The sequence below is a fragment of the Streptomyces sp. NPDC099050 genome (assembly GCF_044759865.1).
Lineage (GTDB): Bacteria > Actinomycetota > Actinomycetes > Streptomycetales > Streptomycetaceae > Streptomyces.
In genome coordinates this window covers 1-55,590 of sequence record NZ_JBIWAE010000007.1, presented here as the reverse complement: position 1 = coordinate 55,590, position 55,590 = coordinate 1, and the positions used below count along the sequence as shown (strand labels likewise).

Annotated in this window: 55 protein-coding genes, 1 pseudogene and 1 riboswitch (1 of these 57 only partly in view); of the genes and pseudogenes, 41 read left to right on the top strand and 15 right to left on the bottom strand. The window is 71.0% G+C overall.

The genetic code is table 11. The features are described from left to right. On the top strand, positions 1–1,797 hold the 3' portion of the coding sequence (gene ftsH / locus ACIQV3_RS14090) for an ATP-dependent zinc metalloprotease FtsH (protein WP_403712876.1). Its footprint begins 51 nt before the window's first position; only the last 1,797 of its 1,848 coding nucleotides appear in the window; the start codon falls outside the window, past its left edge; its stop codon occupies positions 1,795–1,797. A gap of 57 nt (positions 1,798–1,854) precedes the next feature. Here the strand turns inward: ftsH and ACIQV3_RS14085 are convergent, their stop codons facing one another. Further along, positions 1,855–2,532, bottom strand: a complete 678-nt coding sequence (locus tag ACIQV3_RS14085; protein ID WP_403712661.1) for a class I SAM-dependent methyltransferase — start codon at positions 2,530–2,532, stop codon at positions 1,855–1,857. Positions 2,533–2,663: 131 nt separating this feature from the next. On the opposite strand from ACIQV3_RS14085, the gene proS reads away from it, so the two are divergent. The 18 genes from proS (at position 2,664) to ACIQV3_RS13995 (ending at position 17,376) form a co-directional block, all read left to right on the top strand. Continuing rightward, positions 2,664–4,076, top strand: a complete 1,413-nt coding sequence (gene proS / locus ACIQV3_RS14080; protein WP_385433993.1) for a proline--tRNA ligase — start codon at positions 2,664–2,666, stop codon at positions 4,074–4,076. A 214-nt stretch (positions 4,077–4,290) separates the two neighbouring features. Further along, entirely contained in the window at positions 4,291–4,887 is a 597-nt protein-coding gene (locus ACIQV3_RS14075; protein ID WP_403712660.1) for a hypothetical protein, read from the top strand. A 203-nt stretch (positions 4,888–5,090) separates the two neighbouring features. After that, positions 5,091–5,534, top strand: a complete 444-nt coding sequence (rpsP, locus tag ACIQV3_RS14070) for a 30S ribosomal protein S16 (protein WP_403712659.1) — start codon at positions 5,091–5,093, stop codon at positions 5,532–5,534. Positions 5,535–5,536: 2 nt separating this feature from the next. Then, a complete protein-coding gene (locus tag ACIQV3_RS14065; protein WP_030011889.1) occupies positions 5,537–5,776 on the top strand; it encodes an RNA-binding protein in 240 nt (79 codons plus the stop codon). 80 nt (positions 5,777–5,856) lie between these two features. Further along, positions 5,857–6,441 (top strand): ribosome maturation factor RimM, encoded by a 585-nt coding sequence (rimM, locus tag ACIQV3_RS14060; protein ID WP_403712658.1) that lies wholly within the window; start codon positions 5,857–5,859, stop codon positions 6,439–6,441. After that, on the top strand, positions 6,441–7,262 hold the full coding sequence (trmD, locus tag ACIQV3_RS14055) for a tRNA (guanosine(37)-N1)-methyltransferase TrmD (RefSeq protein WP_403712657.1): 822 nt from the start codon (positions 6,441–6,443) through the stop codon (positions 7,260–7,262). The genes rimM and trmD overlap by 1 nt, the downstream gene beginning before the upstream one ends. 134 nt (positions 7,263–7,396) lie before the next feature. After that, on the top strand, positions 7,397–7,747 hold the full coding sequence (rplS, locus tag ACIQV3_RS14050) for a 50S ribosomal protein L19 (protein ID WP_112450506.1): 351 nt from the start codon (positions 7,397–7,399) through the stop codon (positions 7,745–7,747). A 218-nt stretch (positions 7,748–7,965) separates the two neighbouring features. Next, complete coding sequence (gene lepB, locus ACIQV3_RS14045; protein ID WP_403712874.1) at positions 7,966–8,658, top strand: signal peptidase I; 693 nt, start codon at positions 7,966–7,968, stop codon at positions 8,656–8,658. A 166-nt stretch (positions 8,659–8,824) separates the two neighbouring features. Continuing rightward, positions 8,825–9,535 (top strand): signal peptidase I, encoded by a 711-nt coding sequence (gene lepB, locus ACIQV3_RS14040; protein ID WP_403712656.1) that lies wholly within the window; start codon positions 8,825–8,827, stop codon positions 9,533–9,535. Between the two features lie 113 nt (positions 9,536–9,648). After that, the gene (lepB, locus tag ACIQV3_RS14035) at positions 9,649–10,563 is read left to right on the top strand and encodes a signal peptidase I (RefSeq protein ID WP_403712655.1); all 915 of its coding nucleotides are present in this window, start codon (positions 9,649–9,651) and stop codon (positions 10,561–10,563) included. A gap of 44 nt (positions 10,564–10,607) precedes the next feature. Continuing rightward, positions 10,608–11,384, top strand: coding sequence for a signal peptidase I (lepB, locus tag ACIQV3_RS14030; protein WP_403712654.1), 777 nt, complete (start codon positions 10,608–10,610; stop codon positions 11,382–11,384). After that, positions 11,374–11,907 (top strand): NUDIX hydrolase, encoded by a 534-nt coding sequence (locus ACIQV3_RS14025; protein WP_403712653.1) that lies wholly within the window; start codon positions 11,374–11,376, stop codon positions 11,905–11,907. Before lepB (ACIQV3_RS14030) ends, ACIQV3_RS14025 begins: the two co-directional genes overlap by 11 nt. 55 nt (positions 11,908–11,962) lie before the next feature. Then, positions 11,963–12,271 (top strand): DUF2469 domain-containing protein, encoded by a 309-nt coding sequence (locus ACIQV3_RS14020; RefSeq protein WP_005311352.1) that lies wholly within the window; start codon positions 11,963–11,965, stop codon positions 12,269–12,271. A 164-nt stretch (positions 12,272–12,435) separates the two neighbouring features. After that, positions 12,436–12,807, top strand: coding sequence for a YraN family protein (locus ACIQV3_RS14015; RefSeq protein WP_403712652.1), 372 nt, complete (start codon positions 12,436–12,438; stop codon positions 12,805–12,807). Next, on the top strand, positions 12,807–14,429 hold the full coding sequence (locus tag ACIQV3_RS14010) for a YifB family Mg chelatase-like AAA ATPase (protein WP_403712651.1): 1,623 nt from the start codon (positions 12,807–12,809) through the stop codon (positions 14,427–14,429). Before ACIQV3_RS14015 ends, ACIQV3_RS14010 begins: the two co-directional genes overlap by 1 nt. Continuing rightward, positions 14,426–15,670: a DNA-processing protein DprA gene (gene dprA, locus ACIQV3_RS14005; protein WP_403712650.1), complete on the top strand. Its 1,245-nt coding sequence runs from the start codon at positions 14,426–14,428 to the stop codon at positions 15,668–15,670. The genes ACIQV3_RS14010 and dprA overlap by 4 nt, the downstream gene beginning before the upstream one ends. A 209-nt stretch (positions 15,671–15,879) precedes the next feature. After that, positions 15,880–16,713 (top strand): RNA polymerase sigma factor WhiG, encoded by an 834-nt coding sequence (whiG, locus tag ACIQV3_RS14000; RefSeq protein WP_403712649.1) that lies wholly within the window; start codon positions 15,880–15,882, stop codon positions 16,711–16,713. Between the two features lie 105 nt (positions 16,714–16,818). After that, positions 16,819–17,376: a TetR/AcrR family transcriptional regulator gene (locus tag ACIQV3_RS13995; RefSeq protein ID WP_403712873.1), complete on the top strand. Its 558-nt coding sequence runs from the start codon at positions 16,819–16,821 to the stop codon at positions 17,374–17,376. A gap of 132 nt (positions 17,377–17,508) precedes the next feature. Here ACIQV3_RS13995 and ACIQV3_RS13990 read toward each other — a convergent pair. Further along, positions 17,509–17,940, bottom strand: a pseudogene (locus ACIQV3_RS13990) (peptidoglycan DD-metalloendopeptidase family protein); the annotation flags it as partial. Between the two features lie 252 nt (positions 17,941–18,192). Between ACIQV3_RS13990 and rpsB the strand changes: the two are divergent. From rpsB to ACIQV3_RS13945, 9 genes are all read left to right on the top strand, one after another. Further along, on the top strand, positions 18,193–19,137 hold the full coding sequence (gene rpsB, locus ACIQV3_RS13985) for a 30S ribosomal protein S2 (protein ID WP_403712648.1): 945 nt from the start codon (positions 18,193–18,195) through the stop codon (positions 19,135–19,137). A gap of 135 nt (positions 19,138–19,272) precedes the next feature. Further along, the gene (tsf, locus tag ACIQV3_RS13980) at positions 19,273–20,109 is read left to right on the top strand and encodes a translation elongation factor Ts (RefSeq protein WP_403712647.1); all 837 of its coding nucleotides are present in this window, start codon (positions 19,273–19,275) and stop codon (positions 20,107–20,109) included. Between the two features lie 162 nt (positions 20,110–20,271). Then, a complete protein-coding gene (gene pyrH, locus ACIQV3_RS13975; RefSeq protein ID WP_243337648.1) occupies positions 20,272–21,051 on the top strand; it encodes a UMP kinase in 780 nt (259 codons plus the stop codon). A 50-nt stretch (positions 21,052–21,101) separates the two neighbouring features. Next, positions 21,102–21,659 carry a ribosome recycling factor gene (gene frr / locus ACIQV3_RS13970; protein ID WP_112453867.1) on the top strand — a complete coding sequence of 186 codons (558 nt, stop codon included), beginning with the start codon at positions 21,102–21,104 and terminating at the stop codon, positions 21,657–21,659. Beyond that, positions 21,659–22,738 carry a phosphatidate cytidylyltransferase gene (locus tag ACIQV3_RS13965; RefSeq protein ID WP_403712646.1) on the top strand — a complete coding sequence of 360 codons (1,080 nt, stop codon included), beginning with the start codon at positions 21,659–21,661 and terminating at the stop codon, positions 22,736–22,738. Before frr ends, ACIQV3_RS13965 begins: the two co-directional genes overlap by 1 nt. A gap of 93 nt (positions 22,739–22,831) precedes the next feature. Then, on the top strand, positions 22,832–23,944 hold the full coding sequence (rlmN, locus tag ACIQV3_RS13960) for a 23S rRNA (adenine(2503)-C(2))-methyltransferase RlmN (protein WP_327304311.1): 1,113 nt from the start codon (positions 22,832–22,834) through the stop codon (positions 23,942–23,944). A gap of 61 nt (positions 23,945–24,005) precedes the next feature. Continuing rightward, a riboswitch (TPP riboswitch) is annotated at positions 24,006–24,114 on the top strand. Between the two features lie 84 nt (positions 24,115–24,198). Next, entirely contained in the window at positions 24,199–25,311 is a 1,113-nt protein-coding gene (locus tag ACIQV3_RS13955; protein ID WP_403712645.1) for a thiamine ABC transporter substrate binding subunit, read from the top strand. 59 nt (positions 25,312–25,370) lie between these two features. After that, the gene (locus tag ACIQV3_RS13950; RefSeq protein ID WP_403712644.1) at positions 25,371–26,987 is read left to right on the top strand and encodes an ABC transporter permease; all 1,617 of its coding nucleotides are present in this window, start codon (positions 25,371–25,373) and stop codon (positions 26,985–26,987) included. Continuing rightward, complete coding sequence (locus ACIQV3_RS13945; RefSeq protein ID WP_403712643.1) at positions 26,987–28,012, top strand: ABC transporter ATP-binding protein; 1,026 nt, start codon at positions 26,987–26,989, stop codon at positions 28,010–28,012. The genes ACIQV3_RS13950 and ACIQV3_RS13945 overlap by 1 nt, the downstream gene beginning before the upstream one ends. A gap of 247 nt (positions 28,013–28,259) precedes the next feature. On the opposite strand, the gene ACIQV3_RS13940 is transcribed toward ACIQV3_RS13945, so the two are convergent. The 6 genes from ACIQV3_RS13940 to ACIQV3_RS13915 all read right to left on the bottom strand — a co-directional run bounded on the left by ACIQV3_RS13940 (position 28,260) and on the right by ACIQV3_RS13915 (position 34,372). Next, positions 28,260–29,171 (bottom strand): hypothetical protein, encoded by a 912-nt coding sequence (locus ACIQV3_RS13940; RefSeq protein WP_403712642.1) that lies wholly within the window; start codon positions 29,169–29,171, stop codon positions 28,260–28,262. 101 nt (positions 29,172–29,272) lie between these two features. Continuing rightward, positions 29,273–30,382 carry an LOG family protein gene (locus tag ACIQV3_RS13935; RefSeq protein ID WP_403712641.1) on the bottom strand — a complete coding sequence of 370 codons (1,110 nt, stop codon included), beginning with the start codon at positions 30,380–30,382 and terminating at the stop codon, positions 29,273–29,275. A 26-nt stretch (positions 30,383–30,408) separates the two neighbouring features. After that, the gene (locus ACIQV3_RS13930; RefSeq protein ID WP_403712640.1) at positions 30,409–31,482 is read right to left on the bottom strand and encodes a hypothetical protein; all 1,074 of its coding nucleotides are present in this window, start codon (positions 31,480–31,482) and stop codon (positions 30,409–30,411) included. Continuing rightward, positions 31,464–32,309: an ABC transporter ATP-binding protein gene (locus ACIQV3_RS13925; RefSeq protein ID WP_403712639.1), complete on the bottom strand. Its 846-nt coding sequence runs from the start codon at positions 32,307–32,309 to the stop codon at positions 31,464–31,466. The genes ACIQV3_RS13930 and ACIQV3_RS13925 overlap by 19 nt, the downstream gene beginning before the upstream one ends. Positions 32,310–32,503: 194 nt before the next feature. Further along, positions 32,504–33,865: an aspartate aminotransferase family protein gene (locus ACIQV3_RS13920; protein WP_327304303.1), complete on the bottom strand. Its 1,362-nt coding sequence runs from the start codon at positions 33,863–33,865 to the stop codon at positions 32,504–32,506. Positions 33,866–33,868: 3 nt separating this feature from the next. Continuing rightward, on the bottom strand, positions 33,869–34,372 hold the full coding sequence (locus ACIQV3_RS13915) for an Lrp/AsnC family transcriptional regulator (protein WP_073910973.1): 504 nt from the start codon (positions 34,370–34,372) through the stop codon (positions 33,869–33,871). A gap of 171 nt (positions 34,373–34,543) precedes the next feature. On the opposite strand from ACIQV3_RS13915, the gene ACIQV3_RS13910 reads away from it, so the two are divergent. From ACIQV3_RS13910 to ACIQV3_RS13900, 3 genes are all read left to right on the top strand, one after another. After that, positions 34,544–35,983 carry a gamma-aminobutyraldehyde dehydrogenase gene (locus tag ACIQV3_RS13910; RefSeq protein ID WP_403712638.1) on the top strand — a complete coding sequence of 480 codons (1,440 nt, stop codon included), beginning with the start codon at positions 34,544–34,546 and terminating at the stop codon, positions 35,981–35,983. A gap of 126 nt (positions 35,984–36,109) precedes the next feature. Beyond that, positions 36,110–37,288 (top strand): spermidine/putrescine ABC transporter substrate-binding protein, encoded by a 1,179-nt coding sequence (locus ACIQV3_RS13905; protein WP_403712637.1) that lies wholly within the window; start codon positions 36,110–36,112, stop codon positions 37,286–37,288. A 110-nt stretch (positions 37,289–37,398) separates the two neighbouring features. Next, complete coding sequence (locus tag ACIQV3_RS13900; RefSeq protein WP_403712636.1) at positions 37,399–37,920, top strand: hypothetical protein; 522 nt, start codon at positions 37,399–37,401, stop codon at positions 37,918–37,920. Positions 37,921–38,292: 372 nt separating this feature from the next. Here ACIQV3_RS13900 and ACIQV3_RS13895 read toward each other — a convergent pair whose 3' ends face one another. Continuing rightward, positions 38,293–38,982, bottom strand: coding sequence for a glycerophosphodiester phosphodiesterase (locus tag ACIQV3_RS13895; protein WP_403712635.1), 690 nt, complete (start codon positions 38,980–38,982; stop codon positions 38,293–38,295). 20 nt (positions 38,983–39,002) lie between these two features. Next, the gene (locus ACIQV3_RS13890) at positions 39,003–40,028 is read right to left on the bottom strand and encodes an adenosine deaminase (RefSeq protein WP_403712634.1); all 1,026 of its coding nucleotides are present in this window, start codon (positions 40,026–40,028) and stop codon (positions 39,003–39,005) included. Positions 40,029–40,149: 121 nt separating this feature from the next. On the opposite strand from ACIQV3_RS13890, the gene ACIQV3_RS13885 reads away from it, so the two are divergent. Then, a complete protein-coding gene (locus ACIQV3_RS13885) occupies positions 40,150–40,839 on the top strand; it encodes a DUF4190 domain-containing protein (protein WP_403712633.1) in 690 nt (229 codons plus the stop codon). A 73-nt stretch (positions 40,840–40,912) separates the two neighbouring features. On the opposite strand, the gene ACIQV3_RS13880 is transcribed toward ACIQV3_RS13885, so the two are convergent. Next, a complete protein-coding gene (locus ACIQV3_RS13880; protein ID WP_403712632.1) occupies positions 40,913–41,224 on the bottom strand; it encodes a hypothetical protein in 312 nt (103 codons plus the stop codon). A 21-nt stretch (positions 41,225–41,245) separates the two neighbouring features. After that, entirely contained in the window at positions 41,246–41,821 is a 576-nt protein-coding gene (locus ACIQV3_RS13875; RefSeq protein WP_403712631.1) for an NADAR family protein, read from the bottom strand. A gap of 194 nt (positions 41,822–42,015) precedes the next feature. On the opposite strand from ACIQV3_RS13875, the gene ACIQV3_RS13870 reads away from it, so the two are divergent. From ACIQV3_RS13870 to ACIQV3_RS13835, 8 genes are all read left to right on the top strand, one after another. Further along, a complete protein-coding gene (locus tag ACIQV3_RS13870; protein WP_403712871.1) occupies positions 42,016–43,542 on the top strand; it encodes a gamma-aminobutyraldehyde dehydrogenase in 1,527 nt (508 codons plus the stop codon). A 54-nt stretch (positions 43,543–43,596) separates the two neighbouring features. Further along, positions 43,597–44,847 carry a spermidine/putrescine ABC transporter substrate-binding protein gene (locus ACIQV3_RS13865; RefSeq protein ID WP_403712630.1) on the top strand — a complete coding sequence of 417 codons (1,251 nt, stop codon included), beginning with the start codon at positions 43,597–43,599 and terminating at the stop codon, positions 44,845–44,847. Between the two features lie 92 nt (positions 44,848–44,939). Next, on the top strand, positions 44,940–46,109 hold the full coding sequence (locus tag ACIQV3_RS13860) for an ABC transporter ATP-binding protein (protein WP_403712629.1): 1,170 nt from the start codon (positions 44,940–44,942) through the stop codon (positions 46,107–46,109). Continuing rightward, complete coding sequence (locus tag ACIQV3_RS13855) at positions 46,106–47,035, top strand: ABC transporter permease (RefSeq protein WP_403712628.1); 930 nt, start codon at positions 46,106–46,108, stop codon at positions 47,033–47,035. The genes ACIQV3_RS13860 and ACIQV3_RS13855 overlap by 4 nt, the downstream gene beginning before the upstream one ends. Next, positions 47,035–47,841, top strand: a complete 807-nt coding sequence (locus ACIQV3_RS13850) for an ABC transporter permease (RefSeq protein ID WP_403712627.1) — start codon at positions 47,035–47,037, stop codon at positions 47,839–47,841. The genes ACIQV3_RS13855 and ACIQV3_RS13850 overlap by 1 nt, the downstream gene beginning before the upstream one ends. A 22-nt stretch (positions 47,842–47,863) precedes the next feature. After that, positions 47,864–49,282, top strand: a complete 1,419-nt coding sequence (locus ACIQV3_RS13845; protein WP_403712626.1) for an NAD(P)/FAD-dependent oxidoreductase — start codon at positions 47,864–47,866, stop codon at positions 49,280–49,282. A gap of 217 nt (positions 49,283–49,499) precedes the next feature. After that, on the top strand, positions 49,500–49,964 hold the full coding sequence (locus tag ACIQV3_RS13840; protein ID WP_403712625.1) for a hypothetical protein: 465 nt from the start codon (positions 49,500–49,502) through the stop codon (positions 49,962–49,964). 151 nt (positions 49,965–50,115) lie between these two features. After that, a complete protein-coding gene (locus ACIQV3_RS13835) occupies positions 50,116–51,927 on the top strand; it encodes a chitinase (protein ID WP_403712624.1) in 1,812 nt (603 codons plus the stop codon). Positions 51,928–52,015: 88 nt separating this feature from the next. On the opposite strand, the gene ACIQV3_RS13830 is transcribed toward ACIQV3_RS13835, so the two are convergent. Continuing rightward, positions 52,016–52,729: an SUKH-4 family immunity protein gene (locus ACIQV3_RS13830; protein ID WP_403712623.1), complete on the bottom strand. Its 714-nt coding sequence runs from the start codon at positions 52,727–52,729 to the stop codon at positions 52,016–52,018. A 113-nt stretch (positions 52,730–52,842) separates the two neighbouring features. Between ACIQV3_RS13830 and ACIQV3_RS13825 the strand changes: the two genes are divergently transcribed. Then, positions 52,843–53,016, top strand: coding sequence for a hypothetical protein (locus ACIQV3_RS13825; RefSeq protein WP_403712622.1), 174 nt, complete (start codon positions 52,843–52,845; stop codon positions 53,014–53,016). On the opposite strand, the gene ACIQV3_RS13820 is transcribed toward ACIQV3_RS13825, so the two are convergent. Next, on the bottom strand, positions 52,976–53,773 hold the full coding sequence (locus ACIQV3_RS13820) for a phosphatase PAP2 family protein (RefSeq protein ID WP_403712621.1): 798 nt from the start codon (positions 53,771–53,773) through the stop codon (positions 52,976–52,978). The genes ACIQV3_RS13825 and ACIQV3_RS13820 overlap by 41 nt on opposite strands. 200 nt (positions 53,774–53,973) lie before the next feature. After that, positions 53,974–55,308 carry a 4-aminobutyrate--2-oxoglutarate transaminase gene (gene gabT, locus ACIQV3_RS13815; RefSeq protein ID WP_385370475.1) on the bottom strand — a complete coding sequence of 445 codons (1,335 nt, stop codon included), beginning with the start codon at positions 55,306–55,308 and terminating at the stop codon, positions 53,974–53,976. Positions 55,309–55,590: the final 282 nt, after the last annotated feature.

The window sequence follows — 55,590 nt, the reverse complement described above, 5'->3', positions numbered from 1 at the left end:
ATCACCAACCTGGTGCTGTCCTTCTTCAACGAGGGCGACGAGCCGACCATCTCGTACACCGAATTCAGCAAACAGGTGGCGAACGGCAACGTCTCGAAGATCTACGCCAAGGGCGACGCCATCCAGGGCGAGCTGAAGGCCGAGCAGCCCAAGCCGGACGGGGACAAGGGCGAATACAAGAAGTTCGTCTCCCAGCGGCCCGCCTTCGCCGACGACGACCTGTGGGCCAACCTCACCAAGCAGAACGTCGTCGTCACCGCCTCCCCGGTCGTCGAACAGCGCAGCTTCCTGGCCAATCTGCTGATCTCCCTGGCCCCGATGCTCCTGCTGGTCCTCCTGTGGGTGGTCATCGCCCGCCGGATGGGATCGGCGATGGGCGGCGGCGGCATGGGCGGACTCGGCCGCAAGACGCCGCCCAAGCCCGTCGAGCTGGAGGGCGCCAAGCGCACGACCTTCGAGGATGTGGCCGGCATCGACGAGGTCGAGGGCGAGCTCAACGACGTCGTGGACTTCCTGAAGAACCCGGACGAGTACCGCAAGATGGGCGCCCGGATGCCCGGCGGCGTCCTGCTCGCGGGCCCGCCCGGCACCGGCAAGACCCTGCTCGCCCGCGCGGTGGCCGGTGAGGCCGGGGTGCCGTTCTTCTCCGCCTCCGCCTCCGAGTTCATCGAGATGATCGTCGGCGTCGGCGCCTCCCGGGTGCGCGAACTCTTCTCCGAGGCCCGCAAGGTGGCCCCCGCGATCATCTTCATCGACGAGATCGACACCATCGGGCGGGTCCGCGGCGGCGGCGCGGCCATGGGCGGCCACGACGAGCGCGAGCAGACCCTGAACCAGATCCTCACCGAGATGGACGGCTTCTCCGGCTCCGAGGGCGTGGTCGTCCTCGCCGCGACCAACCGGGCCGACGTGCTGGACCCGGCGCTGACCCGGCCTGGCCGCTTCGACCGCACCGTCATGGTCTCCCCGCCCGACAAGGCCGGCCGCGAAGCCATCCTGCGCATCCACACCAGGGACATCCCGCTGGCCGCCGGAGTCGACCTCGCGCAGATGGCCCGTACGACCCCGGGCATGACCGGAGCCGAACTGGCCAACCTCGCCAACGAGGCCGCCCTGCTCGCGGTGAAGCGCCAGCAGAAGGAGGTCACCCAATCGGACCTCTCGGACGCGCTGGAGAAGGTCCAGCTCGGCGCGGAACGGCCGCTGGTCATGCCGGACGAGGAGCGCCGGCGTACCGCGTACCACGAGAGCGGACACGCCCTGCTGGGCATGCTCCAGCCCGGCGCCGACCCCGTCCGCAAGATCACCATCGTCCCGCGCGGGCGGGCGCTCGGCGTCACCCTCTCCACCCCGGAGTCGGACCGGTACGCCTACACGGAGGAGTACCTGCGCGGCCGCATCATCGGGGCGCTCGGCGGCATGGCCGCCGAGCAGGTGGTCTACGAGGTCATCACCACCGGCGCGGAGAACGACCTCGAACAGGTCACCAACATCGTCCGGGGCATGGTCGGCCGCTGGGGCATGAGCGAGCGCGTCGGGCGCCTCACCGCCATCCCCTCGGACGGACAGAGCCCCTACGGCCTCTCCGCGGCGCCCGCCACCCTCGACGCGGTGGACCACGAGATGCGCCGGATCGTCGACGAGTGCTACGAGAAGGCCTGCCGCCTGCTGCGCGAGAACCGCGGCAAGCTGGACGCCCTCGCGGAGGCCCTGATGGCCAACGAAACCCTCGACGAAGCGGCCGCCTACGCCGCCGCGGGCATCCCCCGCCTCCACAAGCGAGCGCCGCACGAGTGAGCGCCGTGCGGGGCCGGTCCGGGCCCCGCACGGCGGCGGTCGCGCGAATGAGGGCGGTTAGGCCGTCCGGGCGATGACGTACCGGAAGATGTTCGGCAGCCAGACGGCCCCGTCACCCCGTTCGTACGGGTGAAGCGCCTCCGCCAGTTCCTTCTCCACCTGCACCGGGTCGGAGCACTCGTAAAGCCCGGTCGACAGCAGCCCGCGCACCGCGCTGTCCACGTCGGCGTACCCGAAGGGGCAGAACACCCGCCCCGACCCGTCCGGCACCAGGCCGGCCGCCGCCGCCATCGCGTCCAGGTCCCGCGCCGCCGGCCCGCCGCCCGGGACCGAGGGCACCGTGCACCGCTCCGCCGGACCCCAGTCCGCCAGCACCACGGCGCCGCCGGGCCGGCGCAGCGCCGGCAGGGCCGCGGCCAGGGCGCCCGGGGTGGGCGAGAAGGCCAGCAGTACGTCGTAGGGCACCGCGGGCGCCGGCGGGGCCGGGAGCACCTCCAGGAGGCGCTCCCGGGCCAGCGTCCGGCGTGCCGGATCCGGCTCCACACCCGTGGCCAGGGCTCCCCGGCCCGAGGCCAGCAGCAGGGCCAGTCCGGCCCCGCAGTCGAGGCCGAGCAGCCGGTCTCCCGGCCCGACCTCCAGCCGGTCGTAGACCGCCTCGTACAGCGGTACCAGCATCCGTTCCTGGATCTCCGCCCAGTCCCGCGCGACAAGCGTCGCCGTCGGCGTCGGTGTCATCGAAAGAGCGCTCCTGATTCCGTTTCGCCCCCATGCCCCCGTTGCCAGAGAACTCCCGTTTCGCCCCCGCGTCCAGAGGAGCGCGCCACCCGATTCACGTTCGCCGCCCCGGGCGCCGTACCATTCGCGCCATGGCAAAGGCACCCGTTCTCACCCCTCAGGCGGAGGATTTCCCCCGCTGGTACCAGGATCTGATCAACAAGGCCGAGCTGGCCGACAACGGTCCGGTACGCGGCACCATGGTCATCCGACCGTACGGCTACGGGCTGTGGGAGCGGATGCAGCAGGAGATGGACGCGCGCATCAAGGACGCGGGCGCCCAGAACGCGTACTTCCCGCTGTTCATCCCGCAGTCCTACCTGACGCGGGAAGCGGAGCACGTCGAGGGCTTCGCCCCCGAGCTCGCGGTCGTCACGCACGGCGGCGGCAAGGAGCTGGACGAGCCGGTCGTCGTCCGCCCCACCTCCGAGACGATCGTCAACGAGTACTTCTCCAAGTGGGTCCAGAGCTACCGCGACCTGCCCCTGCTGATCAACCAGTGGGCGAACGTGGTCCGCTGGGAGATGCGCCCGCGCGTGTTCCTCCGTACGAGCGAGTTCCTCTGGCAGGAGGGCCACACGGCCCACCTCTCCTACGAGGACGCCCGCGACTACGCCGCCCGCATCCACACGGACGTCTACGGCGACTTCATGACCAACGTGCTCGGCATCGACGTCGTGCTCGGCCGCAAGACCGCCAAGGAGCGCTTCGCCGGCGCCATCAACACCCTCACCCTCGAGGGCATGATGGGCGACGGCAAGGCCCTGCAGCTCGGCACCAGCCACGAGCTCGGCACCAACTTCGCCAAGGCCTTCAACACGCAGTACCTGTCGAAGGAGGGCAAGCAGGAGCTCGTCTGGCAGACCTCGTGGGGCGTCTCGACCCGCATGGTCGGCGGCCTGATCATGTCGCACGGCGACGACAACGGCCTGCGGGTCCCGCCGCGCCTCGCGCACGTCCAGGTCGTCGTCATGGCGATCAAGGGCGACGAGGCCGTGGCGAAGGTCCGCGAGCTGGGCGCCCAGCTCAAGGCCGCGGGCCTGCGGGTGTTCGTCGACGACCGCGTCGACACCCCCTTCGGCCGCCGCGCCGTGGACTGGGAGCTCAAGGGCGTACCGGTCCGCGTCGAGATCGGCCCCCGCGACCTGGAGGCCGGCACCGCGATGCTGGCCCGCCGGATCCCGGGCGGCAAGGAGGCCGTGCAGATCTCCGACCTCGCCGCCCTGCTGCCCAAGGTGCTGGAGGAGGACCAGGAGCAGCTGCTGCGCGAGTCCCGCGAGCGCCGCATCTCCCGTACCTCCGACGTCTCGACCATCGAGGAGGCCGCCGAGGCCGCCATCGCCGGTGGCTGGGCGCGGATCCCGTGGGCCGACCTCGGCCCCGAGGGCGAGGCGAAGCTCGCCGAGCAGGCCGTCTCCGTACGCTGCCTGATCGCCGAGGACGGGTCGGTCCCGCAGGCGGACGACGCCCCCGGCAACCTCGCGATCGTCGCGCGCTCGTACTAGCCGGTCCGGCTGAGGGCTCTCACGCCCCGGCGTGCGGCATCCGCCGCGCGCCGGGGGCTGTGTGGGGCGGTAGCCCTCACTACGTACCGACTCATCCTGAGATATGCGCACCCGTCCTCGTCGGGACGCATGAGACTGAACTGACTGGTACGTGCAAAAAATTTGGAATGGCCCGGAATCGGAACACCGGGGCACCCCGGCTCGTTGTCACGACGTGAGCACGACACCACCTGTTCTCGCCGCAGAGCTGGCGCAGGCGTGGGCCGATATTCAGCGGTACCACCCCGAGCTGCCTGACCTTGCCGCGCCCGAGTCCCTGATCGGAGAGTCCTCGTCCGCCTGCGGCGCCGAACTCTCCTTCGAGCGACTGCTGCACGAGGCAGTCCACGGAATCGCCGCAGCCCGCGGAGTGCGTGACACTTCGCGGGCCGGCCGCTACCACAACCGCAGGTTCCTCGCGATCGCCGAGGAGATGGGGCTGGACCACTCCGACGAGCCGCACGCGAGCAGCGGCTTCTCCCTCGTCTCGCTCAATCCCGAGGCGAAGAAGCGCTACCGCCCCACCATGGAGCGCCTCCAGCGCGCACTGAAGGCCCACACGGTCGCCACGGCCGCCGACACCAAGCGCAGCTTCCGCGGACCGGCCGCCCGGCACGGGTCATCCGGCGGCGGCGTCCGCGTCAAGGCGGTCTGCGACTGCGGGCGCAACGTGCGCGTGGTCCCGTCCGTGCTGGCTCAGGCCCCGATCGTGTGCGGAGGCTGCATGAAGCCCTTCCGCATCCCGGACGTGGCCATCGCGGTGGCCTCCTGACCCGGCGGGTGGCCCCGGTCCATGCGGGCGCGGCCTTCCGGCCGAGCGCGCCGCGGGCGTGTGGCACAATGGACAGCTGTACTCGACAGTCGCATAGGACCCCTCTCTCCTCCGGCTGACGCGTCCATCGGGCACCCGAGTACCGCAACCCCACGTGGCATCTCATGTGCCCAACCACGTCAAGTTCAGGAGACACCACTCCAGTGGCAGTCAAGATCAAGCTCAAGCGCCTCGGCAAGATTCGCCAGCCGCACTACCGCATCGTCGTCGCCGACGCCCGTACCCGTCGGGACGGTCGCGCGATCGAAGAGATCGGTATCTACCACCCGACGTACAACCCGTCGCGCATCGAGGTCAACGCCGAGCGTGCGCAGTACTGGCTGTCGGTCGGCGCCCAGCCCACCGAGGCTGTGCTCGCCATCCTGAAGCTCACCGGTGACTGGCAGGCGCACAAGGGCCTCCCGGCCCCCGCGCCGCTGCTGCAGCCGGCGACGAAGGAGAACAAGCGTCGCACCTTCGACGAGTTCGCCAAGGCCCTCGAGGGCATCGGCGAGGGCAAGGGCGAAGCCATCACCCAGAAGGCGAAGAAGGCCGACAAGAAGGCGGACGAGGCTGAGGCCGAGACCGCCGAGTCGACCGAGGCCTGAGCATGCTCGAGGAGGCTCTTGAGCACCTCGTGAAGGGCATCGTGGACAACCCCGACGAAGTGCAGGTCGCCTCGCGCAACCTGCGACGCGGGCAGGTGCTGGAGGTTCGGGTCCACCCCGACGACCTCGGCAAGGTGATCGGCCGCAACGGCCGCACCGCACGTGCTCTGCGTACCGTCGTGGGCGCCATCGGCGGCCGGGGGATCCGCGTCGACCTCGTCGACGTGGACCAGGTCCGCTGAGCAGTTGAATCACCGGCACGGGCCGGGGAGGGCATACGTGCCCGCCCCGGCCCGTCGTCGTCTGAACAGGAGAAAATGCAGTGGAGCTGGTAGTCGCGCGGATCGGCCGCGCCCACGGGATCAAGGGTGAGGTCACCGTCGAGGTGCGGACCGACGAGCCCGAGCTGCGGCTCGGGCCGGGTGCCGTGCTCCGGACCGACCCGGCGTCGGCGGGACCGCTGACGGTCGAGACGGGCCGGGTGCACAGCGGCAGGCTGATGCTGCGCTTCGCCGGGGTCAAGGACCGCACCGGCGCCGAGGCACTGCGCAACATCCTGCTCATCGCCGACGTGGACCCGGCGGAGCTGCCGGCCGAGGACGACGAGTACTACGACCACCAGCTGATGGACCTCGATGTCGTCCTGGAGGACGGCACCGTGATCGGCCGGATCACCGAGATCTCCCACCTGCCCTCGCAGGACCTCTTCATCGTCGAGCGGCCGGACGGCACCGAGGTGATGATCCCCTTCGTCGAGGAGATCGTCGCCGAGATCGACCTCGAAGAGCAGCGCTGCGTCATCACCCCGCCGCCCGGTCTCATCGACGAGCGCGAGGCGATCGTCGTCTCCACCCGGGACGAGGAAGCCGCGGAGTCGGAGTCGGAGTCGGACGGGGAAGGCGCCTGATGCGTCTCGACGTCGTCACGATCTTCCCGGAGTACCTCGAACCGCTCAACGTCTCCCTCGTCGGCAAGGCGCGGGCGCGCGGCCAGCTCGACGTGCACGTCCACGACCTGCGGGACTGGACGTACGACCGGCACAACACGGTGGACGACACCCCGTACGGCGGCGGTCCCGGCATGGTCATGAAGACCGAGCCGTGGGGCGAGGCCCTGGACGCGGCCCTGGCCGACGGCTACGAGTCAGGCGCGCACGGGCCCGTCATCGTCGTCCCCACCCCCAGCGGCCGGCCGTTCACCCAGGAACTGGCCGTCGAGCTCTCCGAACGCCCCTGGCTGATCTTCACCCCGGCCCGCTACGAGGGCATCGACCGCCGGGTCATGGACGAGTACGCCACGCGCCTCCCGGTCTACGAGGTGTCCATCGGCGACTACGTCCTGGCCGGTGGCGAGGCGGCCGTCCTGGTCGTCACCGAGGCCGTGGCCCGGCTGCTGCCCGGGGTGCTCGGCAACGCCGAATCGCACCGCGACGACTCCTTCGCGCCCGGGGACATGGCCAACCTGCTGGAGGGGCCCGTCTACACCAAGCCCCCCCAGTGGCGCGGCCACGGGATCCCGGACGTGCTGGTCAGCGGCCATCACGGCAAGATCGCCCGATGGCGCCGCGACGAGGCCTTCCGCCGTACGGCGGCCAACCGCCCGGATCTGATCGAGCGCTGCGAGGCCTCCGCCTTCGACAAGAAGGACCGCGAGCTGCTGAGCATCCTCGGCTGGAAGCCGTCCCCCGACGGCCGATTTTGGCGCAGGCCGCAGACCGTGGAAGAATAGGCGGCTGCTGTGTGCTCGCGTACGCCCCTGCCACAGGGGGACCGTCGTCCGCCGAGTCCCGCAGCTCCCGAATTCTCTCCGGAAACCCCGCATCGGCGACCTGTGGCGTCATGCGAAGAAAGCAGACGAATCACATGTCTCACCTGCTCGATGGCGTCAACGCCGCCACCCTGCGTTCGGACCTCCCGGCCTTCCGCCCGGGTGACACCGTCAACGTTCACGTCCGCGTGATCGAGGGCAACCGCTCGCGTATCCAGCAGTTCAAGGGTGTCGTCATCCGCCGCCAGGGCGCGGGCGTCTCCGAGACCTTCACGGTCCGCAAGGTCTCCTTCAGCGTCGGCGTGGAGCGTACCTTCCCGGTCCACTCCCCGATCTTCGAGAAGATCGAGCTCGTCACCCGCGGTGACGTGCGTCGCGCCAAGCTGTACTTCCTCCGTGAGCTCCGCGGCAAGGCCGCGAAGATCAAGGAGAAGCGCGACCGCTGATCTGCTCCCGGGGTTCAGGGGAAGGCCGGATAGGCTCGCCCCCGATGGACACCGAAGCACCTCACACGCAGCGCGGCCACTCTTCCCCCGACGAGGGGGAGGGGAGGTCGCGTTTCGTGTTTTCCGGAGCGGGTCCGGCCCCTGACGCGCAGCCGGCGGCGGACGCGGACGCGGCGGCGGCCACGGCCACGGCCCCGGACGCGGCGGCGGACCCGGATATGGCGGCGGACGCGGATACGGCGGCGGACGTGGACCCGGGCGCCGGCAAGGACGACCGGCTGAGCTGGCGGCGCGCCGGGCTGCTCGGCCTCGCCTGCACCGTCTTCCTGCTGCTGTTCAGCAATTTCGTGCTCCAGCCCTTCCTGATCCCGAGCCACTCGATGGAGCCGACGCTCGCCGTCGGGGACCGGGTCCTGGTCAACAAGCTGGCGTACCGTTTCGGCGACCGGCCGGAGCGCGGGGACGTCGTGGTCTTCGACGGCACGGGCTCCTTCGTGCAGGAGCACTCGGACGGGAGTCCGATCGGCGACGCCCTGCACGGGGCGGCCTCGGCGCTCGGGCTGGCCGAGCCCTCGGACACCGACTTCGTGAAGCGGGTCGTGGGCGTCGGCGGCGACGACGTGGTGTGCGACGAGCACGGCCGGATCAAGGTCAACGGGGTCCTGCTGGACGAGCCGTACCTCTTTCCCGGCGACTCCGGATCGAAAGTGCCGTTCCGTATCGTCGTGCCCCTTGGGAGCCTGTGGGTCATGGGTGATCATCGTTCCCAGTCCCGGGACTCCCGGGACCACCTCGGGGAGCCGGGCGGGGGGATGGTGCCGGTGGAGAAGGTGATCGGGCGGGCCGACTGGATCGGCTGGCCGGTGTCGCGCTGGGGTGCCGCGGGGTCCGCGGGAGGCGGCCGTGGGTAGCCGCGGACGCCCGCGGGGAGACCGGTACGAAGACCGCGAAGGCGCAGACGCGGAGCCGGAACCGGAGCCCGAGCCAAGGGCCGGGGCCGGGTCCGCGGAGCCCGGCAGCCGGGCCGAACGGCGTCGCCTCGCCCGCCGGGTGCGGCGCAGGCGGCGTACCCGCCGGGTGGGGGAGCTGCCCCTGCTCGTGGTGGTCGCGCTGTGCATCGCCCTGATCCTCAAGACCTTCCTCGTCCAGGCCTTCTTCATCCCGTCGGGCTCCATGGAACAGACGATCCGCATCGGCGACCGGGTCCTGGTGGACAAGCTCACCCCGTGGTTCGGCTCCGAGGTCGAGCGCGGCGACGTGGTCGTGTTCAAGGACCCGGGAGGCTGGCTGGGCGCCGACAGCGTCCAGCCGGCCGAGGACCCGGTGGGCATCAAGCAGATCAAGCAGACGCTCACCTTCATCGGCCTGCTGCCCTCGGCGAACGAACAGGACCTGATCAAGCGCGTCATCGGCGTCGGCGGGGACAGCGTGAAGTGCTGCGACGCCCGGGGACGGGTCAGCGTCAACGGCTCGCCGCTCGACGAGCCCTACGTCAACCCGGGCAACGCGCCCTCGGAGATCCGCTTCGAGGTGCGGGTGCCCGCCGGACGGATCTTCGTCATGGGCGACCACCGGGCGAATTCCGCCGACTCCCGCTACCACCTCGACGAGGCCTTCCACGGCACGATCGACATGAAGGACGTGGTCGGCCAGGCCGTGGTGATCGCCTGGCCCGTCGGGCACTGGCACCGGCTGGAACAGCCCGCCACCTTCCGGATGGTGCCCGACCAGGCGCGCGGCGGTCGCCGCGCGCCCCGTGGGCGCCGGGGCGGCTCCTCGTTCGCATAGTGTGTCCTTGGTCTCCCGCGCCCTAGGGAACTCCCGCTCGTTAGGGGAGGGGAGGGCCCGTACCTCATCAGGTCCGGGCGTCGATTTCCGAACGAGGAGTGGATGTGGGGGACGTGGCGGTTGGTGCACGGTCCGGACGCGACGAGGGCGGCGAGGAGCCGAACGACTCCTCAGGGCCCGATGCCGTCGAAAACGACGGCGACGCGCAGGACGGCGCCGCGGCACGCCCGCACCGGTCCTTCTGGAAGGAGCTTCCGCTCCTGGTCGGAATCGCCCTGCTGCTCGCTCTGCTGATCAAGACCTTCCTGGTGCAGGCGTTCTCGATCCCCTCCGACTCGATGCAGAACACCCTGCAGCGCGGCGACCGGGTGCTCGTGGACAAGCTGACGCCGTGGTTCGGATCGGAGCCCGAGCGCGGTGAGGTCGTGGTCTTCCACGACCCGTCGAGCTGGCTGAGCAACGAGTTCACCCCGGAACCCAACATCGCTCAGAAGGCCCTCAGCTGGATCGGCCTCATGCCGTCCGCCGAGGAGAAGGACCTGATCAAGCGCACGATCGCCATCGGCGGTGACACGGTCGAGTGCAAGAAGGGGGGACCGGTCATCGTCAACGGCAAGGAGCTCGACGAGCCGTACATCTACCCGGGCAACACCCCGTGCGACGACCTGCCCTTCGGTCCGCTCACCGTGCCCAAGGACAAGATCTGGGTGATGGGCGACCACCGTCAGAACTCGCAGGACTCCCGCTACCACCAGCAGGACTCCACCCAGGGCTTCGTGCCCGTCAGCGATGTCGTCGGACGCGCCGTGGTGGTCGCCTGGCCGATCACCCGCTGGTCGACCCTGCCGGTTCCCGACACCTACGACCAGCCGGGCATCGGCACGCAGACCAAGGCCACCGCGCTCGGTCTGGACGCCGCGGGGCTGGCGCCGGTCGGGCTCGGCCCCGCCGCGCTCGGGTTCGCCGGCGCGGTGCCGGTCGTGCTGTGGCGCAGGCGGAGGCTGACCGCGGGGCGTACCGACAGGTAGGGTGCCGCCCAGGTCGACGATCTCCGAGTGTGGGGGCGCTTGCAATGGGCGGAACACGAGCAATACGAGCAGGTGACGGCGATGGCCGCGGTGCTCTCGGCAGCGTGCTGTCGGGAATCGCCGTGGCCATCGGCTTTGTGCTCTTCCTCGGCGGGTTCGTGTGGGGAGCCGTCGTGTACCAGCCGTACACGGTGCCGACCGACTCGATGGTGCCGACGGTGAAGCCCGGAGACCGGATGCTGGCCCAGCGCATCGGCGGTGGCGAGGTGCGCCGCGGGGACGTGGTGGTCTTCAAGGACCGGCAGTGGAGCGATTCGCCGATGGTCAAGCGGGTCGTCGGGATCGGCGGGGACACGGTCAAGTGCTGTGGTGACGGCGGCCGGCTCACCGTGAACGGCAAGGAGCTGGACGAGCCGTACATCGAGACGGAGAAGCTCGACCTGGAGGGCGCTTCGGGCGGGGCCGCCTCCCGAACGCCGTTCGAGGTGACGGTGCCGGAGGGCAACCTCTTCCTGCTCGGCGACCGGCGCGGAGCCTCGCTGGACTCGCGCGCACACCTGGAGGAGGCCGGCCAGGGGACGGTGCCCCGCTCGGCGGTGATGGCCCGCGTCGACGCCGTCGCGTGGCCCGCCATGTCGATGGTGGAGCGGCCCAAGGCTTACGCCGCCCTGCCCGGCGGGACCTCGACGGCGGGGCCCCTGCTGCTCCAGGTGGCCGCGGTGGTGGTCGGCGCCGCCCTGGTCGTGCTCGGAGCCGCGTACGGGCCGGTCGTACGGGTCTTCGGGCGCGGGCGGAGGCGGGAGCCGGCCGATGCCCGCTGACGCGACGGCGGGGCCGGAGCCGGGGGCGGGTTCCGGGTCGGGCGGGCCGCGGAAGGTGGCGCGGGTGATCCTGCTGGACCCCGAGGACCGGATCCTGCTGCTGCGCGGCTTCGAGCCGGGAGACCCCGCGGACGACTGGTGGTTCACCCCGGGCGGCGGCCTGGAAGGGGCCGAGACCCGGGAACAGGCCGCGCTGCGCGAGCTCGCGGAGGAGACCGGGATCACCGACGTGGAACTGGGCCCGGTGCTGTGGCACCGGTACTGCTCGTTCCCCTTCGACGGGCGCCGCTGGGAGCAGGACGAGTGGTACTTCCTGGCCCGCACCAGCCAGACCGCGACGGTGCTGGGCGGCCTCACCGAGCTGGAGCGCCGCAGCGTCTCGGGCACCAGGTGGTGGACCTCCGAGGAACTTCTTGCGGCCCATGAGACGGTGTACCCGACCAGACTCGCAGAGCTGCTCCGCACGCTGCTCGACGACGGTCCCCCGGGTGCGCCCGTGAACCTGGCCCCGGAAATCGTTTAGGGGCGCACGGGCCTGGCGCACAATAGGGGGACGCACGGCTGAAGGGGAACATGCCATGAGTGCCGAGGACCTCGAGAAGTACGAGACCGAGATGGAGCTGAAGCTCTATCGCGAGTACCGCGACGTCGTCGGGCTGTTCAAGTATGTGATCGAGACCGAACGCCGTTTCTACCTCACCAACGACTACGAGATGCAGGTGCACTCGGTGCAGGGGGAGGTCTTTTTCGAGGTCTCGATGGCCGACGCGTGGGTCTGGGACATGTACAGGCCGGCTCGCTTCGTCAAGCAGGTGCGGGTGCTGACCTTCAAGGACGTGAACATCGAGGAGCTCAACAAGAGCGATCTCGAACTTCCGGGCAGCTGATCCCCTCCCTTCCTACGACCACTCCTTCGGCCGCTCCTCCGCCCCCTCCTCCGACCCTTTGTCCCTCGCCGGGGTGATGCGGTTGTCCACATCGCCCCGGCTGTCCACCAAGATCCACTGGGTGGGCGGGGGTGCGGGACCGTCGGTGTCGGAGGTGGTGCCGGATGAACGCGAAGGGCGTGGCACAGCAGGCATTGGGACGGTACGGCGAGGACCTCGCGACGCGGCGGCTCACCGAGGCCGGGATGACCGTGATCGCGCGGAACTGGCGGTGTCGCGGCGGGGAGATCGACATCGTCGCCCGGGACGGGGACGCCCTCGTCGTGTGCGAGGTCAAGACCCGGCGGGCGGGGGCGTTCGAACATCCCATGGCGGCGCTGCGGCCCGCCAAGGCCGAGCGCTTGCGCAGGCTCGCCGGGCGCTGGCTGGCCGACCACGGGGGACCACCCCCGGGCGGGGTGCGCATCGACCTCGTCGGGGTCCTCCTGCCGCGGCGCGGCGGGCCCGTGGTGGAGCACGTCAGGGGGGCGGCCTGATGGGGTTCGCGCGGGCCTGCTCGGTCGCCCTCGTGGGCGTCGACGGCGTGGTGGTGGAGGTGCAGGCGGACCTGGAGCCCGGGGTCGCCACCTTCGCCCTGGTGGGGCTGCCCGACAAGACCCTGATCGAGAGCCGGGACCGGGTCCGGGCGGCCGTCGTGAACTCGGGAGCCGCCTGGCCGCAGAAGAAGCTCACCGTCGGCCTCAGCCCGGCGTCGGTACCCAAGGGTGGCGCCGGCTTCGACCTCGCTGTCGCGGCCGCCGTCCTGGGCGCCGCCGAAGTGGTCGACCCCAAGGTGATCTCCGACCTCGTCCTCATCGGGGAACTGGGGCTCGACGGCCGGGTGCGTCCCGTCCGCGGGATCCTGCCGGCCGTGCTCGCCGCCGCCGAGGCCGGATACCGCCAGGTCGTGGTTCCCCAGCAGTGCGCCGCCGAGGCCATGCTCGTCCCGGACGTCTCGGTGCTCGGGGTCCGCAGCCTGCGGCAGCTGATCGCGGTGCTCACCGACGGGGAGGTCCCCGAGGAGGATCCGCCGGATCCGCCCGGGCGGCCGGACCCGATGCTCGCCGGGCTGGTGGTCCCCGGCGCCGGACTCGGCACGGGGGTGGCCCGCGACGGCGACGGGCGGGACTTCCCCGATCTCGCCGACGTCGCCGGACAGCACGCGGCACGCCGGGCCCTGGAGGTGGCGGCCGCCGGGGGTCACCACCTCTTCTTGAGCGGACCGCCGGGCGCGGGCAAGACGATGCTGGCCGAGCGGATCCCCTGGATCCTGCCCCCGCTCACCCGACAGGACTCACTGGAGGTCACGGCCGTCCACTCGGTCGCGGGAATCCTGCCCCCGGGCGAACCGCTCGTCGCCCGGCCCCCGTACTGCGCCCCGCACCACTCGGCGACCATGCAGTCCCTCGTCGGGGGAGGGGCCGGGGTGGCCAGGCCCGGAGCGGTGTCCCTGGCCCACAGGGGGGTGCTGTTCCTCGACGAAGCCGCGGAGTTCAGCACCAAGGCCCTGGACGCCCTGAGGCAGCCCCTCGAAGCGGGGCACGTGGTCATCGCCCGCGCCGCCGGGGTGGTACGGCTACCGGCCCGGTTCCTGATGGTGCTGGCCGCCAACCCCTGTCCCTGCGGGCGGCACACCCTGCACGGGACCGGATGCGACTGCCCGGCCTCGGTGGTCCGGCGCTACCAGGCCCGGCTGTCGGGGCCGTTGCTGGACCGGGTGGACCTGCGGGTGGAGGTCGAGCCGGTCACCCGCTCCGATCTGCTGGGGCGCGGCGGCCGAGGCGAAGCCACGGCAGAGGTCGCTTCCCGGGTGCGGGAGGCCCGTGACCGGGCGGCCGCGCGGCTCGACGGCACGCCCTGGCGGCTCAACGCGGAGGTGCCGGGCCATGAGCTGCGGACCCGCTGGCCGGCCGCGCCGGGAGCACTGGCCCAGGCCGAACGGGACCTCGAGCGGGGCCTGCTGACCGCGCGGGGGCTCGACCGGGTGCTCCGGGTCGCCTGGACGGTGGCCGACCTCAGGAGCCGGGACCGCCCCGACGCCCTGGACGTGGCGGTCGCCCTCGAACTGCGCACCGGGATCGCGCGCGGAGCCTCGGCGAGGCTGGGGGCCGCCTCATGACCGCCGCGGAGCCGCAGGAGGAGGCCGGGGCGGCGGCAGAGGAGGAGGCCGAGCCGGTGGCCGAGGCGGAGGCCGGGTGTGCGGGCGAGGTGCTCGCGCGGGCCGCGCTCACCCGGGTCCTGGAGCCCGGGGAGGAGCACGGCGGGCGCTGGCTGCGGACGTACGGGGCCGTCGGGCTGATACGGCTGCTGACCGGGCCCGAACCGGAGTCCGGGGCGCTGACCGGAGTCGGCGGCGAGCGGCTCGCCGGATACCGCCGCCGGGCCGCGGCGGCCGATCCCCGGCGGGACCTGGCCGCCGCCGCCGAGTGCGGGGGACGGTTCGTCTGCCCGGGGTCGGCGGAGTGGCCGAGTCAGCTGGACGACCTCGGCGACGCCCGGCCCGTCGGGCTGTGGGTGCGCGGCGGGCCGAGCCTGCGGGCCTGGGCGCTGCGCTCCGTGGCGGTGGTCGGGGCCCGCGCGTGTACCCCGTACGGGGCGCACATGGCCCAGGGTCTGGCCGGTGAACTCGCCGAGCACGGCTGGGTGGTCGTCTCGGGCGCCGCCTACGGGATCGACGGCGCCGCCCACCGCGGCGCCCTCGCCGCCGGCGGAGCCACGGTCGCCGTGCTGGCCTGCGGGGTGGACGTGCCCTACCCGCGCGGACACGCCGGACTGCTCGGCCGGATCGCCGCCCAGGGCCTGCTCCTCGGTGAGTTGCCCCCCGGCAGCCATCCCACGCCGAGCCGCTTCGTCCTGCGCAACCGCGTCATCGCCGCCCTGACCCGGGGCACCGTGGTCGTGGAGGCGGCCCACCGCAGCGGGTCCCTGGTCACCGCCCGGCGGGCCCAGGCGCTGGGGAGGATCACCATGGGCATCCCGGGCCCGGCCACCAGCGGACTCTCGGCCGGTGTGCACGAACTGCTGCGCGGCGAGGCCTCACTGGTTACCGACGCGGCGGAGGTGATCGAGCTGGTCGGCGCGATGGGGGAGCTGGCCCCCGAGCGGCGGGGCCCCGTGATCGCCCGGGACCTGTTGGGCCCCGGCGCGGTCCGGGTCCTCGAAGCCCTTCCGGCGGGTCGCCCCGCCGGCCTGGAGGAACTGGCCCTGGCGGCGGGCACCGGCACCGATGAAGTCATCGGCAGACTGTACGAACTTCACTCTCTGGGGTTCGTCGAACGGCAGGGCGACGGCTGGCAGTTGCTCTCGAGGCGGCCGAGAGGAGGAGCGGAAAGCGGAGCCACCCGGCGAGGCGGTCGTTGACCTGGGGCGTTCCGGTGAAAGAGTGAAGCCGATGAGAGACGCGGTCCTCCCGGTGGCACCCGCCGGGACCGTGCGCCAGGCGCCGGTCCCGGGTCGCCCGCGCGAGTCGGGGCGCCCTTGCGGGCCTGCGCGATCCCGTACTCTTCGCGCACCGCGACACTCCCGTCACGCTACGCTCCCAAGGAATCCGGCTCCGGCAAAGGCGAAGCATGCCCCAGCACACCTCAGGGTCCGACCGCGCTGCGGTGCCCCCCGCTGCGCGCGGCAGCGAGCGGTCCACCGCGCCCTCGTCGCTGGAGGTGCTGTGGCGCTCGTACAAGGACTCGGGTGACGAGCGGCTGCGGGAGCAGCTGATCCTGCATTACTCGCCCCTCGTGAAGTACGTGGCGGGCCGGGTCAGCGTCGGCCTGCCGCCCAATGTGGAGCAGGCCGATTTCGTCTCCTCCGGAGTCTTCGGACTGATCGACGCCATCGAGAAGTTCGACATCGAACGGTCCATCAAGTTCGAGACGTACGCGATCACCCGCATCCGCGGCGCGATGATCGACGAGCTGCGGGCCCTGGACTGGATCCCCCGCTCGGTGCGGCAGAAGGCGCGCGCCGTGGAACGCGCCTACGCCACGCTGGAGGCCCAGCTGCGGCGCACCCCGACCGAGCACGAGGTCGCCGGTGAGATGGGCATCGGAGTGGAGGATCTCCACGCCGTTTTCAGCCAGTTGTCGCTGGCGAACGTGGTCGCCCTGGAAGAGCTGCTGCACGTGGGCGGTGAGGGGGATCGGCTCTCCCTGATGGACACCCTGGAGGACACCGCCGCGGACGACCCGGTGGAGGTCGCGGAGGACCGGGAGTTGCGCCGGCTGCTGGCGCGGGCCATCAACACGCTGCCCGAGCGGGAGAAGACGGTGGTGACCCTCTACTACTACGAGGGGCTCACGCTCGCCGAGATCGGCAACGTCCTCGGGGTCACCGAGAGTCGCGTCAGCCAGATCCACACCAAGTCGGTCCTGCAGCTCAGGGCGAAGCTGGCGGACGTCGGGCGCTGACCCGCTGGTATCGGGCCGCGGGAGCGGAGGCGGGGGCCGGGACCGTGCGACGGCCTTGCGGTACATCCGTAGAGTGGACGCGTGCCCAGGATTCGAGCGGCCTCCGTGGCCGAGCACCGGTCGATGCAGCGCGGCGCCCTGTTGGACGCTGCCCGTTCCCTGCTGTCCGAAGGGGGGACGGAAGCGCTGACCTTCCCCGCCCTCGCCGAGAGGACCGGCCTCGCCCGGTCCTCCGTGTACGAGTACTTCCGGTCCCGCGCGGCCGTCGTCGAAGAGCTCTGCGCGGTGGACTTCCCCGTGTGGGCGGCCGAAATCGAGGCGGCGATGTCCGAGGCGCGGGAGCCGGAAGCGAAGATCGAGGCGTACGTGCGCAGCCAGCTCGGGCTGGTGGGGGACAAGCGGCACCGGGCGGTGGTGGCGATCTCGGCGAGCGAGCTGGACGCCGGGGCGCGGGAGAAGATCCGCGCGGCGCACGGGAGCCTCATCGCGATGATCGTGGAGGCGCTGGGCGCGCTGGGACAGGCGGAGCCGAGGCTGGCCGCGATGCTGCTCCAGGGCGTCGTGGACGCCGCCGTCCGGCGGATCGAGGCGGGCACGGGGGAAGACCCCGTCGTCGTCACGGACGCGGCGGTGGCCATGGCCCTGCGGGGCGTCGGGGGCTGACCCGCTCCGCGGCCGGCTCCGGGTCCCGGCGAGGGGCAGCAGGCGGGGTGTCGGGCGGGGGAGCAGCGCCAGCGGATTGAGGTAGGCCTCCGCGCGGAGGAGGCCCCAGTGGAGGCAGGGGCGGGGGCAGTGGGCGCCGTCCGTGAGGACGGCCACCACCTGGCCCGCCGTGACCTCGGCGCCCTGCGCCACCAGGGGGCGGACCGGCTCGTACGTGGTGCGCAGGCCGTTCGGGAGGGTCAGCGAGAGCACGCCGCGGCCCGCGACCGGGCCGGCGAAGTGGACCCGGCCCGGACCGACCGCGCGGAGCTCCGCGCCCACCGGCGCCGCCAGGTCCACCCCGCGGTGGCCCGCCGCGTACGGGGTCGGCGGCGGGTCCCACCAGCGCACCACCGTGAGGGGCGCGGGGAGCGGGCGTCCGCCGAAGACCCCCGTGGCCCCCGAGCCCCCCGTGGCCCCCAACTCCCCCGCGGCGCCCGGAGCGGGTGGCGGCCCCGGCGCGGGTGCGGGCGGGCTCAGGGAGAGGCCGAGCGTCAGGACCAGGGTGAGCAGCAGCTTCGTCATGGGGGTCAGGGTCCCGCCCCGGAGCCGGCCGCGCCGGGGCCTGTGGACGGGCCGGGCGTTGTGGACAACCGCGTCATCCGGCATGCCACCGGGTCCCGTACACTTCTTGTGGCGATCCGGGTCACCGGGTCGACTTCGCACGCCCCAGCACCGGCCCCTCAGGGCCAGGTGACAGCGTCTCTCGGTCCCCTCTGCGGGGGCAGGGCGCGACAGGGGCGTCAGGAACCAAACCGAGAAAACAAGGAGATGGCCATGGCCGTCGTAACGATGCGGGAGCTGCTGGAAAGCGGCGTCCACTTCGGTCACCAGACCCGCCGCTGGAACCCGAAGATGAAGCGCTTCATCTTCACGGAGCGCAACGGCATCTACATCATCGACCTGCTGCAGTCGCTGTCGTACATCGACCGCGCCTACGAGTTCGTGAAGGAGACCGTCGCCCACGGCGGTTCCATCATGTTCGTCGGTACCAAGAAGCAGGCCCAGGAGGCCATCGCCGAGCAGGCGACGCGCGTTGGTATGCCCTACGTCAACCAGCGGTGGCTGGGTGGCATGCTCACCAACTTCTCCACCGTCTACAAGCGCCTTCAGCGTCTGAAGGAGCTTGAGGCGATCGACTTCGAGGACGTCGCCGCCTCGGGTCTCACCAAGAAGGAGCTCCTGGTCCTCTCTCGCGAGAAGATCAAGCTGGAGAAGACCCTCGGTGGTATCCGCGAGATGTCGAAGGTCCCCAGCGCCGTCTGGATCGTCGACACCAAGAAGGAGCACATCGCCGTCGGTGAGGCGCGCAAGCTCCACATCCCGGTCGTCGCGATCCTCGACACCAACTGCGACCCCGACGAGGTCGACTACAAGATCCCGGGCAACGACGACGCGATCCGCTCCGTCACCCTGCTCACCCGCGTGATCGCCGACGCCGTCGCCGAGGGCCTCATCGCCCGTTCCGGTGCCGCCACTGGCGACTCGAAGCCGGGCGAGAAGGCCGCTGCCGAGCCGCTCGCCGAGTGGGAGCGCGACCTGCTCGAGGGCGACAAGAAGGCTGACTCCGACGAGTCGGTCGAGGCCGCGGCCGCTCCGGCCGAGGCCGCTGTCGAGACCCCCGCCGTCGAGGCCGAGGCTGAGGCCGCTCCGGCCGCCGAGGCCGAGGTCGTCGCCGAGGCCGACGTCGAGGCTCCGGCCGCCGACGCCGAGCAGGCCTGACCCACTGAGAGCGCCCGGCGTTCATGCGCCGGGCACTCACAGCACGGACGATGACGGCGGGGGAGCCGCGCCACAAGCGCGCCTCCTCCGCCGTTCACCCGTAGATCTACGACTTCGAGAGAGAATCACAGACTCATGGCGAACTACACCGCCGCTGACGTCAAGAAGCTCCGCGAGCTCACCGGCGTCGGCATGCTGGACTGCAAGAACGCGCTGGTCGAGGCCGACGGTGACGTCGACAAGGCCGTCGAGGCGCTCCGTATCAAGGGTCAGAAGGGCGTCGCCAAGCGCGAAGGCCGTTCTGCCGAGAACGGTGCCGTCGTCTCCGTCATCTCCGACGACAGCACCTCTGGTGTCCTCGTCGAGCTGAAGTGCGAGACGGACTTCGTCGCCAAGGGCGACAAGTTCCAGGCGGTCACCGAGCAGCTGGCCAAGCACATCGCCGCCACTTCCCCGGCCGACGTCGAGGCGCTCCTGGTGTCCGAGATCGAGCCCGGCAAGACCGTGCAGGCGTTCGTGGACGAGGCCAACGCCAACCTCGGCGAGAAGATCGTCCTGGACCGCTTCGCGCAGTTCACCGGCGGTTACGTCGCGGCGTACATGCACCGCACGATGCCCGACCTGCCGTTCCAGATCGGCGTCCTCGTCGAGCTCGACAAGGAGAACGCCGAGGTCGCCCGCGGCGTCGCGCAGCACATCGCCGCGTTCGCGCCGAAGTGGCTGTCCGCCGAGGACGTTCCGGCCGAGATCGTCGAGTCCGAGCGTCGCGTGGCCGAAGAGGTCACCCGCGCCGAGGGCAAGCCGGAAGCCGCGCTGCCGAAGATCGTCGAGGGTCGTGTCAACGGCTTCTTCCGCGACAACACGCTGCTCGGCCAGGCCTACGCCCTGGACGCCAAGAAGTCCGTCCAGAAGGTTCTGGACGAGGCCGGTGTCACCCTGGTGCGCTTCTCGCGCATCAAGGTCGGCATCTGAGTCCGTCCGTACGCGACGGACACCGGACCCCGGTAGGGTCTGAAGCAGTCGCCCGCGTTCGCGCAGGGCGACCGCAGATCTGACGAGGAGGCCATTGCCGCAGAGGGAACCGCGAGGACCCACCGGCAATGGCCTTCTTCGTATGTGCACGAGGAGATCTCCATGAATCAGGGCGTGGACACCCACACCGCTTCCGACGACAAGAGCGACCAGGACAAGAAGGGCCGCCGCTTCATGCTGAAGCTGTCGGGCGAGGCCTTCTCCGGTGGCGGAGGACTCGGCGTCGACCCCGACGTGGTCCACGCCATCGCCCGCGAGATCGCCGCGGTGGTCCGCGACGGCGCGGAGATCGCGATCGTGATCGGCGGTGGCAACTTCTTCCGCGGCGCCGAACTCCAGCAGCGCGGCATGGACCGGGCCCGGTCCGACTACATGGGCATGCTCGGCACCGTCATGAACTGCCTCGCCCTCCAGGACTTCCTGGAGAAGGAAGGCATCGACTCCCGCGTCCAGACGGCCATCACCATGGGCCAGGTCGCCGAGCCGTACATCCCGCTGCGCGCCGTGCGCCACCTGGAGAAGGGCCGCGTCGTCATCTTCGGCGCCGGCATGGGCATGCCCTACTTCTCCACCGACACCACGGCCGCCCAGCGCGCCCTGGAGATCGACGCGGAAGCCCTGCTCATGGGCAAGAACGGCGTCGACGGGGTCTACGACTCCGACCCGAAGAAGAACCCGGACGCGGTGAAGTTCGACGCGCTGGAGTACAGCGAGGTGCTGTCGCGCGACCTCAAGGTCGCCGATGCCACCGCCATCACGCTGTGCCGCGACAACAAGCTGCCCATTCTGGTCTTCGAGCTGCTCGCCGAGGGCAATATCGCGCGAGCCGTCAAGGGTGAGAAGATCGGCACGCTCGTGAGCGACCAGGGCACCCGGGCCTGAGCAGGCCCCGTCCGCCTGAACCATCCATTTCTGACATGCAGGAGCACGTGGTGACCGAAGAGATCCTCCTCGAGGCCGAGGAGAAGATGGAAAAGGCCGTCGTCGTCGCCAAGGAAGACTTCGCCGCGATTCGCACCGGCCGTGCGCACCCGGCGATGTTCAACAAGATCGTGGCGGAGTACTACGGCGCCATCACGCCCATCAACCAGCTCGCCTCCTTCTCGGTCCCCGAGCCGCGCATGGCGATCGTGACCCCGTTCGACAAGAGCGCCCTGCGCAACATCGAGACGGCCATCCGCGACTCCGACCTGGGCGTCAACCCCAGCAACGACGGCAGCATCATCCGGGTGACCTTCCCCGAGCTGACGCAGGACCGCCGCAAGGAGTACATCAAGGTCGCGCGCACCAAGGCCGAGGACTCCAAGGTGTCGATCCGCGCCATTCGCCGCAAGGCGAAGGACGCCCTCGACAAGCTCGTCAAGGACAAGGAAGCCGGCGAGGACGAGGTGCGCCGCGCGGAGAAGGAGCTCGACGACACCACCGCGAAGTACGTCGCGCAGGTGGACGAGCTGCTCAAGCACAAGGAAGCCGAGCTCCTCGAAGTCTGATGAACGACACTTCCTGGCAGCCGGAGCCGGTTCCGGCGGGTCCTGCCTACGATGCGCTGGTGGGCCCGCACACTCGGCCCATGCCCATCGTGCCCGATGCCGCCGGCCGTGACTTCGACGACCGGGAAGCACGCGATCGGGGGGCCGCCGCTGACGGCGGCCCCCTCTTCCGCGCCGATACACCGCCGCAGGAGCCCATGCCCAGCCCCCCGCCGACCCCGCCTTCGCCGGCACCGCAGGACGCCTCGCCCCCGCCTCAGAAGAAGCGGGCCGGGCGGGACCTGCGGGCGGCCATAGGGGTCGGAGTGGGCCTCGGCGCGGTGATCTTCGCCTCGCTGCTCATCGTCAAGGCGGTCTTCGTCGGCGTCGTCGTCGTGGCGGTCGTCGTCGGCCTGTGGGAGCTCACCTCCCGGCTGCGGGAGAAGAAGGGCATCAAGGCCCCGCTGGTCCCGCTCGCCATCGGCGGCGCGGCCATGGTCATCGCCGGATTCGTCCGCGGGGCCGAGGGTGCCTGGGTGGCCATGGCGCTGACGGTGCTGGCGGTGCTCGTCTGGCGGATGACCGAGCCGCCCGAGGACTACCTCCGGGACGTCACGGCGGGCGCCTTCGCGGCGTTCTACGTGCCTTTCCTGGCCACCTTCGTCGCGATGCTACTCAGGGCCGACGACGGGCCGCAGCGGGTGATCACCTTCCTGCTCCTGACCGTGGTCAGCGACACCGGGGCCTACGCGGTGGGGTGGCGCTTCGGCAAGACCAAGCTCGCCCCGCGCATCAGCCCGGGAAAGACCCGCGAGGGGCTCTTCGGCGCGGTGGCCTTCGCGATGGGCGCCGGCGCGCTGTGCATGGAGTTCCTGATCGACGGGGGCGTCTGGTGGCAGGGCCTGGTGCTCGGCTTCGCCGTCGCCGTCAGCGCCACGCTCGGTGACCTCGGGGAATCCATGATCAAGCGGGATCTCGGGATCAAGGACATGGGCACGCTGCTGCCGGGCCACGGCGGCATCATGGACCGGCTGGACTCCCTGCTCCCGACGGCCCCGGTGGTCTGGCTGCTGCTGGCGCTGTTCGTCGGCACCGGCTGACCTGCGAAAAGGCGCCCGTACAGGCGGGGCGGTTACTCTTGAAAGGCGCGCTGCTTCTGCGGCGCGCCTTTCGTCTTACAAGGAGTACCTGCCATGGCCCGCCCTGTCCCGGGAGAGCTCACTTTCGTCGCCCCTCGTGGAGCGAAGAAGCCGCCCCGGCACCTCGCCGACCTCACGCCCGAGGAGCGCCGGGAGGCCGTCGCCGCGATCGGTGAGAAGCCGTTCCGGGCCAAGCAGCTCTCCCAGCACTACTTCGCCCGGTACGCGCACGACCCGGCCGAGTGGACCGACATCCCCGCCGCGTCCCGCGAGAAGCTCCAGCAGGAGCTGCTGCCGGACCTGATGAACGTCCTGCGGCACATCTCGTGCGACGACGACACCACCCGCAAGACCCTGTGGAAGCTGCACGACGGCACGCTCGTCGAGTCGGTGCTGATGCGTTACCCGGACCGGGTCACCATGTGCATCTCCTCGCAGGCCGGCTGCGGCATGAACTGCCCGTTCTGCGCCACCGGCCAGGCCGGTCTGGACCGCAACCTGTCGACGGCCGAGATCGTCCACCAGATCGTCGACGGCATGCGCGCCCTGCGCGACGGCGAGGTCCCCGGCGGGCCCGCCCGGCTGTCGAACATCGTCTTCATGGGCATGGGCGAGCCGCTCGCCAACTACAACCGCGTCGTCGGCGCCATCCGCCGCCTGACCGACCCGGAGCCCGACGGCCTGGGCCTGTCGCAGCGCGGCATCACGGTCTCCACCGTGGGCCTGGTCCCGGCGATGCTGCGCTTCTCCGACGAGGGCTTCAAGTGCCGCCTCGCCGTCTCCCTGCACGCCCCGGACGACGAGCTGCGCGACACCCTGGTCCCCGTGAACACCCGCTGGAACGTCCGCGAGGTGCTCGGCGCGGCCTGGGAGTACGCGGAGAAGTCCGGCCGCCGGATCTCCATCGAGTACGCCCTGATCCGCGACATCAACGACCAGGCCTGGCGCGGTGACCTGCTCGGCAGGCTGCTCAAGGGCAAGCGCGTGCACGTCAACCTGATCCCGCTGAACCCGACGCCGGGCTCGAAGTGGACCGCCTCGCGGCCCGAGGACGAGAAGGCCTTCGTCGAGGCCATCGCCCGCCACGGAGTGCCGGTGACCGTACGCGACACCCGTGGCCAGGAGATCGACGGCGCGTGCGGCCAGCTCGCCGCCTCGGAGCGCTGATTTCCGCCAATTGAGGTGGGCATTCGGCCGCGGGGTACCCTGTGGCCGAACAACCAATTTCATATTCCGACAGGGGAGCGCCACAGCGCTGAGAGTGCGGTAACCGTCACCGCAGACCCTCTGAACCTCGCCCCGGTCATTCGGGGTAGGAAGTTCGGTCATCACTCAAGCTGTTGCGCCCTGCCCGGCGTCCGCTCCACAGAGCGCCGGGCAGGGCCGCGTCTTCTCCTGGACATCCCAGGAGGAATGCACCAATGAGCACCACCAAGAAGATGGCGGGCGTCGCGCTCGCGGCCGCGCTCGGCGTCACCACGCTCAGCGCCTGCGGCGGCGACGCCAAGGACAAGTCCGCCGGGGCGTCCGACGCCCCGGCGTCCAAGTCCAGTACCGTCAAGACGATCACCCTCGTCTCGCACGACTCCTTCAACGTGACCGACACGGTCCTCAAGGAGTTCGAGCAGCAGAGCGGCTACACCGTCAAGGTCCTGAAGTCCGGCGACGCGGGCGCGGCACTGAACCAGGAGATCCTCACCAAGGGTTCCCCGCGCGGCGACGTCTTCTTCGGCGTGGACAACACGCTGCTGTCCCGGGCCCTCGACAACGGCATCTTCACGCCGTACGAGGCCAAGGGGCTGGCCGGCGTGAAGCCCGAGTTCGTGCTCGACAAGGAGCACCGGGTCACCCCGGTCGACTCCGGCGACATCTGCGTGAACTACGACAAGGCCTACTTCGCCGACAAGAAGCTCGCCCCGCCGCAGACGCTGGACGACCTGATCAAGCCGGAGTACAAGAACCTGCTGGTCACCGAGAACGCCACGACCTCCTCGCCCGGCCTCGGCTTCCTGCTCGCCTCCGTCGGCAAGTACGGCGACGAGGGCTGGAAGGACTACTGGAGCAAGCTGAAGGCCAACGGCGTCGAGGTCGTCGACGGCTGGGAGCAGGCCTACAACGAGCGCTTCTCCGGCTCGGCGGGCGGCAAGAAGGCCAAGGGCGACCGCCCGCTGGTCGTCTCCTACGCCTCCAGCCCGCCGGTCGAGGTCCTCTACGGCGAGCCGCAGCCGGCCGAGGCCCCGACGGGCGTCTCGACGGGCACGTGCTTCCGGCAGACCGAGTTCGCCGGTCTGCTCAAGGGCGCGAAGAACGAGGAGGGTGGCAAGGCGCTCCTGGACTTCCTGATCTCCAAGAAGTTCCAGGAGGACATGCCGCTCCAGATGTTCGTGAACCCGGTGACCAAGGACGCGGTGCTGCCCGAGCTGTTCACCAAGCACGGCGTGGTCATCGAGAAGCCCGAGACGGTCGCCCCGGAGGCCATCGCCAAGAACCGCGACCAGTGGGTCAAGGCGTGGACCACGCTCGTCGTGAAGTAGGACGGCCCCGTTCCGTACCGAAGGAGAGCGGGCGGGCCACGGCCGTCAGGCTCGGCCTGATGGCCGTGCCGCTCGTCTTCTTCGGGCTGTTCTTCGCGTACCCCGTGGCCGCGATCGTCGGGCGCGGGCTCAAGACCGACGCGGGCTGGCAGTTCGGCCGGATCGGCGAGGTGCTGGCCCGGCCCGACATCGGCGACGTGCTCTGGTTCACCACCTGGCAGGCGCTCGCGTCCACGGCGCTCACGCTCCTGATCGCGCTCCCCGGCGCGTACGTCTTCGCGCGCTTCGAGTTCCCCGGCAAACAACTGCTGCGGGCGCTCGTGACGGTGCCGTTCGTCCTGCCGACGGTCGTGGTCGGCACCGCCTTCCTCGCGCTCGTGGGGCGGAACGGTCTGCTGGACGAGGTGTGGGGGATCCGCCTCGACACGACCGTCTGGGCGATCCTGCTCGCGCACGTCTTCTTCAACTACGCCGTGGTCATCCGCACGGTCGGCGGACTGTGGGCCCAGCTGGATCCGCGTCAGGAGGAGGCCGCCCGGGTGCTCGGCGCCGGGCGGTTCGCCGCCTGGCGGCGCGTGACGCTGCCCGCGCTGGGCCCGGCCGTCGCCGCCGCCTCGCTGATGGTGTTCCTGTTCACGTTCTCCTCCTTCGGCGTCGTGCAGATCCTCGGCGGGCCCGCGTACTCCACCCTGGAGGTGGAGGTCTACCGGCAGACCGCGCAGCTCCTGGACCTGCCGACGGCCGCGGTGCTGACGATGGTGCAGTTCGCGGCCATCGGAGCGATCCTCGGCGTGCACGCCCGGACCGTGCGCAAGCGGGAGACCGCGCTGCGGCTCGTCGACCCGGGGCGGACCACGCACCGGCCGCGCGGCTGGGCCCAGCGCACCCTGCTCGGCGGGGTGCTGCTGACGGTGGCGCTGCTGATCGTGGCGCCGCTGGCGGTGCTGGTCGAGCGCTCGCTGGACGCCCCCGGCGGCTACGGCTTCGGCTTCTACCGGGCCCTCCAGGAGGTGGGCGCCGGCGGCGGAACGTTCCTGGTGCCGCCGCTGGAGGCCATCTGGAACTCCCTGCAGTACGCCCTCGCCGCCACCGCCATCGCGCTGGTCGTCGGAGGGCTCGCGGCCGCGGCGCTGACCCGGCGCGCGGGCCGTTTCGTACGGGGCTTCGACGCGCTGCTGATGCTCCCGCTGGGGGTGTCGGCCGTCACCGTCGGCTTCGGCTTCCTCATCACCCTCGACGAGCCGCCGCTGGACCTGCGGACCTCGTGGATCCTGGTGCCGCTGGCGCAGGCGCTGGTGGGCGTTCCCTTCGTCGTACGGACCATGCTGCCGGTGCTCCGCGCGGTGGACGGGCGGCTGCGGGAGGCCGCCGCCGTGCTCGGCGCCTCACCGCTGCGGGCCTGGCGGGAGGTGGACCTGCCGATGGTGCGGCGGGCCCTGCTGATCGCGGCCGGCTTCGCCTTCGCGGTGTCCCTCGGGGAGTTCGGGGCGACCGTCTTCATCGCGCGGCCCGACCGTCCGACGCTGCCGGTCGCCGTGGCCCGGCTGCTGGGGCGGGCCGGGGAGATGAACTACGGGCAGGCGATGGCCCTGAGCACGATCCTGATGCTGGTGTGCGCGGTGTCCCTGCTGGCGCTGGAGCGACTGCGACCCGACAAGACCTCCGGAGAGTTCTGATGACCCTGCTTCAGCTGGAAGGGGTGTCGGTCCGCTTCGGTGAGCGCGCGGTCGTGGACGCCGTGGACCTGGCGGTCGCCGAACACGAGATCGTGTGCGTGCTGGGGCCCAGCGGCAGCGGCAAGTCCACCCTGCTCCGAGTGGTGGCCGGGCTCCAGCCCGTCGCCGGCGGGAGGGTGCTGCTGGGCGGCGCCGACCAGGCCGCGGTGCCCGTACACCGGCGGGGGGTGGGCCTGATGTTCCAGGACCACCAGCTGTTCCCGCACCGGGACGTGGGCGGGAACGTCGCCTTCGGGCTGCGGATGCGGGGCGCTTCGAAGCAGGCCTCCGAGGCCCGGGTCACCGAGCTCCTGGAGCTCGTCGGGCTGCCCGGGGCGCAGGGCCGGGCGGTGGCCTCGCTGTCCGGCGGTGAGCAGCAGCGGGTCGCGCTGGCGCGGGCGCTGGCGCCTTCGCCGCGGCTGCTGATGCTGGACGAGCCGCTCGGGCAGCTGGACCGCGGGCTGCGGGAGCGGCTGGTGGTGGAGTTGCGGGGGCTGTTCGCGCGGCTGGGCACGACCGTGCTGGCCGTCACGCACGATCAGGGCGAGGCGTTCGCGCTGGCCGACCGGGTGATCGTCATGCGGGACGGGCGGATCGCGCAGGCGGGGACCCCGCTGGAGGTGTGGCAACGGCCGGCGTCGGAGTTCGTGGCGCGGTTCCTGGGCTTCGAGAACGTGGTGCCGGCGGTGGTGTCGGGTGGGGTCGCCTCGACTCCGTGGGGGAAGGTGACCGTCCCGGCGGGGGCCGGGGACGGGGACGGTCAGGTGCTGATCCGGCCGGCGGGGGTCCTGCTGTCGCCCGAGGGCGGGCTGGGGTGCGAGGTGGTGTCGCGGACCTTTAGGGGGACGCATGTCGCGCTGCTGCTGCGGCCCGAGGTGGGGCCGGGGCTTGAGGCGGAGTGCGATCTCGTGGGGGCGCCGGCGGTCGGGGACCGGGTCGCGGTGACCTTCGCCCCGGCCGAGGTGGTCGTGCTGCCGGGGGAGTAGGGGCCGCTGCGCGGGGCGTAGTTCCCGCTGCGACCTTTGCCGCTGCGCGGGGCGGAGTTCCCCGCTGCGACGTTTGCCGCTGCGCGGGGCGGAGTTCCCCTACCCGCCCTTCCACCGTTCCCCGGGCTCTGCCCGGACCCCGGTCCTCAAGCGCCGGACGGGCTGGGAAGGGGTACCGGGCTGCGCCCGGACCCCCTGGGGCTCCGCCCCAGACCCCGGTCCTCGAACGCCGGACGACTGAAAGGCTTCAGCCGACCGGGGCCGGAGCTGGTTCCGGGGTGGGGACGTCGCCGTCCGCGCCCTCGTGGTTGCCGTACCAGGCGACCGCGACCGCGCCGGTCACCGCCAGGACGAAGCCGAGGACCGCCAGCCAGGCCATGCCGGGGCGGGACGCGTCGCCGAGCCAGAGCACGCCGATCGCGCCGGGGAGCACGGTTTCACCGACCACCAGGGCGGCGGTGGCGCCGTTCACCGAGCCGATCTGGAGCGCCACGGTGTGCAGGTACATGCCGCCGACGCCGGCCAGGACGATGGCGTACAGGGCCGGGTCGGAGAGGAGGGAGGGGAACGAGAACGGCTCGACGCCGTTCAGGATGCGGACCCCGACGCCCAGCGCGCCGAAGGCCAGACCCGACAGCAGGCCCGCCAGGATCGCGGCGCGGGCGCCGAGGAAACGTACCGCCACCGTGCCGCCCACGATGATCAGTACGGTCACGGCCAGCAGCCACCAGTGCGTGGCGGCCGGCGCGTAGTGACCGCCCTCGTGGCCCGCCGCCGTCGCCAGCAGGACCAGGGCCGCGCAGACGACCCCGATGGAGGTCCATTCCTTCCGCGTCAGCCGGATGCCGAGCATCTTCACGCTCAGCACTGCGGTGATCACCAGGTTGGCGCTGATGACCGTCTGGGACAGGAAGAGCGGCAGGAGGCGGGCGGCCAGGGCGCCCAGGCCGAAGCCCACGAAGTCCAGGATCGTGCCGACGATGAACTCCCAGGTCATCGCGGCCTTCGCCGTCGAGCTGAGGTTCGGGCCGCCGTGCTGGGTGACCCCGGCGGCGGCGGGCGACATCCTGGCCGCCCGCCGGGAGCCCACGGCTTGCAGGACGGATCCCGTGCCGTAGCAGATGGACGCCGCGATAGCGGTCAGCAGGCCAATGAGCACCCGGGGGCTCCGTTCACGTCTGGCAGGTTTTACGTAGTGCGTACCTCTTCCAGACGTGGAAAAGGGGCGGGAAGTTGCCTGACCGGCTCAGGTTGTCGCGGTCAGCTCATCGCGGCGAGGGCCGCCGGGACCTCGGTCACCGAGTCGACCAGGGCGATCCGGGACTCCATCGCCCGGCCCCGGGCCAGCGCCTGGAGCAGCGGCCAGGCGGGCAGCCGTTCGGTCCAGTGGACGCGGTCGACGAGGATCATCGGCGTCGGCTCGCTCCTGGACTCGTAGTAGTTGGGCGTCGCGTTGTCGAATATCTCCTGGACCGTGCCCGCCGCGCCGGGCAGGAAGACCACGCCCGCGTTGGACCGTGCCAGCAGCCCGTCCTCGCGGGTGGCGTTCGCGAAGTACTTCGCGATGTGCCCGGCGAAGGGGTTCGGCGGCTCGTGTCCGTAGAACCAGGTCGGGATGCCCACCGAGTCGCCGCCGGCGACCGCCGGCCAGCGTTCCCGTACGGCGAAGGCCGCGCGGGCCCAGTCGGAGACGGACGGGGTGAAGGACGGGGCCTTGGCCAGCATCCGCAGGGCTTCGGGCAGGGCCTCGTCGGGGGCCGGGGCGAGGTAGGCGCCGAGGTTGGCCGCCTCCATGGCGCCCGGGCCGCCGCCGGTGGCCACGGTCAGCCCGGAGCGGGTCAGCGTCCGGCCGAGCTCGGCCGCGCCCCGGTAGGCGTCGCCGCCGCGGACCATGGCGTGGCCGCCCATCACCCCGACGACGCGGGCGTCCACGAGGTGTTCGTCGAGGGCGTCGGAGATGGCGTCGTCGTGGATGGAGCGCAGCATCGAGGAGTAGATGTCGCCGTCCGCCTTGGTCTCCTGGAACCAGGCGTACGCCTCGGCGTCCGGGGTGGCCTCGTAGCCGGCGGACAGCCCGGTGAAGAGCTCCTCCGGGGTGTAGAGCAGCCCCCGGTACGGGTTGAACGGGAGGTCGGGGACGGGCGGGAAGACCAGGGCGCCGTCCGCGCGCACTTTGACCGAGGCGTCCGGTTCCATCGCGCAGCCCAGGAACACGGCGGACGAGGTGTCGGCGGACAGCAGGGCGAAGGTCCGCTCCAGCAGGTTGACCGACTGGATCCGGTAGCCGCTGAGGGAGCCCCTGGCGACCACCCGGTCGAATTCGGCGAGCGTCTCGATCTCTGTGTCGGTCTCGATGTGTGGGTTGACCATTCGGCCCACCCTAAGGTCTGCCCGCCTCAGCGGGTCAATGCCAGCGACGTCAGCTGTGACACACCCCAGCTGAGCGGCAGGCACACCGCCACCAGCGCGGTGGCCCGTACGGTCGCGGCCGTACGGAGGACCTTGCCCGGGGCGCCGATCCCGGCCAGGGTTGCGCGGGTGGCGGCCCGGGCCTGATGGACCTCGACCGCGGAGGTGAACAGGGAGGCGGCCGCGCACAGGGCCACCAGGGCGGCGGCGGGGACGGTCAGCGGTCCGAGCGGGACCTGGAGCCCGCCGTGGTCGCGCAGGGCCACGGCGCTGAGGGCGCCGGCCCCGACGGCGCACAGGACACCGAGGGGTGCGCCCAGCCGGGGGGCCTCCTCCTGGAGGGCCCGCCCGGCCAGCAGCCGGAGCCCGCCCGGGCGGACGGCCTGGACCAGCGTCCCGCAGGCGTAGGCCAGGCCCGGACCGGCGAGGGCCAGTCCGAGGGCGGTCAGTGCCCAGCCCGCGGGCACGCCGGCTCCGCCGGGGCGGGCGAAGGCCAGCGCGGCGAGTCCGCAGGCGGTGAGGGCGATGCCCCAGGGCAGGGCGGTCTGCGGAGCGGGCCGGGGGTGCGGGCGCAGGGCGAGGGCGGTGGCGGTCGAGGCGGCCAGCGGAAGCAGGGCCAGCAGGGTGAGGGCGGCCGCCACGGGCAGGGGCTGGTCGGCGTGGAGCAGCCCGGCCCCGGCGCCGTCGAAGGGCAGCCCGGTCACGTCCCCGCGCAGGTGGAGGAAGACGGCGAGGGCCACGGCGCTGCCGAGGGCGCAGGCCACGGCGGTGGAGATCGTCGCGACCAGGGTGAGCCGTACGGGACCCAGCCCGGCGGCGTCCAGCCCCTCCAGGGGCCGGGTCGCGGGGTCGGTACGGGCCACGGCGACGGCGAACTGGACGGTGACGGCGAGGGGGACCAGGGCCCACAGCAGCTGCGGGAACGATCCGGCGGGCCGGGCCGTGGCCTGCGCGAGCACGTACAGCAGCAGGAAGCCGCTGCCGGCCGACGCGGCGGCGACGAGCAGCCGGCGCAGCTGTACCAGCGGCCGGGAGCCGCGGGCTAGGCGGAGAGCGAGCACGCGGCCTGGTCCTCCGGGGGCTGGGGGACGGAGGGGGAGGAGAGGCCGGCCGCGGCTGCCGCGGCGGCGGGTCGGCCGTCGAGCAGGGAGAAGTGCCGGTCGGCGACGGCCGAGGTCTCCTCGTCGTGGGTGGCCAGCAGCACGGTGATGCCGTGGGAGCGGGCGGCCGTGGTGAGCGTGCGCAGCAGCAGGGAGCGCTCGGCGCGGTGCAGCGGGGCGGTGGGTTCGTCGGCGAAGACCACGGCGGGCAGGTGTGCGAGGGCGCGGGCGAGCGCCACGCGCTGGGACTCGGCCCGGTTGAGGGCGCCGGGGTGCTTGCGGGCGAAGGCGCCGATGTCGAGGCGGTCCAGCCATTCGCAGGCGGCCCGTTTGGCGGTGCGGTGACTCGCGCCGGCGATCAGCAGCGGCAGGGCGGCGTTCTCCCAGACCCGGAGCTCGGGCAGCAGCTCCGGCTCGGGGCCGATCCAGCCGAACCGGTCGCGGCGCAGCCGCTCGCGGGCCAGGGTGCCCATGGTGTGCACGGGGACGCTGTTGAACCAGACCTCGCCCTGTTCGGGCCGGAGCTGTCCGGACAGGCAGCGCAGCAGCGTGGTCTTGCCGCTGCCCCGGGGGCCGGTGACGGCGAGGATCTCTCCCGCGCGGACGCCGACCGAGACCCCGATGAGGCCCGGTGAACCGCTGTGGGAGTAGTGCAGGGACCGTGCCCAGAGCAGATCTTCCTGGGGCGGGGCACTGTCGGGCCGGGCACTGTCGGGCCGGACATGGTCGGGTCGGACAGTGTCGGGCCGGACATTGGCCAGCGCGGCGTTGTCCCGTGGAGCCACCATGGCGTACACCTCCGTCCGGGGGAACGAAGCGGAGCCCGCTTGGTCACTGGCGCCGCAATGAGATGTAAAGAGATGAACGTCTTGGATGGTGACAGCACACGGCCCGGACCCCCTCGTTCTCACTCGAACGGAGGATCCGGGCCGTGTGGTCCGGCAGTTTGCCGCCTGCGGGACGGTGGGAGGACGCGGGCTGGTTAGAGCTTGGTCCAGGCCTCGGTGAGCACGCGGCGCAGGATGCCCTCGATCTCGTCGAAGGTGCCCTGGTCGGCGATCAGCGGCGGGGCCAGCTGGATGACCGGGTCGCCACGGTCGTCGGCGCGGCAGTACAGGCCGTTCTCGAAGAGCGCCTTGGAGAGGAAGCCGTAGAGCACGCGCTCCGTCTCCTCGTCCGTGAAGGACTCCTTGGTGGCCTTGTCCTTGACGAGCTCGATGCCGTAGAAGTAGCCGTTGCCGCGGACGTCGCCGACGATCGGCAGGTCGTGCAGCTTCTCCAGCGTCGAGCGGAAGGCGTCCTCGTTGTCCAGCACGTGCTGGTTGAGGCCTTCCTTGTCGAAGATGTCGAGGTTGGCGAGCGCCACCGCGGAGGACACCGGGTGTCCGCCGAAGGTGTAGCCGTGCAGGAAGGTGTTGTCACCCTTGTAGAACGGCTCGGCGAGGCGGTCCGAGATGATGCAGGCACCGATCGGGGAGTAGCCCGAGGTCATGCCCTTGGCGCAGGTGATCATGTCCGGGATGTAGTCGAACTTGTCACAGGCGAACATCGTGCCGAGGCGGCCGAACGCGCAGATCGTCTCGTCGGAGACGAGCAGGACGTCGTACTCGTCACAGATCTCGCGGACGCGCTGGAAGTAGCCGGGCGGCGGCGGGAAGCAGCCACCGGCGTTCTGCACCGGCTCCAGGAAGACGGCGGCGACGGTGTCGGCGCCCTCGAACAGGATCTCCTGCTCGATCTGGTCGGCGCACCAGCGGCCGTAGGCCTCGGGGTCGTCGCCGTAGATCGGGGCGCGGTAGATGTTGGTGTTGACCACCTTGTGCGCGCCGGGGACCAGCGGCTCGAAGGGGGCCTTGAGGGCCGGCAGGCCGGTGATGGACAGGGCGCCCTGCGGGGTGCCGTGATAGGCGACCGCACGCGAGATGACCTTGTACTTGGTGTGCTTGCCCTGCAGCTTGAAGTACTGCTTGGCGAGCTTCCAGGCGGTCTCGACGGCCTCGCCGCCACCGGTGGTGAAGAAGACCTTGTTCAGGTCGCCCGGGGCGTAGTGCGCGAGGCGCTCGGCGAGCTCGACGGCCTTGGGGTGCGCGTACGACCAGATGGGGAAGAACGCGAGTTCCTGCGCCTGCTTGTAGGCGACCTCGGCCAGCTCCTTGCGGCCGTGACCGGCGTTGACCACGAACAGTCCGGCGAGACCGTCCAGGTAGCGCTTGCCCTTGTCGTCGAAGATGTAGGTGCCCTCACCCCGCACGATGGTGGGGACGGGCGAGTTCTCGTAGGACGACATGCGGGTGAAGTGCATCCACAGGTGGTCGTACGCGGTCTTGGAGAGGTCCTGGCTCACGGGCTATCTCGTTCCCCACATGTAGGTCTGCTTCTTCAGCTTCAGGTAAACGAAGCTTTCGGTTGATCGCACGCCGGGGAGCGCACGGATCTTCTTGTTGATCGTTTCCAGCAGGTGGTCGTCGTCCTCGCAGACGATCTCCACCATCAGGTCGAACGAGCCCGCGGTCATCACCACGTACTCGCATTCGGCCATCGCGGTCAGCGCGTCGGCCACGGGGTCGAGGTCTCCCTCGACGTTGATGCCGACCATCGCCTGGCGCCGGAGCCCCACGGTGAGCGGGTCGGTGACGGCGACGATCTGCATGACGCCCTGGTCGAGCAGCTTCTGAACCCGCTGGCGCACCGCCGCTTCGGACAGGCCGACGGCCTTGCCGATCGCCGCGTAAGGACGGCGACCGTCCTCTTGCAGTTGCTCGATGATCGCCAGGGACACAGCATCGACCGAAGGGGACGGTTGTCTGTTCCTGGAATCTGCGCTTCGACTGACCACGACCTCACTGTGCACGAGGAGTCGTCTGTTCCGCAAGGCGAGAACGATGTAATTCGTTGTTTCGGGAGTCAGATCTCACTGATTCCGTAGTTCGTGATGTGTGGGCCTGTCGAAAACGGCGTCTGAGAGGCTAGGCTGGGTAGCTGTCTCAACCATTGGACATGTGATCACAGGAGTGTGGCTGTAGTGACCACCGAACTGCGTCGTCTGCGCAACTACATCGGCGGGGAGTTCAAGGACGCCGCCGACGGGCGGACCACCGAGGTGGTCAACCCCGCCACGGGCGAGGCGTACGCGACCGCCCCCCTCTCCGGCCAGGCGGACGTCGACGCCGCCATGGCCGCGGCCGCCGCCGCCTTCCCGGCCTGGCGCGACGCGACCCCCTCCGAGCGCCAGAAGGCCCTGCTGAAGATCGCGGACGCCTTCGAGGCCCGCGCGGACGAGCTGGTCGCCACCGAATCGGAGAACACCGGCAAGCCGCTCGGCCTCACGGCCAGCGAGGAGCTGCCGCCGATGGTGGACCAGATCCGCTTCTTCGCGGGCGCCGCGCGCCTGCTGGAGGGCCGCTCGGCCGGCGAGTACATGGAGGGGATGACCTCGATCGTCCGCCGTGAGCCGGTCGGCGTCTGCGCGCAGGTCGCGCCGTGGAACTACCCGATGATGATGGCCGTCTGGAAGTTCGCCCCGGCCATCGCCGCGGGCAACACCGTGGTCCTCAAGCCCTCGGACACCACCCCGGCCTCCACCATCCTGATGGCGGAGATCATCGGCTCGATCCTGCCCAAGGGCGTCTTCAACGTCGTCTGCGGCGACCGCGAGACCGGCCGGGCCATGGTCGAGCACCGCACTCCGGCGATGGCCTCCATCACCGGCTCGGTGCGCGCGGGCATGCAGGTCGCCGAGAGCGCCTCCAAGGACGTCAAGCGCGTCCACCTGGAGCTCGGCGGCAAGGCCCCCGTCGTGGTCTTCGAGGACGCCGACATCGCCAAGGCGGCCGAGGACATCGCCGTCGCGGGCTTCTTCAACGCCGGCCAGGACTGCACCGCGGCCTGTCGCGTACTGGTCCACGAGTCGATCCACGACGAGTTCGTCGCGGCGCTGGCCAAGAACGCGGCCGACACCAAGACCGGTCAGCCGGACGACGAGGACGTGCTCTACGGTCCGCTGAACAACCCGAACCAGCTGAAGCAGGTCGCGGGCTTCATCGAGCGGCTCCCCGCCCACGCCAAGGTCGAGGCGGGCGGCCACCAGGTCGGCGAGAAGGGCTACTTCTACGCCCCGACCGTGGTCTCGGGCCTCAAGCAGGACGACGAGATCATCCAGAACGAGGTCTTCGGCCCCGTCATCACGGTCCAGTCCTTCACGAACGAGGACCAGGCCCTGGCGTACGCGAACGACGTCGAGTTCGCGCTCGCCTCGTCGGTGTGGACCAAGGACCACGGCCGCGCGATGCGGATGTCCAAGAACCTCGACTTCGGCTGCGTGTGGATCAACACCCACATCCCGCTCGTCGCCGAGATGCCCCACGGCGGATACAAGAAGTCCGGCTACGGCAAGGACCTCTCCGCCTACGGCTTCGAGGACTACACGCGCATCAAGCACGTCATGACCTCGCTCGACGGCTGATCGAAGGCCGGGCGGGCGGGCGGGCGGTCTGACGGCCGCCGCATCGGCCAGGTCACAGCCTTGAAGGGGCGGGCAGTAGACAACATGTCTATTGCCGCCCCTTCGGCGTTCACCGAGGCTTTGTCCATGCCTGAACTCGCCTTCTCCCGCCGTGCGGCGCTGCGCGGCCTCGGTGCCGCGGGCCTGCTGGCCGGCCTCGCCGGCTGTGGTGTCCCGGCCGCGTACGTCCCAGAGAACCGGCGGGAGGGCCGGGACCGCTCCGTCGCCGACCGGAGCGTCTCCTTCTCCAACTGGCCCCTCTACATCGACACCGACGAAGAGGACGAGAGCCGGCGCCCGACCCTGGAGGCCTTCTCGGAGAAGACCGGCATCGAGGTCCGGTACACCGAGGAGATCAACGACAACGACGAGTTCTTCGGCAAGATCAGCCCGGCGCTGATGAACCACCAGCAGACCGGTCACGACGTGGTCGTGGTCAGCGACTGGATGGCCGCCCGCTTCGTCCACCTCGGGTGGGCCCAGAAGATGGACCGCTCGGCGCAGGCGAACGTGTCGAAGCACCTGGACCCGCAACTGCGCTCGCCCGCCTTCGACGAGGGCCGGCTGCACACCGTGCCCTGGCAGTCGGGGATCACCGGCATCGCCTACAACCGCAAGGCGCTGGGCCGGGAGATCAAGTCCGTCAAGGACCTGTGGCAACCGGACCTGGCCGGCAAGGTCACGCTCTTCTCCGGCCTCGACGAGTCCTTCTCCCTGCTGATGCAGGGCAACGGGGCCGACGTGACCCGGTGGACCGAAACCGATTTCCACCGGATGTGCGACCAGGTCGAGAGCATGGTGAAGAAGAAGCACATCCGCCGCTTCACCGGCAACGACTACACCTCCGATCTGAGCAAGGGCGACGTACTGGCCTGCCAGGCGTACTCCGGGGACGCGATCCAGCTCCAGGCCGACAACCCCGACATCGAGTTCGTGGTCCCCGAGGAAGGGGGCGAACTCTGGGCGGAGAGCCTGCTCATCCCCAACCTGGCTCCGCGCAAGGCCAACGCCGAGGCGCTCATCGACTTCTACTACGACCCGGAGGTGGCCGCGCTGCTCGCCGCCTCCGTCAACTACGTCTGCCCGGTCCCCGCCGCCCGCGAGGTGCTGGCCGCCTCGGACGACCCGGAGACCGCCGAACTGGCCGAGAACCCGCTGATCTTCCCCGACGAGGACATGCGCAAGCGGCTCGTCGTGGCCCGCGACATCTCCTCCGCCGAGCGCTCGTCCTTCGCCAAGCGCTGGAACGGCATCGTCGGTCTCTGACGGCCTCGTCGGTCTGTGAGGGGTGGGGACCGGTCACGATCCCGCAGCGGAACTGAACATGTTCAGGAATTTTGCTGAACATGTTCAGAAAGCTGCGTAGGCTGACTTCCATGAGCGAGAGAAGCGCCCTTCTGCGGCGGATCCGTGCCTGGCTTGCCCTGTTCCTCGTCTGCCTTGTACTGAGCGGACTCACCGCCTTCCCCCTGGTGAGCGAGCTCCAATGGGCCAACGCCCTGGTGGACAACGCGTGGTTGCGACGCGTCGGAGACGGGCTGGAACGGGCGGACTCCGAATACCCCTTCCTCCTCTACGGCACGGACTGGCTCGCCTTCGCCCACCTGGTGATCGCGGTCTTCTTCTACGGGGTCCACCGCGATCCCGTCCGGAACATCTGGATCGTCGAGGCCGGCATGATCGCCTGCGCCGGCATCGTTCCGCTGGCCCTGATCTGCGGGCCCATCCGGGGGATCCCGGTCTGGTGGTCGCTGATCGACATCTCGTTCGGCGTCTTCGGAGTGATCCCGCTGCTGATCCTGCGGCGCATGATCAAGCGGCTGGAGGCCATGCCGGCGGACCCCGGCCGGGACCCGGCCCCGGACCCGGCCGCGGACCTGGCCGGGGCCCGGGGCTGAGTCCGCGGCCGAGTCCGCGCTACTCGGCGAAGGCGGCCATGATGTCGCCCGCCGCCCGCCGCCCGCCGGTCCGAGGAGTTCCCCGCTGCGCACCAGTCGCTGGTCGTCGGCCACCACCACACGGATCGTCACTTCCCCACCTCCGCGCCCGACGTGACAAGCGCGACCCGCAGTTCGAAGCCGGTGCCGGACGGGCCCGGGCCCGCCGGGTGTGCCGCTGCCCAGGCAGCACGCCGAGCGTGGTCACGGCGTACGAGATCCAGTCCGCGGGCGGCGCCGGGGCCGGCCAGGTGCACCAGCCGCGTCAGCCCCAGGTCCTGCCGGCGCGGACCGGCGCCGCGGATCCGCGCCGCCGGCTCCCCCAGGCCGGTATCACCGGCCGAGCTCGGCCCGTACGGCTCCCAGTACGTCCACCCGGTTCGTCGTGATCGAGTCGACTCCGGCCCTGGCCAGTGCGCGCATCGCTCGCTTGGTGTCCGGGGTCCAGGCCGACACCAGCAGGCCGTCCCGGTGCAGGGCGTCCACCAGCTCCGGGCCGACCAGCCCGAAGCGGTAGTTGAGCCAGCTCGGGGCCACCGCGTCGATCAGCACCCGGCGCGGGGGAGCCAGCGTGGTCCAGGTCAGCGCGATCTCGGCGCCCGGATCGGCGGCGCGCACCGCCAGCATGGTGGCCGGACCCGCGCAGTAGTACGTACGGTCGCGGGCCCCGCATTCGCGGACCTGGCCGACGACGGTCCGTACGGTCCGGGCCGTCGCACCCGGCAGGTCGACCATGACCCGGCCCGCCCCGGCGGCCATCAGGGCGTCGCGCAGGGTCGGGATCCCGCCGCCCGTCAGCTCCTTCAGCTGCGGGGCCGTGACGTCGTCGAGCCGTACGTCATGGCCCCACAGCCGCCGGAGGTCCTCGTCGTGGAGAAGTACGGGCACTCCGTCGCGGGTCATCCGCACATCGATCTCCACCGCGTCCGCCCCCCGGTCGAAGGCGGACCGGATGGAGGGCAGGGTGTTCTCGCGGACGCGGTAGGGGTCCCCGCGGTGGCCTACGGCAGTCAGGGTGCGCATGCGCCCATTCTGCTGGGCCGTCAGGAAGCCAGCCAGGCGGCGGTGTACGTGTCGATCTCGGCGGTGAGCTTCGCCTTGCCGGCCGGGTCCAGGAAGGAGGCCTCGACGGCGTTCTTCGCGAGCTGGGCGAGGCCGCGCTCGTCCAGGTCCAGCAGGCGGGCGGCCACCGCGTACTCGTTGTTGAGGTCGGAGCCGAACATCGGCGGGTCGTCGCTGTTGATGGTGACGAGCACGCCGGCCGCCACCATCTCCTTGACGGGGTGCTCGTCCAGCGTGGCGACGGCGCGGGTGGCGATGTTGGAGGTGGGGCAGACCTCCAGCGCGATGCGGTGCTCGGCGAGGTGGGCGAGCAGCTCCGGGTCCCGGGTGGCGCTGGTGCCGTGGCCGATGCGCTCGGCGCCCAGCTCGCGGATCGCGTCCCAGATGGTCTCGGGGCCGGTGGTCTCGCCGGCGTGCGGCACGCTGTGCAGTCCGGCGGCGCGGGCGGCGTCGAAGTACGGCTTGAACTGCGGGCGCGGCACCCCGACCTCCGGGCCGCCGAGGCCGAAGGAGACCAGGCCCTCGGGGCGCAGGTCGACGGCGAGTCGGGCGGTCTCGGCGGCGGCCTCCAGGCCGGCCTCGCCGGGGATGTCGAAGCACCAGCGCAGGAGCACGCCGAGCTCGGTCTCGGCCGCCTTGCGGGCGTCCTCGATGGCCTCCATGAAGGCCTTCTCGTCGATCCCGCGGCGGGTGGAGGAGTACGGGGTGATGGTGAGTTCGGCGTACCGGATGTTCTGCCGGGCCATGTCGCGGGCGATCTCGAAGGTGAGGGTGCGCACGTCGTCGGGGGTGCGGACCAGGTCGACGACGGAGAGGTAGACCTCGATGAAGTGCGCGAAGTCGGTGAAGGTGAAGTAGTCGGCGATGGCCTCGGGGTCCGTGGGGACCTTGGAGTCGGGGTGCCGGGAGGCGAGTTCGGCCACGATGCGGGGGGAGGCCGAGCCGACGTGGTGGACGTGGAGTTCGGCCTTGGGCAGCCCCGCGATGAAGGGGTGCAGGTCGGGCATGAGGGTGCCTCCGAGGGGCGCGGTGCGGATGGAACGGGGTTCATCGTAGGCAGCATCCGCACCGCCGAAGGGGCCTGTCGGAGGGAGCGCTTAGCATGGCCGTACGAGAGGGGGGCGCCGTATGACCGATCAGAGCCCCGAGTCGCGAGACCCCTGGGCGCCGCCGGAGCAGCCCGCGGTCGATCTGGGCAAACAGCAGGGCGGGCAGGGCGGGCCGGGTGCGCCGGGGGTGCACGACCAGCAGACCGTCACGGGGATGCCCGGCGCCGGAGGCATACCGCAGCCGACGCCCGTGCCCCAGCCCGGGGCGACGCCCGCCTACGGCTATCCGGCGCAGCCGGATCCGGCCGGGTACGGCTACCCGGCGCAGCCGGGCGGCGCGCCGCAGGCCCCGTACGGCGGCTACCCCACCCCCCAGGGCGCCCCGCAGCCGCCGTACGGCGGCCAGCCGGGACACCCCGGGTATCCGGCGCATCCCGGATACCCGGGGTACGCGCCGAAGAGCAACGGCTTCGGGGTCACGGCGCTCGTGCTCGGGATCCTCTCCGTGGTCACGTGCTACTTGGGCCTCCTGTTCGGCGTTCCGGCCGTCATCTTCGGCGTGCTGGCCCGCGGCAAGGCCAAGCGCGGCGAAGCCGACAACGAGGGCATGGCGCTGGCCGGCATCATCACCGGCGCGGTCGGCATCGTGATCAGCATCCTGTTCATCGCGCTCATCGTCTTCGGCGTCATGTACGGGGACAGCGGTTCCGACTCCGACTCGGACTACTTCTCCCCGTACGAGAACACCCAGGTCCTCCACCGGGGTTGAGCCGCGCCCGGCGGCCACGGCGCAGGGCCGGGCAGGGACGGTACGCGTCCCCGCCCGGCCCTGCGCCATGCCGTCAGGCACCCGTGTCCGGCCGCCCCTGCCCGGTCTCCCCGGGCCACCTGGCGCCCCGGCCGTCCTCGATCAGGGACACCATGCGGAAGGCCGCGTCGGTGAGTCCGCCGAAGGTGCGCCGGTACGCGGGCCAGGGAGTGGCCCAGCGCCCGCTCCAGCGGGTACGCCCAGCGCAGCGAGGGCGCGTGCCGGTGGGCTGCCAGGAGCGCGGATCACGGACGAAGCCGGCACTGCCGTGCGCGTTGGCGGCGCGGCGGCCGGTGGAGCGGACCGGGGACGTGGGCGCGGGGGGCGCCGCCTTGGAGCGGAGCACACCCGCGGCGGCCGCGAGCGATTAGAGCCCCTCCCGTGAACCCTCCCGCAGCCCGGTCCGCAGCTGCTCGCGCGCCTCCATGAGCGCGAAGCCGAGCAGGTTCAGGCCGCGCCACCGTGCCGGGTCCAGCGCGCGCTCGTCGTCAGCGGCCAGGCCCACGCCCCAGATCCGGTCCATGGGGCTGGCCTCCACCAGGACGCGGTTCCCGGTCGAGAGCAGGTACGCGGTCAGCGCCGGATCGGAGCCGAACTTGTGCACGCTGCCTTCCACCACCAGCGCGAACCGCTCCCGCTCCCACACCACGTCGTCGAAGCCGCGCACCAGCCGCCCGGCCTTCTTCGCCTCGGCCGGAGTCCTCGCCTCCAGGGCCGCGCGCTCCGCCTCCGCGTCCTCGAACAGGCGAGCCTTTCCGGCCATCATCCAGTGCTCGGCGGTGGCGTACCGCACGTCACCCACGGTGAACTCGGACGGCCACCACTGACTGAGGCAGCTCGGCCCGAGCGTCCCGTCGGGCCGTGGACGGTGTCCCCAGAACGGCAGGAACTTCAGCCGCTCACCCCGGCTGACCTGCCCGATCAGTTCCTCGATCTTCTCCATGCACGCGAGTCTCGCAGGAGCACCGGACACTTCGTACGGGTTTTTGGGCGCGCCTCGACACATGGTCGACCGATTCCGTCGCGTAATCAAAAGGCAACAACGGAATCACTTGGCCGAGGGGTGTACCTCTGCCAGGATCGGCACTCAATTCGAGCTGTAGCTCGAACTGTAGCTACGGAGAGCGTGAGAGCGTGATGGGCAACCGCTTCCAGGTCAAGGTCCAGGTCAAGGACCGATTCGCCGCAGGCGCGCAGTACATCGACGGGCAGCTGCGGCCCGGCACCTCGGGCCGGTCACACACCGTGGTCGACCCCGCCACCGGCGAGGAGGTGCTCACCTACGAGCTGGCCTCCACCGCCGACGTGGACGCCGCCGTCGCCGCCGCCAAGCGGGCCTTCCCCGGCTGGTCGGGAGCCACCCCCGGGGAGCGCTCCGACGCGCTGCACCGGCTGGCCGGGGTGCTGGCCGAGCGGGCGGAGGAGTTCGCGTACGCGGAGTCCCTGCAGTGCGGCAAGCCGGTCAAGCTGTCGACGGAGTTCGACGTCCCGGGAACCATCGACAACACCGCGTTCTTCGCGGGCGCCGCGCGCCACCTCCAGGGGCAGGCCGCGGGCGAGTACTCCGGGGACCACACCTCGTACGTACGCCGCGAGGCGATCGGGGTCGTGGGCTCCATCGCGCCGTGGAACTATCCGCTGCAGATGGCCGCCTGGAAGATCCTCCCGGCGATCGCCGCGGGCAACACCATCGTCCTCAAGCCCGCCGAGCTCACCCCGCTGACCTCCCTGATGTTCGCCCAGGCGGCCAAGGAGGCGGGCCTGCCCGACGGCGTGGTCAACATCGTCACCGGCGCCGGCCGGGACGCGGGCGAGCACCTGGTCGGCCACCCGGACGTGGTCATGACCTCCTTCACGGGGTCCACGGCCATCGGCAAGCGGGTCGCCGAGATCGCCACCGCCACCGTCAAGCGGCTCCACCTCGAGCTCGGCGGCAAGGCTCCGTTCCTCGTCTTCGACGACGCCGATCTGGAGGCGGCCGCCAACGGCGCCGTCGCGGCCTCCCTGATCAACACCGGCCAGGACTGCACGGCCGCCACCCGTGCATACGTCCAGCGCCCCCTCCACGACGCCTTCGTCGCCCGGGTCGCCGAGCTGATGGAGACCGTCCGCGTCGGGGACCCCTTCGACCCCTCGACCGACCTGGGCCCGCTGGTCTCGCACGTGCACCGCGACCGGGTCGCGGGGTTCGTCGAGCGCGCCCGCGCGTACGCCACGGTCGTCACCGGCGGTGAGATCCCCGGCGGAGAGCTCGCGGACGGCGCGTACTACCGGCCCACCCTCATCTCCGGCGCCGCCCAGGACAGCGAGGTCGTCCAGTCCGAGATCTTCGGGCCGGTCCTCGTGGTCCTGCCCTTCGACACCGACGACGAGGGCATCGCGCTGGCCAACGACACCCCGTACGGTCTCGCGGCCTCCGCCTGGAGCCGTGATGTGTACCGGGCGAACCGTGCGACCCGGGAGATCCAGGCGGGCTGCGTCTGGGTCAACGACCACATCCCGATCATCAGCGAGATGCCCCACGGCGGCTACAAGGCCAGCGGCTTCGGAAAGGACATGAGCAGCTACTCCTTCGAGGAGTACACGCAGGTCAAGCACGTGATGTACGACAACACCGCGGTTGCCGCGAAGGACTGGCACCGCACGATCTTCGGGGACCGATAACCACGTAGGGCCGCCCGACCAGCGGTTCGCACCCATCCCGAAAGGGCACCTCCCATGGAGCAGTTCGAGCCCGACCGCCTCTCGGCGGCGCAATTCGCCGCCATGCGGCGCAGCCTCACCACCGGGCGCGGCGCCCTCACCCGCCGCTCCGTGCTGCGCGCCTCCGGAGTCGGAGCGCTCACCCTCGGCGGCCTGTCCGCGCTGGCCGGGTGCGGCATCCCGCCGGCCAAGCGAGCGGAGGGCAACGCCGCGGCCTCCGACGATCACTCGGAGCAGGAGAAGGAGATCAACTTCTCCAACTGGACCGAGTACATGGACACCAGCGAGGACGAGAAGTCCCGTCCCACGCTGGAGGAGTTCACCAAGCGGACCGGGATCAAGGTCAAGTACACCGAGGACATCAACGACAACGTCGAGTTCTTCGGCAAGATCAAGCCCCAGCTCGCGGCCGGCCAGGACACCGGCCGCGACCTGATCGTGGTCACCGACTGGCTGGCCTCGCGCATCATCCGCCTCGGCTGGGCCCAGAAGCTGGACCCCTCGCACCTGCCGCACGCGTACGCCAACCTGATCCCGCAGTTCCGCAGCCCCGACTGGGACCCGGGCCGCGCGTACAGCTACCCCTGGACCGGCATCAACACGGTGATCGCCTACAACACCAAGGCGACCGGCGGGAAGAAGGTCGACTCCGTCACGCAGATGCTCGACGACCCCTCCCTCAAGGGCCGCGTCGGCTTCCTCACCGAGATGCGCGACAGCGTCGGCATGACCCTGCTCGACCAGGGCAAGGACCCGGCGAACTTCACCGACGCCGACTACGACGCGGCGATCGGCCGGCTCCAGAAGGGCGTGGACAAGAAGCAGATCCGCCGCTTCACGGGCAACGACTACACGGCGGACCTCGACAAGGGCGACCTCGCAGCCTGCCTGGCCTGGGCCGGCGACGTCATCCAGCTGCAGGCCGGCAACCCGGACATCCAGTACGCGATCCCGGCGCCCGGCTACATCACCTCCAGCGACAACCTGCTGGTCCCCGTGAAAGCCCGGCACAAGGCCAACGCGGAGCGGCTCATCGACTACTACTACGAGCCCGCGGTGGCCGCCCAGCTGGCCGCCTACATCAGCTACGTCTGCCCCGTCGAGGGGGTCAAGGACGAGCTGGCCAAGATCGACCCGGAGCTCGCGGACAACGTCCTGATCGTTCCCGACAAGGCGATGGCCGCCAAGTCGCACGCCTTCCGCTCCCTCACCGGTGAGGAAGAGACGGCGTACGAGGAGAAGTTCGCCAAGCTCATCGGAGCCTGACGGGTCCCGCCGCGTCCCACCGACTGCGCCGGAACCGGACCCCCGTACCGGCACCTGCCCCTTCCACGACACACCACCGAAGGCCCAGGCCCATGACTGACAAGACCGAAGGCGGCGACGTCCGCCTCGCCGGGATCAGCAAGCACTACGGATCCTTCACCGCCGTGCAGCCGCTGGATCTCACCATTCCCCAGGGATCGTTCTTCGCCCTGCTCGGCGCCTCGGGCTGCGGGAAGACCACCACCCTGCGCATGATCGCCGGCCTGGAGGAGCCCTCCACCGGCACCGTCAGCCTCGGCGACCGCGAGGTCACGCACCTGCCGCCGTACAAGCGCCCGGTCAACACCGTCTTCCAGAGCTACGCCCTCTTCCCGCACCTCGACGTCTCGGAGAACATCGCCTTCGGGCTGCGCCGCCGCGGCATCAAGTCGGTCAAGAAGCAGGTCGATGACATGCTGGAGCTGGTCCAGCTCGGCCAGTTCGCCCAGCGCAAGCCGCACCAGCTCTCCGGTGGCCAGCAGCAGCGCGTCGCGGTGGCCCGCGCGCTCATCAACCATCCGCAGGTGCTGCTCCTCGACGAGCCGCTCGGCGCCCTCGACCTCAAGCTGCGCCGCCAGATGCAGCTGGAGCTCAAGCGCATCCAGACCGAGGTCGGCATCACCTTCGTGCACGTCACGCACGACCAGGAGGAGGCCATGACCATGGCCGACACGGTCGCCGTGATGAACGGCGGCCGCGTCGAGCAGCTCGGCGCCCCCGCCGAGCTCTACGAGAACCCCAAGACGACCTTCGTGGCGAACTTCCTCGGCACCTCCAACCTCATCGAGGCCGAGGTCCTGGAAGCCGGCGCGTCCGACGTCGTGGTCTCCTCGGCCGGTACGAAGCTGCGCGTCCCGGCGGCGCGATGTTCGACCACTCCCCGCGCCGGCGGCAAGCTGCTGGTCGGGGTGCGCCCGGAGAAGATCTCCCTGGTCCACGCGGACGTCGAGAACACCATCGAGGCGGGCCGCAACAAGGTCGCCGGCAAGATCGCGGCCTCCTCGTTCATCGGGGTCTCCACCCAGTTCGTCATCGACAGCCCGGTCTGCCCGGAGCTGGAGGTGTACGTGCAGAACATCGAGCGCGACGCCCGCCTCGTCCCCGGCGCCGACGTGATACTGCACTGGAACCCGGACCACACCTTCGGGCTCGACGCGGCCCAGTCCATGCTTGCAGGGACGATGGGCGACGCGGGCATCGAGACGGTCGGGGAGGGAGCGTGACGGCCCCCGCGACCCTCCCCGAGGTCGCCGTCTCCGCCGAGCCACCGGTGCACAAGCCGTCCCTGAAGAAGCGCCTGGTCCCGTACTGGCTGCTGCTCCCGGGCATCCTGTGGCTGCTCGTCTTCTTCGTGCTGCCGATGATCTACCAGGCCTCGACCTCGGTGCAGACCGGCTCCCTCGAAGAGGGCTTCAAGGTCACCTGGCACTTCCAGACCTACTGGGACGCCTTCACCGAGTACTACCCGCAGTTCCTGCGCTCCCTGCTCTACGCCGGCACCGCGACCGCGCTGTGCCTGCTGCTGGGATACCCGCTGGCCTACCTGATCGCCTTCAAGGCGGGCCGCTGGCGGGGCCTGCTCCTGGTGCTGGTCATCGCCCCGTTCTTCACCAGCTTCCTGATCCGCACCCTGGCCTGGAAGACGATCCTGGCCGACGGCGGCCCGGTGGTCGGCGTCCTCAACACGGTCGGCTTCCTGGACGTCACCAGCTGGCTCGGCATGACCGAGGGCGACCGCGTCCTCGCCACGCCGCTCGCGGTCGTCTGCGGTCTGACGTACAACTTCCTCCCCTTCATGATCCTTCCGCTCTACACCTCGCTGGAGCGCATCGACACCCGCCTCCACGAGGCGGCAGGGGACCTGTACGCCCGTCCCGCCACGGTCTTCCGCAAGGTGACCTTCCCGCTGTCCATGCCGGGCGTGGTCTCCGGGACCCTGCTCACCTTCATCCCGGCGAGCGGCGACTACGTCAACGCCGAACTGCTCGGCTCCACGGACACCCGCATGATCGGAAACGTCATCCAGTCGCAGTACCTGCGCATCCTCGACTATCCGACGGCGGCCGCGCTGTCCTTCATCCTCATGGCCATCGTGCTGGTCATGGTCACCATCTACATCCGCCGAGCGGGGACGGAGGACCTGGTCTGATGAAGAGCGCCACCACCTGGCTGCGCCGCAATCTCATCGTGATCGCGGGGCTCGGCACGCTCGCGTACCTGATCCTGCCGAACGTCGTCGTCACGGTCTTCTCCTTCAACAACCCCACCGGGCGCTTCAACTACGCCTGGCAGGAGTTCTCCCTCGACGCGTGGAAGGACCCCTGCGGGGTCGCCGACATGTGCGGGTCCCTGTCCCTCTCGCTGCAGATCGCCCTGTGGGCCACCATCGGCGCGACCGTGCTGGGCACGGCGATCGCCTTCGCGATGGTCCGCTACCGGTTCCGGGGGCGCGGCGCGGTCAACTCGCTGATCTTCCTGCCGATGGCCATGCCCGAGATCGTGATGGCGGCGTCCCTGCTGGCCCTCTTCCTCAACATGGGCATCCAGCTCGGCTTCTGGACGATCCTGATCGCCCACGTCATGTTCTGCCTCAGCTTCGTCGTCGCCGCCGTCAAGGCCCGGGTGCTCTCCATGGACCCCCGCCTGGAGGAAGCGGCCCGCGATCTCTACGCCGGACCCGTGCAGACCTTCCTGCGCGTCACCCTGCCGATCGCGGCGCCCGGCATCGCGGCGGGCGCGCTGCTCTCCTTCGCGCTCTCCTTCGACGACTTCATCATCACCAACTTCAACTCGGGCAACACCGTCACCTTCCCCATGTTCGTGTGGGGATCGGCCCAGCGCGGTACGCCTGTACAGATCAACGTCATCGGCACGGCGATGTTCGTCATCGCGGTCCTGGTGGTGCTGGGCGGCCAGATGGTCGCCAACCGCCGCAAGAAAGCACAGCCCAAGTAACACCTGTAGGGAGTTGGAAGACATGGCCCCAGACGCCATGCGCACCGCTGCACGATCCCTTTCCGAAGCGAAGCCGGTCTCGTACTGGCTGGACGACCCCGGCAAGCCCGCCGCCGAGCCCGCCCTCACCGGGGACGAGCACTGCGACCTGCTCGTCATCGGCGGCGGTTACAGCGGCCTGTGGACCGCGCTGATCGCCAAGGAGCGCGACCCGGCCCGGGACGTCGTGCTCATCGAGGGCCACGAGGCGGGCTGGGCCGCCTCGGGCCGCAACGGCGGCTTCTGCGCGGCCTCCCTCACCCACGGCCTGGCGAACGGAATGGCCCGCTGGCCCGACGAGCTCGCCACGCTGGAGGACCTCGGCGCCCGCAACCTCGACGCCATCGAGGAGGCCGTCGCCCGCTACGGCATCGACTGCGACTTCGAGCGCAGCGGAGAGATCGACGTGGCCACCGAGCCGCACCAGGTCGCGGAGCTCCGCGCGTTCCACGCGGAGGCCGAGCGGCTCGGTCTCGCCGGCCGCGCCGAATGGCTGGACGCGGACGCCGTACGGGCCGAGGTCGACTCCCCGACCTTCCTCGGCGGGATCTGGGACCGCGACGGCGTCGCCATGCTCAACCCGGCGAAGCTCGCCTGGGGCCTGAAGCGGGCCTGCCTGGAGCTGGGCGTGCGGATCTACGAGAACACGCGCGGGCTCGACCTGGCCGGCTCGGGGGAGGGGATGGCCGTGCGCACCCCGTACGGGCGGGTCTTCGCCCGCCGGGTGGCGCTGGGCACCAACATCTTCCCGTCGCTGGTCAAGCGGGTGCGCCCGCTGACGGTCCCGGTCTACGACTACGCGCTCATGACGGAGCAGCTGACCGAGGAGCAGCTCGCCTCGATCGGATGGAAGAACCGGCAGGGCCTCGGCGACAGCGCCAACCAGTTCCACTACTTCCGGATCACCCCCGACCGGCGGATCCTGTGGGGCGGCTACGACGCGATCTACCCGTACGGCGGCAAGCTCGACGCCGAGCACGACCACCGGCCCGAGACCTACCTCAAGCTCGCCGAGCACTTCTTCACCTGCTTCCCGCAGTTGGAAGGGGTGAAATTCAGCCACGCCTGGGGCGGGGCGATCGACACCTGCTCGCGCTTCTCCGCGTTCTTCGGTACCGCGCACGCGGGCAAGGTGGCCTACGCGGCCGGTTACACCGGACTGGGCGTCGGAGCCACCCGCTTCGGCGCCGACGTGATGCTGGACCTCCTGTCGGGGGAGAAGACCGAGCGCACCGAGCTGGAGATGGTCCGCTCCAAGCCGATGCCCTTCCCGCCGGAGCCCCTGGCCTGGACCGGCATCACGATGACGAAGTGGTCGCTGGCCCGGGCGGACCGGATGGGCGGACACCGCAACCTGTGGCTGAAGACGCTGGACCGCTTCGGTCTCGGCTTCGACAGCTGAGGCCGCGCGGCCGTCGGTGCACCGGCGCACCTGTGCACCTGTGCACTGGTGCGCTGATCGGGTAAGCGACCTCCGCACGCCCCGGGCGCACATCGCCCGGGGCTGTGTGACCTGCTTCACTACCACGCGGTAACGAAACCCGCGTCATACCTGCGCCCGGCCCCGCTCTCTCCTGTGAGAACGCTTCACCTCACCCACAGAGAGCGGAGGCCGGGCGATGACGATCCCGGGTGACAAGACGGCGGTGGACTGGCTGGTTTCGGTGGCTCCCGATCCGGACGCCTGCCGGTGGGAGTGGGAGCGCAACCCCCTCGGGGTCGCCCTGCTGCCCGCCGGCCGCCGGTGGGACGTGCTGATCCTGCCGGGGGAGCTGGGACGCACCACCCTCGAAGTGCTGGACACGCTGCCCGCCCGGCCCGGCCCGGTGCTCGCCGATTTCGGCGACTCCAGGCTGGGCTTCTTCGTGCCCCCGGGCACGGCGTCGCGCTGGATCGGGACGGGCGTACGGGGAGCCGGTGACGGGACCTGGATCGTGGTTCCGTACCCCGGCCGGGCCACGGGCGGGGTCCGCTGGCTCGTCGTCCCGGACGGGCGGGGCACGCTCAACGATCCGGCGGTGCTGGAGCTCGCGATGCACGAGGCGGCGGCGCGCGTCGTGGGGCGGACGGGCGGGAAGTCTTGACAAGAACATTGGTCTGGACCATCTTGGGCGCCGCTGCGCCTTCCCCCACGGCTCGCCCGCGCGCGGCCCGGCTCCATCCCCCCATGCACCGGAGGCAGTTGTGCGCCCCACCCGTCCTGCCGGCCCCACCCGCCCCGCCAGACCCACCGTCATGCGCTCCGCGCTGTCCCTCCTTACCGCCGCCGCCCTCGCGGCGGCCGGCCTCCTCGCCGCCGGTCAGCCGGCCGCCGCGGCCGACGCCGACCTCATCCGCAACGGCGGCTTCGAAGCCGGCCTCGACGGCTGGAGCTGCTCGGCCGGCAGCGGAGCCGCCGTCAGCACGCCCGTGCACGGCGGCGCTTCCGCCCTCAAGGGCACCCCGGCCGGGCAGGACAACGCCCGCTGCTCCCAGACCGTCACCGTCAAGCCCGACTCCGCGTACACGCTGAGCGCGTGGGTGCAGGGCGCGTACGTCTACCTCGGCGCGACCGGCACCGGGACCACGGACCCGCAGACCTGGACCCAGAGCCCCGGCGCCTGGAAGCAGCTGAGCACGAGCTTCCGTACCGGCGCGAACACCACCTCGGTGACCGTCTACACGCAGGGCTGGTACGGCCAGCCGCCGCAGTTCACCGACGACGTGACCCTCGTCGGCCCGGACCCGGGCGGCTCCGGACCCGGCCCCCAGATCCCGGCCGCCCCCGCCGGGCTCACCGCGTCCGCCTCCTCCTCCACCACGGTCGGCCTCTCCTGGGCGGCCGCGACCGGGGCCACCTCGTACAGGGTCTACCGGGACGGCGCCAACCCGACCACCGTCGGCGGCACGTCGGCGACGGTCACCGGCCTCACCGCCTCCACGACGTACTCCTTCCAGGTCAGCGCCGTGAACGCGGCCGGCGAATCCCCGAAGAGCGCGGCCGTCCCGGTGACCACGCCGAACGGCGGCGGCAACCCGGGCAACCCCGGCCTGCCCGCGCACGCCCTGGTCGGCTACCTGCACGCCAGCTTCGCCAACGGCTCCGGCTACGTCCGGATGGCCGACGTACCCGCCTCGTGGGACGTCATCAACCTGGCCTTCGGCGAGCCCACCTCGGTGACCTCGGGCGACATCCGCTTCCAGCTCTGCCCGGTCAGCGCATGCCCGAACGTCGAATCGGCCGCCGACTTCAAGGCGGCCATCAAGGCCAAGCAGGCCGCGGGCAAGAAGGTCCTGATCTCCATCGGCGGCCAGAACGGCCAGGTCCAGCTGGGCACCACGGCGGCCCGCGACACCTTCGTCTCCTCCGTCAGCAAGATCATCGACGAGTACGGGCTCAACGGCCTCGACATCGACTTCGAGGGCCACTCCCTCTCCCTGGCCACGGGCGACACCGACTTCCGCGCCCCCACCACCCCGGTGATCGTCAACCTGATCTCCGCGGTGAAGACCCTGAAGGCCAGGTACGGCCCGGACTTCGTCCTGACCATGGCCCCCGAGACCTTCTTCGTCCAGCTCGGCTACCAGTACTACGGATCCGGCCCCTGGGGCGGCCAGGACCCGCGCGCCGGCGCCTACCTCCCGGTCATCCACGGCCTGCGCGACGACCTCACCCTGTTGCACGTCCAGGACTACAACTCCGGCTCGATCATGGGCCTCGACAACCAGTACCACTCCATGGGCGGAGCCGACTTCCACATCGCCATGACGGACATGCTGCTCACGGGCTTCCCCGTGGCGGGCAACACCGCCCGCGTCTTCCCGCCGCTGCGCGCGGACCAGGTCGCCATCGGCCTGCCGGCCACGACCAACGCGGGCAACGGCCACACCTCCCCGGCGGAGGTCAACAAGGCACTGGACTGCCTGACGAAGAAGACGAACTGCGGTTCGTACCAGACCCACGGCACCTGGCCCGCCCTGCGCGGCCTGATGACCTGGTCGATCAACTGGGACCGCTTCGGCAGCTGGGAGTTCTCGAAGAACTTCGACGCCTACTTCGGCGGCTGACCGGCTGACCGGCTGACGGGCTGACCGGCTGACCGGCTGACCGGCAGTTCGGACAAGGCGGGGCCGGGGCGCCGCCCCGGCCCCGCCTTCACAGCAGCCCGTCCCACATCTGCTCCAGCAGCAGGGCCCACCAGTTCTCGGGAGAGGCCGGCGCCGGGGGGTCCAGGAGCACCAGCTCCGCCTGGAACTCCTCGGTCCAGCGGCCCGCCTGACGCGGGGTGAGTCCGTGGCGCAGTGGCCACATCCGGCCGAGCAGCGCGAGGCAGTGGGCGAACTGCGGCAGCCCCGCGTCGACGAACCGGGTCCCGGGACCCCCCGTGTCCAGCGGCACGGCCACGACACGCAGGGTTTCGCGCTGGACGCACAACGCCCTGCCGAAGTCGTGCCCCACGACCAAGGAGATGTCCGCCCCCGACTCCACGAGTGCGTTGCACAGCATCGACACGTCCGAAAGCGTCGCCCAGGGCTGGTCCGGTCCGGGCAGTGCCCAGAGGAACGGGCCCATGTCGCTGAAGCCGACCTCCGGCTTCTCCGTGATGTCCACCGGATCCGGCCGGACAACTCCCCACCGATCAGCGGTTTCGTTGTCCGGTACGGAGCTCCGAACAATCGGCGGCTGCGGCGGGGAGCCCCCGTCCGACTCGTCGCCCATGCGTCCGCGCAGGTCGTCGAGTTCCTCGTCCTGTTCCTCCGGCTGTGCGCGGGAGGCCCGCAGCACGGCCTCGATCTGGTCGAGCGGGGGCAGCCCGAGGTCCTCGCCGGATGCGTCGCGCGGGGCCTCGGCCGGCTCCTCGGCCGCCACTTGTCCCCGATTCCGGCCTGCGAGCTGGGGTGTTGCCGCAGCTCCGCAGCGGACAACCGCGGGGCCGCCCGATCGTGGGTGCTCTCAGCCGGACCGACCCGAGGAGACCCGCAGTGACCACACCCGGCCCGCAGGGCAACAAGCACCGCTCCTGGCCCTACGCCGTCACGGCGATCCTCGTCCTCGCACTCCAGCAGGGCTGGGCGCCCCGAGACGTCGCCACGCTGGCCGCCGTCCTGATGGGGCTCATCGCCCTGGTGCGGACCGCCGGGGACGGCGGCGCATGACGGCGCGCACCCCGAGCAGCAGCGGCGTGCACATCAGGAGGCTGGCCAGGACGTCCAGGGGCCAGTGGTAGCCGCGCAGGATCAGTCCCGTCGCCGTCAGGGCGGTGAGGGCGGCCGCGAGGAACAGGGGCCAGCGGCCCCGGGTGTACGGGCGCACGAGCAGGGCCGCGCCCGCGTACGCCACGTACGCGGTGGCCGTGTGGCCCGAGGGGTAGTAGCCGGAGGCCCAGGGCTCCAGGGGGCCCGGACGGCCGGTCCACTCCTTCAGCGGCACGATCAGGGCCGGCACCAGGGCCATGGCCAGGGCGGCGGCCGCCGCGCCCCGCCGGTTGCCGCGCCGGGCGGCGTAGAGGGCCGCGAGGAGCAGGACGGGGACCGCGACCGGGACGTTGCCGAGATCGGAGAGGCGCTGGGTGACCGCGTCGGGGACCGTGCGCACGAGCAAGCGGCTGAGGGCGGCGTCCGGGACCAGCAGGGGCCCGGACACGAGGACCTGCCAGGTGGTCAGGGCGAAGAGTACGACGCAGAGCGCGGAGACGGCGGAGCTCGCCGAGAGGAGAGTGGCCGGCCGCCCCGGAACAGGGGGGGTGGTTCCGGGGCGGCCGCCCGGATCGGGATGCCGGGCGCCCCGGGGGGTTTGGGGCGTGCGGCCGTCCGATCGGTGAGGAGTGTGCGCGAACGCATGCCCAGTGCGGCGCTGGGGAAGCCCGGTACTGGTGTCGCCTCCGGTTTCCCGGAAGCGGGGTGTCTCACTCATCTGCAGAAACCGTACGGCAGCGGAAGGGGGACCGACAGCGGGAAAACGCTCCCGCCATCGGCCCCCCACACCTTCTTCACAGCGCCCGACCGTTACCCGCGGTAGTGATCGCGCGGTGATCGAGGATCGCGTCCCCGCGTTCTACCGCCTCTGTCAGACGTTCGACCAGGGGGCGACCAGACGGTCGGCCAGGCGGTCGGTCAGAGGGTCGCGAAAGCGGCCTCGATGACGTCCAGGCCCTCGTTCAGCAGGTCCTCGCCGATGACCAGCGGCGGCAGGAAGCGGAGCACGTTGCCGTAGGTGCCGCAGGTGAGGACGAGCACGCCCTCGGCGTGGCAGGCCTTGGCGAGCGCGCCGGCCGCCTCCGGGTTCGGGGTCTTGGACGCGGGGTCCTTGACGAGCTCGATCGCGATCATGGCGCCGCGGCCGCGGATGTCGCCGACGATGTCGTACTTCTCCTGGATGGCCGTCAGGCGGGCCTTCATGATCGACTCGATCTTCTTCGCCGCGGCGTTGAGGTCGAGCTCCTTCATGGTCTCGATGGAGCCGAGCGCACCGGCGCAGGCCACCGGGTTGCCGCCGTAGGTGCCGCCCAGGCCGCCGCCGTGCACGGAGTCCATCATCTCGGCGCGGCCGGTCACGGCGGCGAGCGGCAGGCCGCCCGCGATGCCCTTGGCGGTCGTGATGAGGTCGGGGACGATGCCCTCGTCCTCGCACGCGAACCACTGGCCGGTGCGGCAGAAGCCGGACTGGATCTCGTCCGCGACGAAGACGATGCCGTTGTCGTTGGCGAACTTCACGATCGCCGGGAGGAAGCCCTTGGCCGGCTCGATGAAGCCGCCCTCGCCGAGGACCGGCTCGATGATGATCGCGGCGACGTTCTCGGCGCCGATCTGCTTGACGATGTTGTCGATCGCCTGGGCGGCGGCCTCGGGGCCGCAGTTCTCGGCGCCGGTGGGCCAGCGGTAGCCGTAGGCGACCGGGACGCGGTAGACCTCGGGGGCGAACGGGCCGAAGCCCTGCTTGTACGGCATGTTCTTCGAGGTCAGGGCCATCGTGAGGTTCGTACGGCCGTGGTAGCCGTGGTCGAAGACGACGACGGCCTGGCGCTTGGTGTACGAACGGGCGATCTTGACGGCGTTCTCGACGGCCTCGGCGCCGGAGTTGAACAGCGCCGACTTCTTCGCGTGGTCACCCGGGGTGAGCTCGGCGAGGGCCTCGCAGACCTCCACGTAGCCCTCGTAGGGGGTCACCATGAAACAGGTGTGGGTGAAGTCGGCGAGCTGCGCGGCGGCGCGGCGCACGACGGCCTCGGCGGAGGCGCCGACCGAGGTCACGGCGATGCCGGAGCCGAAGTCGATCATGCGGTTGCCGTCGACGTCCTCGATGATGCCGCCGCCCGCGCGGGCCGTGAAGACGGGGAGCACGGAGCCCACGCCGCCGGCCACCGTCGACAGACGGCGGGCCTGCAGCTCCTGCGACTTGGGGCCGGGGATCGCGGTGACGATGCGGCGCTCCTGCGGAACAGCGGTCATAGGGGGCTCCTGGGGGGTGTTTTCGGACGCACTTGTGTCTTTGTCCGCAGGCTAGGCCCGGGAGGCGGGGTCCTGCATGCTCCGTTCGGGAGTGGTCCCCGCGTGTCCTTGTCCGTGGCGGCCATAGGGAGGAATCCGCGCACGTCTTGTGGATCATGCCCGGGTACGGGTCGCGGGGCGGCACCGGCCACTAGACCCGTACTTCGCGGGTCGTTGATTTAGGCCTGTGGCCAGCGGGTTTGTGCGATGTCGGTGTCGAGGAGGTCGAGGAGGTGGAGTTGG

What these genes read in the sequence shown, in the direction of transcription:
- ACIQV3_RS14085 (WP_403712661.1), bottom strand. Translation starts at nt 2,532, where the DNA reads ATGACACCGACGCCGACGGCGACGCTTGTCGCGCGGGACTGGGCGGAG.
- proS (WP_385433993.1), top strand. Translation starts at nt 2,664, where the DNA reads ATGGCAAAGGCACCCGTTCTCACCCCTCAGGCGGAGGATTTCCCCCGC.
- ACIQV3_RS14065 (WP_030011889.1), top strand. Translation starts at nt 5,537, where the DNA reads ATGCTCGAGGAGGCTCTTGAGCACCTCGTGAAGGGCATCGTGGACAAC.
- trmD (WP_403712657.1), top strand. Translation starts at nt 6,441, where the DNA reads ATGCGTCTCGACGTCGTCACGATCTTCCCGGAGTACCTCGAACCGCTC.
- rplS (WP_112450506.1), top strand. Translation starts at nt 7,397, where the DNA reads ATGTCTCACCTGCTCGATGGCGTCAACGCCGCCACCCTGCGTTCGGAC.
- lepB (WP_403712874.1), top strand. Translation starts at nt 7,966, where the DNA reads ATGGCGGCGGACGCGGATACGGCGGCGGACGTGGACCCGGGCGCCGGC.
- lepB (WP_403712654.1), top strand. Translation starts at nt 10,608, where the DNA reads ATGGGCGGAACACGAGCAATACGAGCAGGTGACGGCGATGGCCGCGGT.
- ACIQV3_RS14025 (WP_403712653.1), top strand. Translation starts at nt 11,374, where the DNA reads ATGCCCGCTGACGCGACGGCGGGGCCGGAGCCGGGGGCGGGTTCCGGG.
- ACIQV3_RS14020 (WP_005311352.1), top strand. Translation starts at nt 11,963, where the DNA reads ATGAGTGCCGAGGACCTCGAGAAGTACGAGACCGAGATGGAGCTGAAG.
- ACIQV3_RS14015 (WP_403712652.1), top strand. Translation starts at nt 12,436, where the DNA reads ATGAACGCGAAGGGCGTGGCACAGCAGGCATTGGGACGGTACGGCGAG.
- ACIQV3_RS14010 (WP_403712651.1), top strand. Translation starts at nt 12,807, where the DNA reads ATGGGGTTCGCGCGGGCCTGCTCGGTCGCCCTCGTGGGCGTCGACGGC.
- dprA (WP_403712650.1), top strand. Translation starts at nt 14,426, where the DNA reads ATGACCGCCGCGGAGCCGCAGGAGGAGGCCGGGGCGGCGGCAGAGGAG.
- whiG (WP_403712649.1), top strand. Translation starts at nt 15,880, where the DNA reads ATGCCCCAGCACACCTCAGGGTCCGACCGCGCTGCGGTGCCCCCCGCT.
- rpsB (WP_403712648.1), top strand. Translation starts at nt 18,193, where the DNA reads ATGGCCGTCGTAACGATGCGGGAGCTGCTGGAAAGCGGCGTCCACTTC.
- tsf (WP_403712647.1), top strand. Translation starts at nt 19,273, where the DNA reads ATGGCGAACTACACCGCCGCTGACGTCAAGAAGCTCCGCGAGCTCACC.
- pyrH (WP_243337648.1), top strand. Translation starts at nt 20,272, where the DNA reads ATGAATCAGGGCGTGGACACCCACACCGCTTCCGACGACAAGAGCGAC.
- ACIQV3_RS13965 (WP_403712646.1), top strand. Translation starts at nt 21,659, where the DNA reads ATGAACGACACTTCCTGGCAGCCGGAGCCGGTTCCGGCGGGTCCTGCC.
- rlmN (WP_327304311.1), top strand. Translation starts at nt 22,832, where the DNA reads ATGGCCCGCCCTGTCCCGGGAGAGCTCACTTTCGTCGCCCCTCGTGGA.
- ACIQV3_RS13955 (WP_403712645.1), top strand. Translation starts at nt 24,199, where the DNA reads ATGAGCACCACCAAGAAGATGGCGGGCGTCGCGCTCGCGGCCGCGCTC.
- ACIQV3_RS13950 (WP_403712644.1), top strand. Translation starts at nt 25,371, where the DNA reads ATGGCCGTGCCGCTCGTCTTCTTCGGGCTGTTCTTCGCGTACCCCGTG.
- ACIQV3_RS13945 (WP_403712643.1), top strand. Translation starts at nt 26,987, where the DNA reads ATGACCCTGCTTCAGCTGGAAGGGGTGTCGGTCCGCTTCGGTGAGCGC.
- ACIQV3_RS13935 (WP_403712641.1), bottom strand. Translation starts at nt 30,382, where the DNA reads ATGGTCAACCCACACATCGAGACCGACACAGAGATCGAGACGCTCGCC.
- ACIQV3_RS13925 (WP_403712639.1), bottom strand. Translation starts at nt 32,309, where the DNA reads ATGGTGGCTCCACGGGACAACGCCGCGCTGGCCAATGTCCGGCCCGAC.
- ACIQV3_RS13905 (WP_403712637.1), top strand. Translation starts at nt 36,110, where the DNA reads ATGCCTGAACTCGCCTTCTCCCGCCGTGCGGCGCTGCGCGGCCTCGGT.
- ACIQV3_RS13900 (WP_403712636.1), top strand. Translation starts at nt 37,399, where the DNA reads ATGAGCGAGAGAAGCGCCCTTCTGCGGCGGATCCGTGCCTGGCTTGCC.
- ACIQV3_RS13895 (WP_403712635.1), bottom strand. Translation starts at nt 38,982, where the DNA reads ATGCGCACCCTGACTGCCGTAGGCCACCGCGGGGACCCCTACCGCGTC.
- ACIQV3_RS13890 (WP_403712634.1), bottom strand. Translation starts at nt 40,028, where the DNA reads ATGCCCGACCTGCACCCCTTCATCGCGGGGCTGCCCAAGGCCGAACTC.
- ACIQV3_RS13885 (WP_403712633.1), top strand. Translation starts at nt 40,150, where the DNA reads ATGACCGATCAGAGCCCCGAGTCGCGAGACCCCTGGGCGCCGCCGGAG.
- ACIQV3_RS13875 (WP_403712631.1), bottom strand. Translation starts at nt 41,821, where the DNA reads ATGGAGAAGATCGAGGAACTGATCGGGCAGGTCAGCCGGGGTGAGCGG.
- ACIQV3_RS13870 (WP_403712871.1), top strand. Translation starts at nt 42,016, where the DNA reads ATGGGCAACCGCTTCCAGGTCAAGGTCCAGGTCAAGGACCGATTCGCC.
- ACIQV3_RS13865 (WP_403712630.1), top strand. Translation starts at nt 43,597, where the DNA reads ATGGAGCAGTTCGAGCCCGACCGCCTCTCGGCGGCGCAATTCGCCGCC.
- ACIQV3_RS13860 (WP_403712629.1), top strand. Translation starts at nt 44,940, where the DNA reads ATGACTGACAAGACCGAAGGCGGCGACGTCCGCCTCGCCGGGATCAGC.
- ACIQV3_RS13850 (WP_403712627.1), top strand. Translation starts at nt 47,035, where the DNA reads ATGAAGAGCGCCACCACCTGGCTGCGCCGCAATCTCATCGTGATCGCG.
- ACIQV3_RS13845 (WP_403712626.1), top strand. Translation starts at nt 47,864, where the DNA reads ATGGCCCCAGACGCCATGCGCACCGCTGCACGATCCCTTTCCGAAGCG.
- ACIQV3_RS13840 (WP_403712625.1), top strand. Translation starts at nt 49,500, where the DNA reads ATGACGATCCCGGGTGACAAGACGGCGGTGGACTGGCTGGTTTCGGTG.
- ACIQV3_RS13835 (WP_403712624.1), top strand. Translation starts at nt 50,116, where the DNA reads ATGCGCTCCGCGCTGTCCCTCCTTACCGCCGCCGCCCTCGCGGCGGCC.
- ACIQV3_RS13820 (WP_403712621.1), bottom strand. Translation starts at nt 53,773, where the DNA reads ATGAGTGAGACACCCCGCTTCCGGGAAACCGGAGGCGACACCAGTACC.
- gabT (WP_385370475.1), bottom strand. Translation starts at nt 55,308, where the DNA reads ATGACCGCTGTTCCGCAGGAGCGCCGCATCGTCACCGCGATCCCCGGC.